A 57671-nucleotide genomic window follows, 5' to 3' on the forward strand; every position below is an offset into this window, starting at 1 on the left:
GTCTTGCCGTGGTCAACGTGGCCAATCGTGCCGATATTGACGTGCGGCTTATTACGCTCAAACTTTTCCTTTGCCATGATGGCCTCCTGTCATTGATTAGGGGAAGAGGCTGACCGCCCCTTCCCCGATTTCGCTTATGCGTATTTCGCCTGAATCTCGTCCGAGATGTTCTGCGGAACCGGATCGTAATGGTCGAACTGCATGGTAAACTGGGCACGGCCAGACGACATCGAACGCAGGGTATTGATGTAACCGAACATGTTCGCCAGCGGCACAAACGCATCGATCGCGATGGCGTTGCCGCGGTTTTCCTGACCGGAAACCTGTCCCCGACGTGATGTCAGGTCACCAATGATACCGCCGGTGTATTCTTCCGGTGTAATCACTTCGACCTTCATGATCGGCTCAAGCAGTTTCGCACCTGCTTTGCGCATGCCTTCACGCATACCCATACGCGCCGCGATCTCAAACGCCAGAACCGAGGAGTCCACGTCGTGGTACTTACCTTCGATCAGAGCGACCTTGAAGTCGATCACGGGGAAACCAGCCAGAGGGCCGCTATCCATGACGGAGTTGATGCCTTTTTCAACACCCGGAATGTATTCCTTGGGCACCGAACCACCAACAACGCGAGATTCGAACGAATAACCTTCGCCCGGCTCTGTCGGCGAGATGATCATCTTCACCTCGGCGAACTGACCCGAACCACCCGACTGTTTCTTGTGGGTGTAAACGATCTCGGCTTCGTGACCGATGGTTTCGCGATAGGCCACCTGCGGTGCACCAATATTCGCTTCAACCTTGAATTCACGCTTGAGACGGTCAATCAGGATGTCCAGGTGAAGTTCGCCCATGCCCTTCATGATGGTCTGACCGCTTTCGATGTCAGTTTCCACACGGAAGGAGGGGTCTTCGGCGGCCAAACGGCCCAGACCCTGGCTCATTTTTTCCTGGTCAGCCTTGGTTTTCGGCTCAACCGCGATCTCGATCACCGGATCAGGGAAGGTCATGGTTTCCAGAACCACCGGATCACCGGTCGAACACAGAGTGTCGCCTGTGGTGGTGTCTTTCAGACCTGCCAGCGCAATGATGTCACCCGCGAATGCTTCCGTGATTTCTTCACGGTCATTCGAGTGCATCATCATCATCCGGCCGATACGCTCTTTCTTACCCTTGGTCGAGTTCAGAAGCGTGTCGCCCTTGGACAATGTACCCGAATAGATGCGGGTAAATGTCAGCGAGCCAACAAAGGGGTCGTTCATGATTTTGAACGCCAGACCCGAGAACGCCATGTCATCATCCGCACGGCGGGCGATGTTACGGGTTTCTTCTTCGTCACCGGGTTTGAAGCCCATGTAATCAACAACGTCCAGCGGGCTGGGCAGATAGTCGATCACAGCGTTCAGCAGCGGCTGAACACCTTTGTTTTTGAACGCAGAACCACCCAGAACCGGAACAAACGCGATTTCCAGAGTACCTTTGCGCAGCAGGGCGCGCAGGGTTGGAACGTCGGGCTCGTTGCCTTCCAGGTATTCCATCATCGCGTCGTCGTCCATTTCGACGGCCGCTTCGATCATCTTACCGCGCCATTCGTCAGCCATATCTTTCAGGCTGTCGCGGATCGGCGCTTTGATCCAGGACGCACCCAGATCTTCGCCTTGCCACAGCCATTCTTCCATGGTGACGAGGTCAATCAGACCTTCCAGCTCGGTCTCTGCACCGATCGGAATACCAACCGGAACTGCGCGTGCACCGGTGCGATCTTCGATCATTGCAACGCAGTTGAAGAAGTCTGCGCCGATCTTGTCCATCTTGTTGACGAACACCATACGCGGAACCTTGTAGCGGTCAGCCTGACGCCACACGGTTTCGGTCTGGGGTTCAACACCGGCGTTTGCGTCCAGAACACAGACAGCACCGTCGAGAACCGCCAGCGAGCGTTCAACTTCAATGGTGAAGTCAACGTGGCCGGGGGTGTCGATGATGTTCAGGCGGTGCTTGGGCGAGTCCGGAGTTTCACCGTCTTCAGTGCGTTCCCAGAAAGTGGTGGTCGCAGCCGATGTGATGGTGATGCCGCGTTCCTGCTCCTGCTCCATCCAGTCCATGGTGGCTGCACCGTCGTGCACCTCACCGATGTTGTGGGATTTGCCGGTGTAATACAGGATCCGCTCGGAACAGGTGGTTTTACCTGCATCGATATGCGCCATGATACCGAAGTTACGGTAATGGTTGAGTGTATATTCGCGTGCCATTTTGATGAGCCTCTGGAATTACCAACGGTAGTGGCTGAAGGCTTTGTTTGCCTCGGCCATCTTGTGGGTGTCTTCACGCTTCTTCACGGCGGTACCGCGGGACTGTACAGCGTCCATCAGTTCACCGGCGAGGCGTTCTTCCATAGTGTTTTCGTTACGGCCACGCGCAGCAGTGATCAACCAACGGATGGCCAGGGCTTCGCGGCGCTCGGGGCGCACTTCGACCGGAACCTGATAGGTTGCACCACCAACCCGGCGCGAGCGAACCTCGACCGACGGTTTGATGTTGTCGAGCGCTTCGTGGAACACTTCGACAGGGGCGCGCTTGATCTTGACTTCAACGCGGTCAAAGGCGTTGTAGACGATGCGCTCTGCAACCGACTTTTTACCGTCGATCATCAGGTTGTTCATGAATTTAGTCAGAACCTTGTCGCCAAATTTGGCGTCAGGCAGGACTTCGCGTTTTTCGGCGGCGTGACGACGTGACATATCAGCCTCTCCTTCTTACTTGGGACGCTTCGCGCCGTACTTCGAACGACGTTGCTTACGGTCTTTGACGCCTTGGGTATCCAGAACACCGCGCAGGATGTGGTAACGGACACCGGGAAGGTCTTTTACACGACCGCCACGGATCAGAACAACCGAGTGTTCCTGCAGGTTGTGGCTTTCACCGGGGATGTACGAGATGACCTCGAATCCATTGGTCAGGCGCACTTTGGCAACCTTACGCATCGCCGAGTTCGGCTTTTTCGGTGTGGTTGTGTAGACGCGTGTGCAGACGCCGCGTTTCTGCGGGCACTGCTCCAGGTGCATCGACTTCGAGCGTTTTACTTTCGGCTGCCGCGGCTTGCGGATCAGCTGTTGGATCGTTGGCATTCCGGTTATATCCCCGTTTTGCAACACATGACATGCACGCGCGATGCGTGCGGTTAAATTCGCTGCGCTTATGCGTCCACAAGCGCAAAACCCGCGAACGTTCCCATTCCGAGGTGAACGTCGCGGTTTGTTATCAGAGGGCGCGAACGACAAAATTGTCCGGGCCTTGACCAGTTCATTACTGGAATCGGTTGTGGGGCGGCCCCCAGCACCGAGATGACGCGCGTATATGGGGAGTCGGCCCAAGTGTCAACAGCACCCCTGAACGGGTGACGAGCCAACCAGATCGCGCTGACTTATCAAGGGGTGCTTTCGGAATCCACTGCCTTCGCCAGTTGCACGCTTCCCACGGCATAGGCATAGTCATGTCAGAGTTTTTTTAATGGGCAAATCATGCAAGTCATCGGTCTGTGCCGCTTTTCCTACCCTGCTGTTGGTGGTTTTCAGATTACCCATGACACGATCGATGATCGTAGGCGCTATTTGTACAACCGCGAAAGGCTGGAAGAACGGTTTCGCCTGTTCGAATCCATCACTCTGCCCAGCTTCAGGGCGCAAACCGATGAGGATTTTCAGCTCTTGATCGTCATTGGGGATTGCCTGCCCAAACCGGCCTTTGATCGCCTGCACGATCTGACAAAGGGCGTAAAGCAGATTCAAATCATCCAAAGGTCGCCGGACCGGCACCGGAAAGTCATGCGAGAGGTCCTGAATTCAGCCCGCCTGAACCGGGATCACCCCTGCCTTCAGTTCCGCCACGATGACGATGACGCCGTGTCCATTGATTTCATCGAACGCCTACGAGACGTCACGGCAGACTGCAGAGGCCTGCTGGAAAGGAATACAACGGTCGGAATTGACTATAACTGCGGATACATGGCCAGAGTGAACGCGGACGGGATCCGCGCGTCAAAAGTGCATCGCCCGCTCGTTACCGCAGGGCTTGGAATGTATGTTCAGGGCAAAAGCGCGCTGACGATCATGAATTTCACCCACAACAAGATCAACAGAGCCATGCCTGTCATCACCTACCCCGATGCCCCGATGTGGATCCGCAGTCTGAATGGGTTCAACGATTCACCCCAAACCCGTAACAACAAGCTTGAGCTAACCGACCTCACTTCGAAAGACGAACGTGAGTTCATGGCGCGTTTTGCCATTGATCAGAATACCGTGCGTCAGGTTCACTCCGCCGTGTGACGAGACCGCTCACGGAATAGGGTGAACAAGCCTGCGGCCACGACGAGGCCCGCGCCCAGCATGGTCACCATGTCCGGCCAGTCGCCGAAAATTAGCCAACCCAACGCCAGAGCCCAGATCAAGCTGGAGTATCTGAACGGTGCGATGAAACCGACCTCGCCTTCGCGCATGACCTGAACACTGAACAGATACCCCATCAGGATGAATATTGCCGCCGACGCCACCAGCCCTCCGGATGCTACAGTAATTGGCACCCATCCCTGAAAAACAGACGCAACCAGAGCGACGACCGTAACCGACAGGGACGTTGCAAGTGTCACGACCATCGAAGGCACTTTGGACGACATGCGGCGCGTGATCAGATCTCGGGTTGTCACCAATAACATCGCGACAAGCGCGTAAATGGAAAAGATACTGAACCCGTCAGGCCCGGGCCGGACAATGAACAGCATACCGGCAAACCCTAGCGCTATCGCCACCATGCGACGCCACCCGATGTGCTCAGAAAAAAAGAGCGCCGCACCCAGCGTGATGGTCAATGGCAGCGCTTGCAAGACAGCCGTCACATTTGCCAACGGCATATGCATCAAGGCCGTAAGGAAAAAATAAGTCGCGGACAGTTCGCTCAGACAGCGCCAGACGATCAACCATTTGTCGTGGCGCGGAAAATTCAAATGCAAAGCCCCCAAATGGCGAGTCAGCAGATAAATGAGCACAGTGGCCAACGCGCCGCGCAGTGCGATCAACTGGAACAACGGCAGGTCCTGACCGGCCATCTTCACTAAGGCATCGTTTACGGTGTAAGCCGCCATCGAGCCCACCATCAGCAGGGCGCCTTTCACATTCGGTGTCATGCGGATTGGGTCCAGAGTGAAGTCATCCGTGCCATTGGCCTAATGGCGGCGCAGGTTGTCAATGTCGCCATGACAAATGACCGGAGTGAACTCGTAACCGCGAACGAAAAGGCCCCGCGAAAACGCGGGGCCTGATCAGAATTATGAAAGGTCGCTTACTCGCGGCTTTCCGGTGTGTCCACCAGAACATCCAACTCGTCTCCGACCATGTCGTCGTCCATCATCGGAGCAGCCAGAGCAGCGGCCGCTTCGGCCTCCTCCCGGCGGGCTTCGATCACCACATTGTCGCGGCCCTGCGCGATATGGCGGACGTTCTGTGTCGCGCCACCGGTACCGGCCGGGATCAAACGACCGACGATGACGTTCTCTTTCAGGCCAACCAGTTTGTCCTTCTTGCCCTGAACCGAAGCCTCGGTCAGCACGCGGGTGGTTTCCTGGAACGACGCCGCCGAGATGAACGAACGTGTCTGCAGCGAAGCTTTGGTGATCCCCAGCAGGATCGGTTCGCCCTGAGCCGGACGACCACCACGCGAGAGGGTCTTCTCGTTGGCTGCGTCAAACTCCTGCTTGTCGACATGCTCGCCTTTCAGCAGGGTGGTGTCGCCTGAATCCAGGATCTCCCACTTCTGCAGCATCTGGCGCACGATAACCTCGATGTGCTTGTCGTTGATCTTCACGCCCTGCAGACGATAAACATCCTGCACTTCGTCGATCATGTAATCCGCCAGCGCTTCGACACCCATAATAGACAGGATGTCATGCGGAGCCGGGTTACCATCCATCAGGTATTCACCCTTCTGGATGAAGTCGCCTTCCGCGACCGGGATATGTTTGCCCTTGGGCACCATATACTCGATCGTTTCCATCGACTCGTCCGCCGGTTCGATGCTGATGCGGCGCTTGTTCTTGTAGTCGCGGCCAAAGCGCACGTAACCATCGGCTTCTGCGATGATCGCGTGATCCTTGGGACGCCGGGCTTCGAACAATTCGGCCACACGCGGCAGACCACCGGTGATGTCCTTGGTCTTGGCGCCTTCGCGCGGGATACGCGCGACAACGTCACCAGCTTTGATCGGATCACCATCTTCGATCGACAGGATCGCATCCACCGACATCGGATAGTGAACCGGGTTGCCTGCATCGTTGCGAACCGGCTCGCCATCTTCACCAACCAGAATGATCTCGGGCTTCAGGTCGCTGCCTTTGGGGGCCGCGCGCCAGTCGATCACGATCTTCTGGGTCATGCCGGTTGCATCGTCGGTCTCGTCGCGGACAGCGATGCCCGAAACCAGGTCGACATATTTCGCAGTACCGGCTTTCTCGGCGATGATCGGCAGAGTGTAGGGATCCCATTCGTACAGCTTGTCGCCACGGGCCACCTTGGTGCCGTCCTTGACGAACAACTTGGAGCCGTAACCCAGCTTGTGGCTGGCACGCTCTTCACCATGTTCGTCGCTGATCACCAACTTCATGTTCCGGCCCATCACCAGGCTTTCGCCTGCTGCATTGACCAGAACCTGCGGGTTCTCAAACGTCACGACACCGTCTTGACTGGCTTCCTGGAAGGACTGCTGACCACCCTGCGCAACACCACCGATGTGGAACGTCCGCATCGTCAGCTGCGTTCCGGGTTCACCGATGGACTGCGCGGCGATGATGCCGACAGCTTCACCCGTGTTGACCCGAGTTCCGCGTGCAAGGTCACGACCATAGCAAGTGGCACAGACGCCCTCTTCGGACTCACAGGTCAGCGGCGAGCGGATGCGCATAGATGCAACACCAGCCTCGTCAATGATGTCAGCCATGCGTTCGTCGATCAACTGACCGGCAGCGACGAGAACCTCGTCCGTTCCCGGACGCAGAACATCATCGGCAGATACCCGGCCCAACACGCGTTCAGCCAGCGAAGAAACAACCTCACCATCGTTGACGGCTGCTTCGGCAGTGATCGCACGTTCGGTTCCGCAATCGATCTCGCGAACGATGCAGTCCTGTGCGACGTCCACCAGACGACGGGTCAGGTAGCCTGAGTTGGCCGTTTTCAGAGCGGTATCCGACAGGCCCTTACGGGCACCGTGTGTCGAGTTGAAGTACTCAAGAACGGTCAGACCTTCCTTAAAGTTCGAGATGATCGGTGTCTCGATGATGTCGCCATTCGGCTTCGCCATCAGGCCGCGCATCCCGCCCAGCTGCTTCATCTGCGTGACCGAGCCACGCGCACCCGAGTGCGCCATCATGTAGACCGAGTTCGGTTCCTGTTCAGACCCGTCCTGGGCCCGCTCGGACGACGAAATCGTGCTCATCATGGCATCGGTGACGCGGTCGTTACACTTCGACCAGGCATCGACAACTTTGTTGTACTTTTCGCCCTGAGTGATCAGGCCGTCCATGTACTGCTGTTCAAAGTCTTTCACCTGACTGCGGGTTTCGTCCACGATGCCCCATTTGTCATCCGGGATCACCATGTCGTCCTTACCGAACGAAATACCGGCGCGGAACGCTTCCTTGAAGCCCATCGACATGATCTGGTCACAGAAGATAACCGACTCTTTCTGACCGCAATAGCGGTAGACGGTGTCGATCACCTGCTGCACTTCTTTCTTGCGCAGCAGACGGTTGACCAGTTCAAACGGCGCCTTGTTGTTCACCGGCAGCAACGCACCCAAACGCACGCGGCCCGGAGTGGTTTCAAACCGCTGCAGAACCTCATTGCCTTCTTCGTCGATCTGCGTGATCCGGGCAGTGATCTTGGTGTGCAGGTGCACTTCGCCGGCATCCAGCGCATGCTGAACTTCGTCGATCGACCCGAACACTTTGCCTTCGCCAGGCATGCCTTCGCGTTCCAGAGAGACGTAGTAGAGACCCAGGATCATATCCTGCGATGGAACGATGATCGGCGCGCCGTTTGCAGGCGACAGAACGTTGTTCGTCGACATCATCAGAACACGTGCTTCCAACTGGGCCTCAAGGCTCAGAGGGACGTGAACGGCCATCTGGTCACCGTCAAAGTCGGCGTTAAAGGCCGAACAGACCAGCGGGTGCAGCTGGATGGCTTTGCCTTCGATCAGGACCGGCTCGAACGCCTGAATGCCAAGACGGTGCAGTGTAGGCGCACGGTTCAGCATGACAGGGTGTTCGCGGATCACCTCGTCGAGGATATCCCACACTTCGGGACGCTCTTTCTCGACCAGTTTCTTCGCCTGTTTCACGGTCGAAGACAGACCTTTGGCTTCAAGGCGCGAGTAGATGAACGGCTTGAACAGCTCCAGCGCCATCTTCTTGGGCAGACCACACTGGTGCAGCTTCAGTTCGGGGCCGGTCACAATGACCGAACGGCCCGAGAAGTCGACGCGTTTCCCCAGAAGGTTCTGACGGAAGCGACCCTGCTTACCCTTCAGCATGTCCGACAGAGATTTCAGCGGACGCTTGTTGGCGCCAGTGATCACACGGCCACGACGGCCGTTGTCGAACAAGGCGTCAACTGATTCCTGCAACATCCGCTTTTCGTTGCGGACGATGATGTCAGGCGCGCGCAGTTCGATCAGACGCTTCAGACGGTTGTTCCGGTTGATGACGCGGCGATACAGATCGTTCAGATCAGACGTCGCGAAACGGCCACCATCCAGCGGAACCAGCGGACGCAGTTCCGGTGGAATGACCGGGATCACGGTCATCACCATCCACTCAGGCCGGTTGCCCGACTCGAGGAAGGATTCGACAACCTTCAGACGCTTGATGATCTTCTTGGGCTTCAGTTCGCCGGTTGCTTCGGCCAAGTCAGCGCGCAGTTGCTCGGCTTCGGCTTCCAGATCGATCTGGGCCAGCATCTCACGAATGGCTTCGGCACCGATGTTCGCGGTGAACGCGTCCATGCCAAAGGCATCCTGTGCATCCATGTACTCTTCTTCGGTCAGCATCTGGCCGTAAGACAGGTCGGTCAGACCGGGCTCGATGACGACATAGTTCTCAAAGTACAGAACGCGTTCCAGATCGCGCAGCGTCATGTCCAGCATCAGGCCGATACGGGACGGCAGCGATTTCAGGAACCAGATATGCGCAACGGGCGCTGCCAGTTCGATGTGGCCCATACGCTCGCGGCGGACTTTCTGCAGGGTGACTTCCACGCCGCATTTCTCGCAGACAACGCCGCGATACTTCATCCGCTTATATTTTCCGCACAGACATTCGTAATCTTTGATCGGGCCAAAGATACGCGCGCAGAACAGACCGTCACGTTCAGGCTTGAACGTCCGGTAGTTGATGGTTTCAGGTTTCTTGATCTCGCCATAGGACCAAGACAGGATCCGCTCCGGGCTGGCCAGTGATACCTTGATCTCGTCAAAGACCTTCGGCGGCGTCAGCGGGTTGAACGGGTTATTGGTGATTTCCTGGTTCATTTTGCGTCCTTACAAATTGGGATGGGATGAGTGTGGGGCGTTGCGGCCCCTACTCTTCCTCCGCATCCAGGAGTTCCATATTCAGGCCGAGGCCGCGGACTTCTTTCACCAGAACGTTGAACGATTCCGGTACGCCCGCCTCAAAGTTATCCTCGCCCTTGACGATCGACTCATAGACCTTGGTCCGGCCGGCGACGTCATCCGATTTCACGGTAAGCATCTCCTGCAGGGTGTAGGCGGCGCCGTAAGCTTCCAGAGCCCAGACTTCCATCTCACCAAAGCGCTGACCACCGAACTGTGCCTTACCACCCAGCGGCTGCTGGGTAACCAGGCTGTAAGGCCCGGTCGAACGCGCGTGGATCTTGTCGTCCACCAGGTGATGCAGTTTCAGCAGGTACTTGATGCCCACAGTCACCGGACGTGCGAATTGCTCACCCGTGCGACCGTCGAACAGAACCGACTGACCGCTTTGCGAGAAACCTGCACGCACCAGCGCGTCGTTGACGTCAGCCTCTTTGGCACCGTCAAAGACCGGGGTCGCGATCGGAACACCACGGGTCACGTTGCCTGCGGCTTCGATCAGGTGACCCTCGTCCATGCCGACGATGCCTTCTTCGTAGACGTCCTCGCCATAGGCCAGTTTCATCGCTTCGCGAACCGGGGTCAGATCGCCGGAGCGGCGGTATTCACCCAGTGCGTCGTCGATGTTCAGACCCAGGCCGCGCGCGGCCCAACCCATGTGGGTTTCAAGGATCTGACCAACGTTCATACGCGAAGGCACACCCAGCGGGTTCAGACAGAAGTCAACCGGTGTACCATCGGCCAGGAACGGCATGTCTTCCATCGGAACAACCTTGGAAATCACACCTTTGTTCCCGTGACGGCCGGCCATCTTGTCGCCCGGCTGAAGCTTACGCTTCACGGCGATGAAGACTTTGACCATCTTCATCACACCCGGCGGCAGATCGTCGCCACGGCGGACTTTTTCGACCTTGTCTTCGAAACGAGCATCCAAAGCGCGCTTGAGCACTTCGTATTGCTCGTTCAGCGCTTCGACGATCTGGGCGTCCTTCTCGTCTTCCAGCGCCAGCTGCCACCACTGACCACGGGTCAGCATGTCCAGCAGCTCCTCGGTGATCACCGAGCTTGGCTTGACACCCTTGGGACCTTTGACAGCGGTTTTACCCAGGATCAGGCCCTGCAGACGCGCATAGATGTTGCGGTCAAGGATCGCCAGCTCGTCATCCCGGTCACGGGCCAGACGTTCGACTTCCTCACGTTCGATCTGCAGCGCACGCTCGTCTTTTTCCACACCGTGACGGTTGAAGACGCGGACTTCCACGACCGTACCGTAATCGCCCGGCTTCACGCGCAGCGAGGTGTCGCGCACGTCAGATGCTTTTTCACCAAAGATGGCGCGCAGCAGCTTTTCTTCCGGGGTCATCGGGCTTTCGCCCTTCGGAGTGATCTTGCCAACCAGAATATCGCCCGGCTCAACATCCGCACCGATGTAAACGATGCCAGCCTCGTCGAGGTTGCGCAGCGCTTCTTCACCGACGTTCGGGATGTCGCGGGTAATCTCTTCCGGGCCCAGCTTCGTGTCACGGGCGGCGACTTCGAATTCCTCGATATGGACCGAGGTAAAGACGTCATCACGCGCAATACGTTCCGAGATCAGGATCGAGTCTTCGTAGTTGTAGCCATTCCACGGCATGAACGCGACGACCACGTTCTTACCCAGTGCCAGTTCACCGATATCGGTGGACGGACCATCGGCGACAACCTCGCCTTTCGTGACAGTGTCACCCACTTTCACCAGCGGACGCTGGTTGATGCAGGTGTTCTGGTTCGAACGCTGGAATTTGCGCAGACGGTAAATGTCCACACCAGCATCGCCCAGTTCCAGATCTTCGGTGGCGCGAATAACGATACGCTGGGCATCGACCTGGTCGATAATACCGGCGCGTTTCGCCTGGATCGCAGCACCCGAGTCGATCGCTACCTTTTCCTCGATACCGGTACCAACCAGCGGCGCTTCGGCCCGCAGCAGCGGAACCGCCTGACGTTGCATGTTCGAGCCCATCAGGGCGCGGTTGGCGTCGTCATTTTCAAGGAACGGGATCAGCGATGCAGCGACCGAAACCAACTGTTTCGGGCTGACGTCGATCAGGTCCACATTCTCGCGCGGGGCGAGCGTGTAGTCGCCGGACTGACGGGTCGAGACCAGATCGTTGATGAACTTGCCATCCGCATCCAGCGTCGCGTTCGCCTGTGCCACGGTGTGACGCATTTCCTCGGTCGCGGACATGTAGTGAACCTCATCGGTCACCTCGGCGTCTTTGACAACGCGGTAAGGTGTTTCGATAAAGCCATACTTGTTCACGCGGGCAAAGGTGGCCAGCGAGTTGATCAGACCGATGTTCGGACCTTCCGGCGTTTCGATCGGACACATCCGACCATAGTGGGTCGGGTGCACGTCACGAACCTCAAAGCCCGCACGCTCACGTGTCAGACCACCGGGGCCAAGCGCCGAGAGGCGGCGTTTGTGGGTGACTTCCGACAGCGGGTTGGTTTGGTCCATGAACTGCGACAGCTGCGACGAGCCGAAGAATTCACGAACAGCAGCAGCAGCCGGTTTCGCGTTGATCAGGTCTTGCGGCATGACGGTGTCGATTTCAACCGACGACATACGCTCTTTGATCGCGCGCTCCATGCGCAGCAGGCCAACGCGGTACTGGTTTTCCATCAGTTCGCCAACCGAACGCACACGACGGTTGCCCAGGTGATCGATATCGTCGATGTCACCTTTGCCATCACGCAGTTCAACCAGCGCCTTGATGCAGGCCACGATGTCTTCGCGGCGCAGGGTGCGCAGTGTATCGGGCGCATCCAGAGCCAGACGCATGTTCATTTTTACGCGGCCAACAGCGGACAAGTCATAACGCTCACTGTCAAAGAACAGCGTTTCGAACAGCGCAGAGGCGGCCTCGACGGTGGGCGGCTCACCCGGGCGCATCACGCGGTAGATATCCATCAGCGCGGTGTCACGGCCCATGTTCTTGTCCATGGCCATGGTGTTGCGCATGTACGGACCGACATTGATGTTGTCGATGTCCAGAACCGGGATGTCAGTGATGCCCGCATCGATCAGTTCCTTCGCGGTACCGCCGATCAGATCGCCATCCTTGTCGTATTCCAGCGTCAGCTCGTCCCCGGCTTCGACATAGATCGCACCGGTTTCTTCGTTGATGATGTCTTTGGCGACAAACTTGCCAACGATGTGATCGAATGGAACCAGCAGGTCCGTGACCGCGCCTTCGTCGATCAGCTTTTTGACCGCGCGTGGGGTGACTTTCTTGCCAGCTTCAGCAATCACTTCACCGGATTTCGCGTCGATCAGATCATAGGTCGGGCGGGTGCCACGCGCACGCTGGGGGAAGAACGGCGTGACCCAACCCTTCTTCTTGTCCAGCTTGTAGGATACCGTGTTGTAATAGGCATCCATGATCGCTTCCTGATCCAGGCCCAGCGCATAGAGCAGGGTTGTCACAGGCAGTTTACGACGACGGTCGATACGGGCGAAAACGATATCCTTGGCGTCGAACTCAAAGTCCAACCAGCTGCCGCGATACGGGATGATTCGGCAGGCAAACAGCAGCTTGCCCGAGGAGTGGGTTTTGCCCTTGTCGTGGTCGAAGAACACGCCAGGCGACCGGTGCATCTGGCTAACGATCACACGCTCGGTGCCGTTGACGACAAAGGTACCATTGGGCGTCATCAGGGGCATATCGCCCATGAACACATCCTGTTCCTTGATGTCTTTGACCGACTTGGCGCCAGTGTCTTCATCGACATCAAACACGATCAAACGCAGAGTGACCTTCAGCGGCGCGCTGTAGGTCATGTCGCGCTGCATGCACTCTTCGACGTCGTATTTGGGTTTTTCCAGATCGTATTTCACGAACTCCAGAACGGAGGTTTCGTTGAAATCCTTGATCGGGAAAACCGACTGGAACACGCCCTTGATGCCTTCGCCGTCAGTGGGCACATCAGCATCGCCGGAGCGCAGGAATAGATCATAAGAGGATTTCTGGACCTCAATGAGGTTCGGCATCTCCAGCACTTCGCGGATTTTGCCGTAATATTTACGAAGACGTTTCTGGCCAAGGAACGATTGAGCCATGTCAGATGTCACCTTTCGATGTTCTCAGCGGACAAAGACACCGTCGGGCCCCGGCGCCTTGCACATTAGAGACGAAACGTCCGGATCAATTCGTGGCCACCGTCCCGAATGGCAGCCTCCCGATCCGCGAACCGCGTCTTAGAAAACGCCCCACTGTCGGAGGCTCTTTCTAAGACAGGTTCGGCTGGACCCGGATTTCTCCGGATCCAGCCAAATTTTTCGGCGCATCAACGATGCACCTGCCGAAGGGCTTAGGCCACTTCGACTTCGGCGCCAGCTGCTTCCAGCTTGCCTTTGACTTCTTCAGCTTCGTCTTTGGAAACTGCTTCTTTGATCTTGCCGCCAGCTTCAACCAGTTCCTTGGCTTCTTTCAGACCCAGACCGGTGATCGCGCGAACTTCTTTGATCACGTTGATTTTCGAAGCGCCGGCGTTCTTCAGAACGACGTCGAATTCGGTTTTTTCTTCCTCAGCTGCGCCACCGGCGTCGCCACCGGCTGCCATGACAACTGCGCCGCCTGCTGCGGGCTCGATGCCATATTCGTCTTTGAGGATGGTTTTCAGTTCTTGTGCTTCCAGCAGGGTCAGACCCACGATGCTTTCTGCGAGTGCTTTCAGATCAGCCATTGTATCAGCTCTTTCCGTTTACAGTGTGTGTTCCAACGTCAGGGTATTTACCCTACGCAGATCATTCAGTGCCAACCGCTTACGCAGCTTCCGCCTTCTCTTCGATGGTGGAAAGGATGCTTGCGATATTGCTTGCAGGTGCGCCAATCGCGCCGGCGATGCTCGAAGCAGGTGCGCCAATGCAGCCCACGATCGAAGCAATAAGCTCCTCGCGAGACGGCATTTTCGAAACTGTTTCGACGCCTTTGCGGTCCAGAGCATTCTCACCCATTGCACCGCCAAGGATTTCGAACTTTTTGTTCTCCTTGGCGAAGTCCTCGGCCACCTTGGCTGCTGCCACGGGGTCTTCGGAATAGGTCAGAACGGTCATACCCGTCAGCAGGTCAGCAATGCTCTCACATGGCTTTCCGTCGAGGGCGATTTTGGCGAGCCTGTTTTTGGCAACACGCACAGATCCACCGGCGTCACGAGCACGCGCGCGCAGATCCTGCATCTCGGCAACTGTCAGACCGGCGTAGTGCGAAACCACTACGACGCCAGAGCTTTCGAAGATTTGGCCGAGTTCCTCGACCACTTTCTCTTTCTGGGCTCTATCCACAGTTCTCTCCAAGTTTGGGATGATGGTTCATCCCGGCTCATATTTGCCGAGGGTGTTACCCCGGCGTTCAGGTCCGTTGTTACGGGATTGGCCAAAATTCGCCCGAGGATTGAGACCCTCGAAATCTTTGGTCTTACCCGTCTCAGGCAGGGAATTAAGGGGCCAAATGGACCCACCCACCGTCTTGGACGAAACGAAATAAAGCGCACGACGAATCGCACGCTTTACTCCGCAGCTCTCTTTAGGGCAGTCTCGCAGGGTTTCCAAGGGGTAAATCGCAGAGTTTCGCAATTTTGGCACGACGTGCAAGTCCCATCCGGACCATACCGAGCGATAGCAATTCCAGAACTACTTACACCATGTCTGACCCTGCAGCCACATTGCCGGGTTCAATTTCGTCACAGGCCGCAGAGACGCTTGCAATCTCGGATCCGATACGGCCACTTGAGGCGTGATATTTCGACATTCAAACAGGTTCAGGATGAAGTTCGATAGCGGCATCGACAACCGAATAAAGCGATTTGGCAGCATTTTTCTTGCGGTTTTTGTCATAGCGCTTTGCAACCGCTACCTATCGCTGACAGCATACGCCAGGTTCGCCTATGGCGAAACTTACAACGCCGCCGCAGGCTTTAATCCAATCGCAGCCTTTTTCAACACCAAAGCAGAGGTGCTATGGCTAGGCGTTGCCTTGGATGTCTTGTTTTGCGTCACATTTGCCCTGATCTTCACATTTATCCGGGGTCCGTTGCTGACACTGGCGATTGTCATTCTCAGCTTGTTCTACGCAGCCAATATCGAACACGTCAAAGCGAACCTGACAGCAATCGACCTCAACCTCATAGGCTTTGCAACTGACCCTACTTTTATCAAGGCGCAATTCACTTGGGACGTCGCTATCTATACCGTCCTGTTTTCGGCTTGGGCACTGGCCCTTCTGCGGATCGAGCGGATCGCCATCCTGGCGCGATCTTGCGCGTTTGCGGCATTGGCGTTGACCGCCGCAGCCGTTGCCTTTGCCCCAAACAATTTTCGGATAACGGAACCCGCCTGGCTACAATCGCATCCGCTGTTTCCGTCTCTTGGCCACAAATCCCTGACAGTCTCAAACCGAACATTTGAAGAAACCGCCTTTGCGCGTGCAGATCTGCCCGAACTTGGACCGGACAGGTTGAATGTCCTGCTGGTATATCTGGAAGGGCTATCGAATTTCAGCAGGACCAAGGCCGAGATGGACGTTCTCAACGATCTGGCCGACAGGAACATCATGTTCGAACGGTTCATCGGACATCAGCTTATTACCTCAAACGGACTGTACACATCCCTGACAGGAGACCTGCCGCGTTTCATCGGAAGTGAACGCAAGTGGAATGAGCTCTCGGAAGGGGACGGTGCGAAGATGGCCGCTCTTCCAGCGGTACTTTCAGAAGCCGGGTATCACACGGCGTTTCTGCAAAGCGCCAATCTGACCTTCATGTCGAAAGGCGAACACCTGAAAGATCTTGGGTTCGAAGAAGCGCGCGGAGATACCAGCTGGAGCGACGGCCCGGGCGTCCATAGAAACGGTTGGGGCATAGATGACCGCTCGCTTTTCAGAAACGTTGTCGACTACATTGACGACCTGGAGACTGCGCAACCCTGGTTCATCTCTGTTTTGACGACCGGAACGCACGCACCATACAACGTGCCCGAGGAATTTCTGGCCGAGGAAAGCTCGGCCCGGTTCCGATCACTGAAATATGTGGACGCGGCGATCGCTGAATTGATGCAAGAGCTGGAAAACAGGAATCTGCTGGAAAATACCGTGGTCATTTTCACGGCGGACGAGTCTCGGGAATCCTCGAATCTGGCGTCACTGAACAACGAAGTCCTTCTGAACTGGCTTCCCTTTGTGGCAATCCACCCTAGCCAAAAACAGTTATCCGTTTCTCAGGTTGTTACGGGCAAGAAAACTCGAAACCTGGTGCTGGAACTTTCGACAAACTCCGCCGACCCGGATCTGCAGCCGGTGATCGGTGACGTTGAACCCATCCTTTTCGGCAACGTCATCAGCGGGCGTATTTTTTGGTTCGACCCAAAAACACAGGATTTTTTCGCCTGTTTAAACGGACCTCAATTAGGCTGTGAACACTGGAGCGGCGTCGTCGATGTCACACGGCCAACCAAAGGGGCGAGGGTAGAACAAGCTTATTTCCCGGGCCTGCAGGACGTTATTCTGGAACATGAACAGTAGAGACCTTTATCATGACAACACCCAGAGCTCTTTCGGGCAAACTCAGGTGAAGACCTAGACGGATGAAATGCTGACCCTCTCGGAAAATGAACGCTGCCTTGCGTCCGAACTGGTGGACGAATTTTGCCGGCGCGGTGGCGTTGAAGAAATAAGGAACTTCACTTGCGTCTACCGATCCCACGACTTTCCGGACTCTCGACTGGTTCTCAGGGTTGAAACCGGGGCGCGGGACTACGCACTGAAGATCGACACAGAATCCCCTGAAACCGGAAGGTTGAGAAACGAATTCGAGTTGCTCGGCGAGCTCTCCAACTACTTTGAAGAAAACAAGTCGTCGCGCATCGTTCGCCCTATATATTTTTCACCCACCCAAACATTTCTGGTGACAGAATTCATCGATCGACCCACTGCGGTCGATCTGATCTACAACAGCAAAAACGACGATCAGGTTGCGCAGATATTTAGGCGGGCCGGGTCTTGGTTAAATGATCTTCACGGGTTTCGCGCGTCAGTGAATTATGCCTTTCGACCAAGATGGATGACGGAGAGCATTCGTGATTTGTCGAAATCAGTGCCGGAATCCATCGCCCAGGACAGTCAGATCATGGTCAATGCGATGAACGCCGAAGCCGCACGCCTCAGAGGCATTCCTGACATACGGGTGTTCTCGCATGGTGATTTTCACGGGCTCAACCTAATCGTCGGCCAAGGCAAGACAATCGGTCTGGATTTCACAGAAGCACGCAAGAAGCTGGCTGTTTATGATATAGTTGATTTTCTGAAGGCTGATATTTTTCGGGATGGTCCTGCATCCGGCGTGGATCGCAGTGGCATCCTCAGGCGAAACAAAGAGATGTTCCTGCGATTGTACCGTCATCCGATCAACATCGATATTCTGGATTTCTGCATTCGCGGGCGCCTGTTGAAAGATTGGCTGCGTCTCTGCCAACCCGATCACACATGCAGCGACTTCGAAAAGCACATGCGCGCACGGCTTGAGCTCCGGTTGAAACAAGCTTTCGGATAAGCGCGCTCCGGTTCTGAGCTTTAAAACTCACCCTCGAAGCCCGCCTGAAAGAAAAAGACCCAGGTGGTTCAAGCCACCCGGGTCCATTCACTTAATTTCGGTCGTTAAGACTTATTCGCTGGCTGCGGCAGCCACGTCCAAAGTCACACCAGGGCCCATGGTCGAGCTCAGCGCGATTTTCTTCATGTAGGTGCCTTTGGCGCCTGTCGGCTTGGCTTTGGCCACGGCCGAGATGAAAGCGCGGACGTTTTCGACCAGTTTGGCCTCATCAAACGACGCTTTGCCAACACCGGCGTGTACAACGCCGCCTTTTTCCGCCTTGAACTGAACTTCGCCACCTTTGGCTGCTTCCACGGCCGCTTTCACGTCCATGGTCACGGTGCCAACCTTGGGGTTCGGCATCAGGTTGCGGGGACCCAGAACTTTACCCAGACGACCGACGATCGGCATCATGTCCGGGGTCGCGATGCAGCGATCAAAATCAATGGTGCCACCCTGAATGGTTTCCATCAGGTCTTCTGCGCCGATGATATCCGCGCCTGCTTCTTTTGCTTCGTCCGCCTTGGGGCCGCGAGCGAAAACCGCAACACGCATCGCTTTACCGGTGCCGTTCGGCAGGCCGACGACGCCACGAACCATCTGGTCCGCGTGGCGCGTATCAACACCCAGGTTCAGAGCGATTTCGACGGTCTCGTCGAATTTCGAAGTTGCGTGGGCTTTGACCAGTGCAACGGCCTCTTCGACCGACAATTCTGTCTTGCCAGCGAAAGCTTCGCGCGCAGTGCGCGTACGTTTACCGAGTTTTGCCATCTTACTTCACCTCGATGCCCATAGAGCGGGCCGAGCCCAGGATGATCTGCATTGCGCCTTCGACGTCGTTGGCGTTGAGATCTTTCATTTTGGCTTCGGCGATTTCGCGAACCTGCTTCGAGGTCACGGATGCCACGGTCTCGCGACCTGGGTTTTCCGCGCCGCGGGGGCGGTTACGCTTGCCAACCGGCTTCAGACCAGCCGCTTTTTTCAGGTAGTAAGACGCGGGCGGCGTCTTGATGTCCATGGTGAAGGACTTGTCCTGATAATAGGTGATCACGGTCGGGCAAGGAGCGCCCTGCTCCATATCTGCGGTCTTGGCGTTGAACGCCTTGCAGAATTCCATGATGTTGATGCCGCGCTGACCCAGCGCCGGACCAACTGGCGGCGACGGGTTCGCCTGACCTGCAGGAACCTGCAGTTTCATTGTACCAGCAAGCTTCTTGGCCATTTGGTTTTCCTTTCAACTAAGGTGAAACGCGTCTCACCCAGATTATGTTGCGTGGTCCGACCCGGGATCGCGATCCCTGCAACCTCCCACGAGAGAATCTCGCCCGAAGACGATAGGGGCCACTACATAGAAATGGAGGGGTTGGCAAGTGGCTGACCCAAAAATCCGAAACGACCGCTTAGTGCCCAAAGTGCTTGTCCAAATCAAAATGCAAAGGCTAGGGTTGGTAAATGACAGCTTGATTTTGGGATTGTTGGTTTGGACAAGCGAAATGAATTTTGAGGGCAAGGTAGCCGTCATCACTGGTGCGGGAAGTGGCATTGGTAAAGGCATTGCTCGTGTGTGCTCAGAGGCGGGAATGAAACTGGTCTTAGCTGGCTACAATTCCGAACCGCTCCAAGCGTTGTCTGGGGAGTTGACCAACACCGAAACGCTGTGTGTGCCAACAGACGTTTCTCAATTGGACCAGGTTGAGGCTCTTGCGACATCCACGTCGGAAAGGTTCGGCCAGGTTGATTTCCTGTTCAACAACGCTGGCGTTGGCCCAACGGGTCGGACACAAGACACTTCGATGGAGGATTGGCGCTGGACGTTGTCGGTCAATCTCTGGGGGCCGATCAACGGCGTGCAGGTTTTCTTACCGCTCATGGAGCGGCAAGGGTTTGGCCACATAAATAGTACTGCATCCGAATCCGGGCTGTACGGGACCAGCCATCTTGCGGCCTATAATGTTTCAAAGTTTGGTGTTGTAGGGTTGATGCAAAGCCTCGAGCGGGATCTGCGGTCTGCAAACTCCCCGCTGTCAGCTTCGGTGTTTTGCCCAAGTGCCATAAAATCGAGAATACTGGATAGCATGCGTAACAGAACACCTGAATCTGTTGCGAAACATCAGGAGACAGAAGAGGCGCGCCAATTCACTGCAATGATCAAGCCAATCATCGAAAATGGAATGGACCCCAAAGAGGCTGGTCGTATCGTCCTAAAGTCAATTGCCGATGGCAAGTTCTGGATTTTTTCGCACCCTCATGTTCCTGATACAGCCATGGCACAAGCCGTCGCAATGGTAACAGACCAGACCCTGACGAACCTTTGATAGTTGTGCTAATTTCTTTGGATTGATCAATAGAATGGGAATGGCAAAAAAATCGGCTAAGCAGACATAAAAAAACGCTACGTTGCATGTAGCAACGCGGCGCTTCAAAATTCGCTAAAAGCCTTTTAGCTCTGCTTCGTGACCTGCATGAAGTCCAGTTCGACCGGGGTTTCCCGACCGAAGATCGAGACCGACACTTTCAGTTTCTGGTTGTCGTCATCGACACCCTCGACCATGCCATCGAAATCTTCGAACGGACCGTCGTTGACCTTGACCTTCTCGCCCACTTCGAAGGAAATCATCAGCTTGGGCGCGTCTTCGCCTTCCTGAACGCGGTTGAGGATCTGGTTGACCTCGGCATCGCGCATCGGCATCGGACGGCCCTGTGGGCCCAAAAATCCGGTGACCCGGTTGATCGAGTTGATCAGGTGGTAACCGTGATCCGACATTTCCATATGCACCAGTACGTAACCGGGCATAAAGCGGCGTTCGGTCGTGACTTTCTTGCCCCGGCGCACTTCGATCACCTCTTCGGTGGGCACCAGAACCTCGTCGATATCGTCTTCAAGGCTCTGTTCAGCCACCGACGTGCGGATCTGCTCTGCGATCTTCTTTTCGAAATTCGAAAGAACGCTGACCGAGTACCACCGTTTCGCCATGAACCTGTCGTCCTTGTTTGCCTTTGGCGCATCCCGATTTCCCGGGCGCATCCTGAATTAAAATCCTGTCGCGGCCCCGCCGCGGCGTCCGGAATAAAAAGCGGCGCACAGCCCGAATCGCCGCACGCCTATCCCGAAAGGTACCGTGTCACCTACTCTGACATTGCGCGCTGTGCAAGAGGCCAGTGGCAGTTTCAGCAGCGATTCCGCCCCGAATCTCAGCGTTAACCGAAGGAAGTCAGAATCATTTGCAGGCCGCTGCGAATGCCAAGATCAACCAGCGCAAAAAACACGGCGGTCAACGCAGCCATGATGAACACCATGACCGTGGTCAACAGCACCTCGCGCCGGGTCGGCCAGACGACCTTTGCAACTTCGGCACGGACTTGCTGAATGAACTGGATCGGGTTGGTCGTGGCCATTTGGCGTTATCTCTCTGCTAGCGGATGGGCCGGACATAGCCGGGCATTGCGGTAATTTCAAGGGCAGTTGGATCAACTCTGCTTTTCAGGTTTCGCGCCGATCACGGCTTCGGATGATCATCCCATTCATCGCTGAGGATGCGGCGCGCATCCCCCTCGGGGTCCTCATACTGGTTCGAGCGGACAGTGTAGATGAATGCGACCAGACCAACGCCGCCCAGAAACAGGGAAATCGGGATCAAATAGGCGAGTACTTCCATTCGAGTCACCTCAGCCGCAATGCGTTCAGGGATACGGTAATCGACGAGGTCGACATCGCCAAGGCCGCAATCAGCGGCGTCGCCAACCCTATCACTGCAAGCGGCACCGCGACGACATTGTAGATGGTCGCGATCCGGAAGTTCTCGCGAATCCGTTTGGTGGCTTTCACCGCTGTCTCGCATGCGTCCGCAATGGGTGACAGATCATTACCCAGCAGAACGATGTCCGATGCAACACGTGCTGCATCCAAAGCAGATGCCGGCGAGATCGATACATGCGCCGCTGCCAAGGCTGCGGTATCATTCAGACCGTCCCCCACCATCAAAACACGATGGCCCTGATCGCTCAGATCCTGAATTCGATGCGCCTTGTCTTGTGGCAATGCCTCGGCCACCCAGCTTTCGATCCCAAGCACATTGGCCAGCGCCCGGACAGCACCCGACGTATCCCCTGAGATGAGAATGACATCCTTACCAGACCTGCGAAGTGCACTCACTGCCTCAGTTGCGCCTGCCCGCAAAGCGTCCGTGAACTGAAAGACCACCGGCAAGCTGGCTCCGATTGCCAACCACGCAGCGGTCTCGACACCCTGCTCGGCCCCTACCCATGCCGCACGCCCCAAACGCACGCGCTGTCCTCGGAATTCTCCTTCGGTACCGTATCCGGGAACTTCAACAATACGCTGTACATTGGCCGGTTTGATTCCTGCGGCGCAGGCGGCCTTGACCAACGCCACTGAAAGCGGATGCGCCGATGCCTCGGCCAACGCCAGGGCGACCTCAAGATCCGTGCGGGTGTGGTCGCCCAGGTTGGTCAGTTCCGGTGTCCCCGAGGTGAGCGTGCCTGTCTTGTCAAACACAACCGTATCCACTTCGGCCAGGCGTTCGAGCGCTGTGGCGTGCTTGATCAGCATCCCTTTGCGGAACAACCGGCCCGACGCCGCCGTTGTAACGGCAGGCACAGCCAGCCCCAACGCGCAGGGGCACGTAATGATCAAAACCGCCGCCGCAATGTTCAGCGCAGTTCTCAGATCACCCGAATAGATGTACCACCCCAAGAAGCTGAGCGCCGACAGGATGTGAACTCCCGGTGCATAAAGCTTGGCTGCCTTGTCGGCCAGCGACGTATACCGGGACCGACCCGATTCAGCGATGGCCACCAAATCGGCCATGCGATGCAACGAGGTGTCCTCGCCCACGGCCGTCGCCTGAATGGTCAGGGGGCCGGTCAGATTGACCTCGCCGGCACTGACTGTTTGTCCGGGTTCGGCAAAGACAGGCAGTGTCTCACCGGTCAGCAACGAGCGGTCCAGCTCTGACTGCCCCGAGACGATTTGACCATCCACCGGCATGCGGCCTCCTGGCCGAACGAGGATCAGTTCCCCCACGTTCAGAGTGCTGACGGCAACCTCCTCCTCTGTGCCATCGATCAGCCGGATTGCGCGCGGGACTTCCAGTGCGGTCAATTCCTCGGCAGCTGACCGCGCCGCCGCACGGGTCCGGTAATCCAGATACCGCCCGGCGAGCAGGAAGAATGTCAGCGTCAGGGCTGCATCAAAATAAGCATGCTCACCACTCAGCGCTGTTTCCCACAGGGATGTCATCAGCGCCAGCAGGATCGCCAGCACAATCGGCACATCCATGTTCAACCGCCCCACCCGCAGCGCACTCCAGGCGTTGGCAAAGAAAGGCCGTCCGGAGAATGCGATTGCAGGCAGTGCGATCGCTGCGGAAATCCAGTGAAACATGTCCCGTGTCGCATCGGTCGCGCCGGACCAGACGGACACGGACAGTAGCATCACGTTCATCGACGCAAACCCGGCAACTGCCAGCCGCATCAGCAGATCACGCCCGGCTTTGTCGGTCTGAGTTGCGGATAGGGCGCCGGGGTCCAACTCGTGCGCTTCGAAACCCGCACGTTCCAGAACCGGTATTAGATCTGTTGCGCGCGTCTCGGGCGCGGCTTTGATCATGGCCCGTTTCAGGGTCAGGTTAACCCGGGCGTCTTCGACGCCGGGATGGGCGTTCAACTCACGCTCGACCGTTGCGATACAGGCCGAGCAATGGATGCCCGGCAAGGACAAGGCGATCTGCACGTCTTCCGGGATGGGCCGGGCGGGCTCTGACGGGGTCGCTATGCAACCCGGACAAGCCGCCGTGCCGGACGAGAGGTGCGCGGTCATCGCCCTACCCTTTCACATATAGCGGAACACGCTGCGAGAACTCGGCTCCCTCGCTGTCATGCGCCACCAATCGGATGTTCCAGTTTCCCTCGCCCAACGTCGCCGGGGTCGCATAGGCCGTACCATCAAACGTGAAATCCGGCGAGAAATCATCCCGCACGTGGGTCGCACGTCCAACAACGGCTTGCAATTCGGCCACCTGAACCGGAGACCCGTCTTCGTCGGTGATATAGAGAATCAAAAGCCCACCAGTAGTTTCGGCCCGAACCTCCCACCCCAGCGCCCGTTGTTCCTGCAGACGATCGTTGAATTCCTGACTAGCCACGTAGGAATTTTTAACCTCAAGCCCCGGAAAGGTTTTAACAGCGCTGTAGGCAAGCAGAAGGTTCACCGCGATAATCACGCTAAAGGCACCGACGAACACCGCCAAAGCATGCTTGCCTGTAAATTTACGTTCAGCCATGATCAGTTGTCTCGTCCATTAAACGTGGTGTCTTTGTGCGCGCGCTCACCGCTGCTCAGATCCTCGACCCAGATCCGGACAGGCGTCGTGTCAGCCCCGGCAGGTCCGGTGTTCTTTGACGCGATGATATACACGCGGGTCAATTGTGCCGTATCTGCGGTGACATTCACAGTATCGATGGACGTCCCCTCGATCTCCAGCTGCATGGAGGGATCGCCGGTCAGAGACAGCTTGTACAGCCGATCTTCACCGTTTTTGTTGCGGAGCCGCACGTCATAGGTGTTGCGGATCGTGCCATCGGACAGGGTCACATAAGTCGGGTTGCGCACCGGTGCGACAGTCAGGTCGATGTCAGAACGGATGAACAACGCAAACAGCAGCGCAAACCCAACCAGCGACCAAAGCGTCGTGTACATGATCGTACGTGGGCGCAGGATATGCTTCCACACATTTTTCGGCGGTTGACCGGCTCGTTCGTGCGTCTCATCACTTAGGGCCATATAGTCGATCAGGCCACGTGGCTTACCAATCTTGGCCATCATGTCATCGCAGGCATCGATACACAGGGCGCATGTGATACACTCGAGCTGCTGCCCGTCCCGAATGTCGATGCCGACCGGACAGACATTGACGCAGGCCATGCAGTCAATGCAATCGCCCAACTCGGAATCCGCAGTCCGCTTGCCTTTGCCACGCGGCTCGCCCCGCCATTCACGATAGCCGACGACCAGCGTATCCTCGTCCATCATCGCGGCCTGAATACGTGGCCAGGGGCAGGCGTAGATACAAATCTGTTCGCGGGCAAAACCGCCAAAGAAAAAAGTCGTACCTGTCAGAATCAACATGGTGGTGTACGCGGCCGGATGCGCGTTGCCCGTCACCAAATCGCGGACCAGTGTCGGCGCATCTGCGAAATAGAACACCCAGGCGCCACCGGTTGCCAAGCCAATCAGCAACCAAGTTACCCATTTCGTGACCCGAAGGCGGGCCTTGCGGAAATCCAACTTTTCTTGCCGGTGCAAACGCAGCCGGGCGTTCCTGTCACCTTCAATCCAACGTTCAACCAGAATGAAGAGGTCGGTCCAAACAGTTTGCGGGCAGGCATAGCCGCACCACACACGGCCCAGAGCTGAGGTGAACAGGAACAATCCCAGACCAGCCATAATCAGCAGACCAGCTACGAAATAGAATTCGTGCGGCCAGATCTCGATCCAGAAGAAATAGAAACGCCGGTTTGCCAGATCCAGCAAAACCGCCTGATCCGGCAGGCTGGGCCCTCGATCCCATCTGAACCATGGCGTCACGTAGTAGATCCCCAGTGTGACCACCAGAATGATCCATTTCAGATTACGAAACGGTCCGGACACGCGCCTTGGAAATATGGGCTCTCTCGGGGCGTATAGGCTGGGGGCGGGGTCGGAATCGCTCACTGGCTGGCTCCAAAAATGGGTCTTATGAAAGCGTGTTCTTCCAGATCACGTGCGGGCAAACTTTGACATGTGTCAAATGCGTATCGGGCAGACACCTTTTGTCACATCTAGCACATTTGCATCTTAAGCCACCGAACAAGCGTTTTTACCGCTGGTCGAAGCGGTGATTGGCTTGTCACAATGTGATATCCACCCGCACCGGGTTCAGTATAGAGCTCAACGACACGCCCTTCATGTATATCCTGTTCGACAAAATGCCGCACTGTCACAGTAACGCCCTGCCCCGCCCTCAGACCATCCAGTACGAGATTACCCGGTAAGGCGATCCGGCCAGCTTTGGGGTCAAGTTCTGCGCCTTGCCTGGTCAGCCACGTCGTGGCCTCGGTGGTGCCGATTTCCTCAAGCCAAGGGAGATGAGCCAGTTCGTCAGGAGACCAGTCGGTTTTTCCGCCTAACAGTTCCGGCGCGGCAACGATAACGATCGGAGAGCGCAACAGCATTTGCGCTTCGACACCGCGCCATCCGCCATTACCATAGCGAATGGCAATATCCACACCTCCGGGATGCAGGTCTACCACGTCAGGCGAGGGGTCAAGAATCAGGTTTATATCCGGATGTTCGGCACGAAAGGTCGGCAGCCGAGGCATCAGCCAGGACGCTGCAAAAGATGGCGTTAGCGAGATATGGACGGGGCGGTCCGTACCGGAACGCGCCAAATCCTCGACAGCAGCTCCAATTGCGCCGAACCCCAATTGCAGAGCCTGCCCAAGATGTTCGCCTTCCGCCGTCAGAGTCAGGGATTTGCCACTTCGATCCAACAGGGCAACGCCCAAATGTCCCTCAAGCGCCCGCAACTGCTGACTGATCGCGGCATGGCTAACATTCAATGCCTGCCCAGCCTGAACAACATTTTTCTTTTCCACAAAGGCGGCAAAAGCCCTCAGAGAGGCCAACGGGGGTAGCTTCATCCAATCCATATGTAATTCCGGGTTACATATTAGAAGGATAATAGAGTCGCATTTGGCCCGTCAACGATCAATCCTGAGTGCAGCCGACACATCAAGCAGGAGAAAGATCATGCTTACAATTCTTGCAAATTCGTTCATGACTGCCACCCGAATTGATGCGCTCCATACCCGTGACGCGTCCGAACCGGAGGACTCTCGGAAACGCTGGTTTCATTCGCGTCATTGGCGGATGCAAAGCAAGCGCAGGATGGATCAGCGTAACCGCTAAGATGTAGACGGTAGCAAGCTCTGGTTCTATTCTTGGAAAATAGACACCGGCTGTTCAGGAAACGCGCGAACAGATGGAACAGCCGGTGCCGCAACCTCTGGGCGGCAAGCCGCCCAGAGGTATTCTTCAAACCTTACTGACCGCCACCCAACTGGTGGACATAGGCAGATACAGCGCGGATTTGCGCCTCGGTCAGGCGGGTATCCCAGTTTGGCATGACGCCAAAGCGGCTGTTGGTCACCGTTTCGGTCAGAGCCTCTTCGCTACCGCCATACAGCCAGATCGCATCGGTCAGGTTCGGTGCGCCTTGAAAGATGTCACCTGTAGCGTCGTCGCCATGGCACGCCGCGCAGTTGTCTTCGAAAACAACCTTGCCAGCCTGCGCTGCCGCATCATCGGTCTGTGCATTGCTCAGCGACATGACATACTGAACCACCTGAGTGATCTCTTCGTGCTCCAGAATCTCACCAAAGGCAGGCATCTCGGAATAACGCGCGTCGTCGCTTTCCTCGTTGCGGATACCGTAGCTGACAGTGGTCACGATATCATCCAGCGTGCCGCCCCACAGCCATGCGTCGTCCAGCAGGTTCGGGAAGCCCGGCGCACCCTGCGCGCCCGAGCCGTGGCACTGCGCGCACCAGGTCCGGAACACGGCACCACCTGCATTCACCGCATACTGCTGCAGATCAGCCTCCTTGGCGATGTCGTCCAGCGGAGTTTCCACCAGCTTGGCGTTCCACGGGGCGTTCGCCTCTTCAAATGCAACCATTTCCTGCTGCACCAAAGCCCGTGAAGACCAGCCCTTCACACCAGCGGTCGCCGATTGAACCAAAGGCCACGCCGGATACAGAATCGTATAGATCACAGCCCAAATGATGGTGACGTATAAAGTCCACAACCACCAACGCGGCATTGGGTTGTCGAATTCTTCGATGCCGTCCCAGCTGTGGCCCGTTGTATTCGGATCGCCCGGCTGTTTTTCAGGTGTCTTGCTCATTTCCGCGCCTCCTTGACTGCGGCGGGTTTATCCGGGTGCCGGAACGGGATGTTGGCGGTGTCCTTGTATTCCTTGCTGGCACCGGGGCGGAAAACCCAGATGACGATGCCAACGAAGAAGCCAAACAACAGCAGCAGCATCCAACTGTCCGCGAACTGCCTGAGGATCGTGTAAAACTCCATCATATCCTCCTTTAGCGGCTTGCGTCTGGGGTGAAGGTCGAAAAGTCGACCAACGTGCCCAGCATCTGAAGGTACGCAACCAGCGCATCCATCTCGGTCAGTTCAGGCTGACCATCGAAGTTACGTACGTTGACCTTATCGCCATACCGTTCCAACAGGCCGTCATAGTCGCTGTCCGGATCTGCCTGCGCCCGGAAATCGGCCTGTGCCTGTTCGAGCATCTCGTCAGTATACGGGGTGCCAACCATAGCATTTGCGGCCATGACATCGCCGATATACTTACCGTCCAGCTTTCGGCGTTCGAGGAAGCCGTATTTAGGCATCACAGATTCAGGCACCACCGATTGCGGATTGCGCAGGTGATCCACCTGCCACTGGTCCGAGTACCGGCCACCAACGCGGGCGATATCCGGCCCGGTGCGTTTGGAACCCCACTGGAACGGGTGGTCATACATCGATTCAGCCGCCAGCGAATAGTGGCCATAGCGTTCGACCTCATCCCGCATTGGGCGGATCATCTGGCTGTGGCAGGTATAACAACCTTCGCGGATGTAGATGTCACGCCCCGCCATTTCGAGAGGGGTGTAAGGGCGCATGCCCTCCACCTTCTCGATTGTGTTCTCGAGGTAGAACAGCGGGGTGATCTGCACCAAACCACCGATGGTCACGACCAAAAAGCTGAACACCAGCAGGAGGGTCGCGTTGGTCTCGAGGATCTTATGTTTGTCGAGAATTGCCATTGCTCCGGCCCTCCTTATTCAGCCGGGACCGCGACGGTCAGGCTGGCCTCTTTGGCCGGCGCTTTCCGCACAGTCATCCACAGGTTGTAACACATGACCACTGCACCCGCGAGGAACATGACCCCGCCCAGAGCACGGACCACATACATCGGGAACTTGGCGGCCACGGTGTCGGCGAACGAGTTCACCAGGAAGCCGTTGGCATCCACTTCGCGCCACATCAGGCCTTCCATGATACCGGTGACCCACATCGACGCGGCGTAAAGCACAATGCCGATAGTGGCGAGCCAGAAGTGCCAGCTAACCATTTGCAGCGAGTACAGGCGGTCACGCTTCCACAAAACGGGAACCAGATAGTACAGCGCACCAAAGGTGATCATGCCGTTCCAGCCCAGCGCGCCCGAATGCACGTGGCCAATGGTCCAGTCGGTGTAGTGGCTCAGCGAGTTAACCGCACGGATCGACATCATCGGACCCTCAAAGGTGGACATGCCGTAGAAGCCGACCGAGATCACCATCATCCGGATCACGGGATCGGTGCGCAGCTTGTCCCATGCGCCTGACAGGGTCATCAGACCGTTGATCATACCACCCCACGACGGCATCCACAGCACGATCGAGAACACCATGCCCAGCGTCGAGGCCCAGTCAGGCAGCGCGGTATAATGCAGATGGTGCGGACCGGCCCAGATATACAGGAAGATCAGCGCCCAGAAGTGAATGATCGACAGCTTGTACGAGAACACAGGACGTTCGGCCTGTTTTGGGATGAAGTAGTACATCATGCCCAGGAAACCGGCGGTCAGGAAAAAGCCCACGGCGTTGTGACCGTACCACCACTGGATCATTGCGTCCTGCACGCCGGACCAGACGATGACCGATTTTGAACCCCAGATGCTGACCGGTATGGTCATGTTATTGATCAGGTGCAGCATCGCAACGGTGACGATGAACGCCAGATAGAACCAGTTGGCCACGTAGATGTGCGGCTCTTTCCGTTTGATGATCGTACCGAGATACACGGCCAGATAGGCCACCCAGACAACGGTCAACCACAAATCGACATACCATTCGGGCTCTGCATATTCCTTGGACTGGGTCCCCCCCAGCACATAACCGGTCGCAGCCAGAACGATGAACAGCTGATAGCCCCAGAACACGAACCACGCCAGATTGCCGCCCCAAAGACGTGCTGCGCTTGTACGCTGAACCACATAAAACGAGGTCGCGATCAGCGCGTTACCGCCAAAGGCAAAGATCACCGCCGAGGTGTGCAGCGGACGCAGACGGCCAAAGTTCAGATAACCTTGCGCCCATTCGAAATTCAGCTCCGGAAAGGCCAATTGGAACGCAATGAACGTCCCCGCCAGAAAACCGACGACGCCCCAGAAGGCGGTCGCGATCACACCATAGCGGATCACGTCATCCATGTACTCCGCCGAGCGATCTACAAGAATATCTGGTTCATCGGTATTTCGAAGCGTCCAGATGAACAAACCACCAGCGATTAACATCACCAGTATCGCATGCACCTGATACGCCAAATCCCGCGCATAATTGGTCCCGATCGCTGCGAACAGCGCCACAAGACCAAGCGCGATCAGCTTGATGTAATTCGACATATTGCGTCCCTTTGCCGTGCTCCGCGCGATTCCAATGCCGCGCAGAACCTATTTGACTGCCTGCTGTATTGTAGAAAGCCGGCGAGTACTGCTTTGATCTGAGTCAAGACAATAGCCGGTTTTCTGTGACACGCATAAGAGAATGGATGGGTAAACTGGTCACATGAGACCAAATGCCCGAAATATGAGGTCTAAATGGCGTACAAATCTCTTCTCACGGTCATGACCGAAACGAACGCGGCCAAAGCGGCGTTGGCACAGATGGCTGCTTTGGCTGAAGCACAAGATGCCCATGCCGAGGCGTTGTGTCTGGGTGTAGATCGCAGTCAGACAGGTTATTATTACGCTGGCGCGAATGCTCTGATCCTTCAGGAAACGCTAAGCCGGGCCAATGCCGAAGCCGACGAGGTTCTTACCTTTGCACAGGATTATCTGGGCAAGACTGGCATTCGCTGGTCCGCCGAAAACGGTGTCGCCCAAATTGCCGATATCGGTCGCCACGTGGCGCATCGAGCACGGTTTTCGGACCTTGTCGTGTTACCGCACCCCTATGGCGAAGACCGCGGCGCCGAGGCCGAACCCGTTATCGAAGCTGCCATGTTCGAAGGTCATGCGCCCGTTCTGGTCGTTCCTGACAATGCTGAACCGTTTTCGGTTCCGCGCAGTATCATGATTGCCTGGAACGAAAGCGTCGAGGCCATGCGCGCTGTACGCTGCGCCCTGCCTTTCCTCAAACAGGCCGAGTTGGCGCGTATCGTGGTGATCGATCCACCACGCCACGGACCGGACCGATCCGATCCCGGGGGCATGTTGTCCCAAATGCTGGCTCGACATGGTGTGAAATGCGAGATCGAAGTGCTGAGCAAGACCATGACCCGCGTCTCCGACATTCTGAACCGCCACGCGACAGATACGGAATCGGACATGATCGTCATGGGGGCTTACGGCCACTCCCGGTTCCGCGAAGCCATTCTGGGCGGCGCAACCCGGAACATGCTGGAACAGTCGGCCGTGCCGGTTTTCCTGACCCATTGATTTGAAACAAGGTTGATTTCAAAGCCGCCCATGGGGGCGGCTTTGTTCGTTTTAGCCGCGCCGGATCAAACCGATCAGAAACAGCAGGATCACTGCGCCAACAGTTGCAAAGAATATCGACGAGACCAGACCTCCGCCGACTGCGAACCCAAGCGCCGGGAAAATCAATCCGGCCAAAAATGCCCCGATGATGCCAACAATGATGTTGCCAATCAGGCCAAAGCCGCGGCCCTCCATGATCTTGCCCGACAGCCAGCCAGCGATCGCACCAATCAACAACATTGCCAAAAGACTACTGAATTCCATGCCCTGCTCCTGAATTCTGTTTCATCAGGTTCAGTAGATCACGGCTCCCGCGTCAGGTCACGCCGGAACGTGATCAGATCAGGAAACCACCATCCGAATCGTCGCCTGCCTCTTCCATCAGACGCCCCATATCCGGGATCGTGACATGCCGCTTGCCTTCCAGAACGATAACACCGTCCCTTTTCAGAGCAGAAATCTGACGACTGACCGTTTCCAGCGTCAGGCCAAGATAGTCCGCCATCGCCTCGCGCGTCAGAGGCAAGTCGAATACGATCTGACCAGACATACCCTTTTGGCCAACCGAAGCATCCCGGCGCGCGATGATCGACAGAAGGCTGGCGATCTTTTCCCGCGCGGTCTTGCGCCCAAGCACCAGCATCCATTCGCGGGCCGCATCCAGTTCGTCCAGTGTCATCTGTAACAGACGATGCGCGATATGAGGCGTAAGGGTCATCAGATCTTCGAACGGCTTTTTACGGAAACAGCACATGACTACATCCGTTGTCGCCTGCACATCATACGGCGCCGAATCGCGTCCCGGACGACCAACGAAATCGCTTGGCAGAAGCAGGCCGACCATCTGGGTTCGACCATCCTCCATCGTTTGTGTCAGCGAGGCGATCCCAGACACAACCGAGCCAACAAAATTCATCTGGTCGCCCGACCAAATGATCGTCTGACCCGCCTCGAAGCTACGGTAATACTTGATATCCTCAAGTTCTTCGAGCTCATCAACATCACAGTGAGCGCACACCGCCCGATGTCGAATCGGGCATTCGTCGCAATTGGTATGGTCAAACTGTGCTTTCATTTTCGCGTCCGTTTCCACTTGATCTCGGTCAAAGCAGCCAAGTCGTACGTCGCTTAAAGGTATCGCCATGATAGTGAAACCACAATTGGCAAAGCTTGGACTTTTTGACGCGAAAGTACCGCGCTATACAAGCTACCCGACCGCACCCCATTTCAGCAATGACGTGGGGGCCGATCTTTTTGGCGACTGGATCTCGGGAATCAAACCCGGCAGTGCGATATCGCTGTATATCCACGTTCCCTTCTGCCGCAGGCTTTGCTGGTTCTGCGCCTGCAGGACACAAGGAACCCAAACGGACAATCCAGTGATAGCCTATGTGGATGTCCTCAAGGCCGAATTGGATCTGCTGGCCGCACGCCTGCCCGAAGGTGTGGTCCTGTCACGCCTGCATTGGGGCGGCGGCACACCGACATTGCTGAACCCGGATCTGATGCGCGAGCTGGCACAGCACATCCTGGGTATCGTACCAATGGGCCCGGATGCGGAGTTCTCGGTCGAAATCGACCCGAACGAGGTGGACGAAGCACGGCTGGACGCACTGGCCGAGGCCGGAATGAACCGCGCCTCAATCGGGGTTCAGGATTTTGATGATGAGATCCAAAAGACTATCGGTCGCATCCAGAGTTATGACACCACGCGCAACGCAATCGATATGATCCGCGCACGTGGCATTAACAGCCTGAACGCTGACATTCTGTATGGCCTGCCTCATCAGACCAAGACGCGAATGACGGAAAGCGTGCAGAAGCTACTGTCGCTCAGCCCTGACCGCGTGGCACTTTATGGCTATGCCCATGTGCCGTGGATGGCCAAGCGGCAGCAGCTGATTCCGTCAGATGCGCTGCCGACGCCGGAACAGCGGCTGGACCTGTTCGACACGGCCCGGCGCCTGTTTATGTGGGATGACTATGCCGAGATCGGCATCGACCATTTCGCCACGCAGGATGACGGACTGACCCACGCTCTGCAGGCCGGTCGGTTGAAGCGGAATTTCCAAGGCTACACCGACGATCAGGCCGAAGTTCTGATCGGCGTCGGCGCCAGCTCGATCTCTCGCTTCCCGCAAGGATACGCTCAGAACGCGCCGGCCACTTCGACCCACAACAAGTCAATCCGCAACGGGCAGTTTTCAACCTCACGCGGTCATTTGTTCAAGGATCAGGACGTGCTGCGTGCCCGGCTGATCGAGGCCCTGATGTGCGATTTCCAAATCGACACCGCCGAAATCCTGCGCGACTACGACGTTTCAGCGGCTGAACTGGACGAGATGTACCGGGTCGCCAATGCCTCTTTCGGCGGGTTGTTGCACGTCACGGAAGACGGCCTGTTCATCCCACCCGAGGCGCGCGCGCTAACCCGGATGGTCGCCCGCAGCTTTGACGCATATGACCTGAGCAAGGCCGGGCACAGTTCGGCGATCTGATCCCATCGGGCTGGCCTGATTTTCAGCCAGTCACCAAACCAGCATGAGGGGCTTGACGCACGCCTTTGGTTTTTTCCACACTCAAGACGTGGAGAACCTGACCACTCCACAGCCTGAGGCAGGCGAATACGCAGACGGTTCTTGCCGACGCAATCGCGTTCGACAGCCCCTTTCGTGCAGGTACACTGCAACCTGAAAGAGGGACAGCACCTATGCGCGTTTTCACCGTCCTCGGCCCCAGCCAATCGGGCAAATCTACCTTAGTCGAGGCCATCAGCCGCCTCGACGGACGCCCCATCACATTCGATGTCTCCGGAACCGTGCAATTGCACGGTTTTTCTTATTTAGACGAACCTTGGTGCGCGATCGACGTGGATGGCGGCGGCGATGCGCTGGCCTATGTCGGACCCGCCATGGCGATCTCGGACGCTGCCGTGGTCGTGGTTCCGCCCGACCCGGACGCCGCCGTTTTGTGTGCACCGTATCTGCGGCTGGTCGAAGAAGCCGGTATTCCCTGTTTCCTGTTCATCAACCGGATGGACAATCCCAATGGCCGAATTCGCGACATCATCGCGGCGCTGCAAACTTATTGCACTCACCATATCGCACTGCGTCAGGTTCCAATCCGCGACGGTGATACAATCGTCGGCGCCGTCGATCTGATCTCAGAGCGAGCATGGAAGTATCAAGAAGGACAACCTTCGGCCCTGATCGAGTTGCCGCAATCCGTTGAAGACCGCGAACAGGAAGCGCGCACCGAGTTGCTGGAAACGCTGTCGGATTTCGACGACCACTTGCTGGAACAGCTGATTGAGGACAAGCAGCCTGCCAGCGGTGAAATCTATGATCTGGCTGCCCAGGTGTTGCAGCATCACCAACTGATTCCCGCCTGTCTGGGTGCGGCCAGTCATGGCAATGGCCTGACCCGTCTAATGAAGGCACTGCGGCATGAGGCACCAGAGTTCAACATCGCAGCCGGACGCGATGAGGCTGCAGAAAACGCCCGCGCCATTGCGGGTTTTGCTGATGTGAAAAAACACATTGGGAAGATCGTCGTGCTTCGAGGTCTGGGCGATGGCGTCAAAGCTCATGAACCTCTGGGCGGAGAGACTGTGGGCAATCTGACCACATTGGACGCCAAAACCCAGATCGGCGCTTTGGCGGCCGGGCAGATCGGTTTGGCCATAAAGTCCGACCACCTCAATTCCGGCTATCTGTATGACGGCACTTCGGCGACGCCACTGCCGGAATGGGCTGCATCACATCCAATTGCACATCGGCAGGTCGTATCACCCGCGCATGAACGCGACGACGTGCGCCTGTCCAATGCCCTGAGCCGTCTGGTCGAGATCGATCCGGGTCTGCATCTGGAACATGATGAGTTGAGCGGCCATGCGGTACTGTCCTCGCAAGGGCCACAGCACATGCGCCGGGTGACAGCAAAACTTGCCGAGGATTTCGGGATCGAAATTGAGACGGAGCAGGTTGAGACCGCCTATCGCGAGACCATTCGCTCGTCTTTTGAGTATCGATATCGGCATCGCAAACAGTCCGGCGGGGCGGGCCAATTTGCGGATGTTGTGATCTCGGTCGCACCCATGCCACGCGGGGCGGGCTTTCAGTTCGAGGAAAACGTCAAAGGAGGCGCGGTTCCAAGGAACTATATTCCTTCGGTCGAGCACGGCGCCAAAGATGCCCTTTTGCAAGGTCCAGAAGGTTTCCCGGTGGTGGATGTCAAAATCACGCTCAGCGACGGCAAGCACCACAATGTCGACAGCTCGGATTACGCCTTCCGCACGGCTGGCAAAAACGCAGTGCGCGATGCGCTTCCTCAAGCTAAACCGGTGGTCTTGCAACCGGTCCTGAACGCGGAGATCCATCTGCCGTCGGCATTTGTTGGTGACCTTGTTCCGGCAATCAGCTCCCTGCAAGGTCAGGTAATGGGGTTCGAAGGCAACCCCAATACCTCAGGATGGGAGATATTCAACGCCCAGCTGCCCGCCGTTGCCGAGGATGAGTTGCACCGGATTCTGGCAAGCTCCACGCGCGGAACGGGTTGGGTCAAATTGAGTTTCGATCACTACGAAGAACTGCGCGGTCCGATGCCCAAGGCCGCGACACGCGAAGAAGCGAGAGCCTGAAGAACGCAGAAAGGCGGGCTGTTTTCAGCCCGCCGCCGCGATTAATTCACGGGTGTATTCAGTCTGGGCATTCTCGAACAATTCCTCAGCGGTGCCCATTTCGATTACATCACCGTTTCGCATGACAATGACATTATGCGACATGGCGCGTACGACCTTGAGGTCATGGCTGATGAACAAATAGGCCAGCTTGTATTTTTGCTGCAGGTCCCGCAGCAGGTCTACGATCTGTACCTGCACCGTCATATCCAGCGCGCTGGTCGGTTCGTCCAAAACCAGCAGCTTTGGCCGCAACACCATCGCGCGGGCAATGGCAATACGCTGACGCTGGCCGCCCGAGAACTCGTGCGGGTAGCGGTCCATAGAGGTGGGGTCCAGACCGACTTCGGTCATCACTTCGGCAACCAGTTCGCGCGGGGCGCGGTGGGGATCGACCTTGTGGATTGCCAACCCCTCGGCGATGATCTGCTGGCAGGTCATGCGCGGACTGAGGCTGCCGAACGGGTCCTGAAACACGATCTGCATGTCCTTGCGCAATCGCCGTAACTCTCGCGTGGACCAGCGGCGCACATCCTGATTGCGGAAGGTTATCCCGCCTTCGGACGCAATCAGACGCATGATCGCCAGCGCCAGTGTGGTCTTGCCTGAGCCGCTTTCGCCGACGATGCCCAATGTCTCACCCGCGCGCACACTCAACGTCGCATCATTGACGGCTTTGACATGCCCTACGGTCCGTTTCAGGAATCCACGCTGGATCGGGAACCAGACTTTCAGATGATCGGTTCGTGCGACCTCTTCCGCATCCGGGGCAACCGGATCGGGTTGGCCAGAAGGTTCGGCGGCCAACAGTTTGCGTGTATAGGGGTGCTGCGGGTTGTCGAAAATATCTGCCGTCTCACCCGCTTCGACGATCTCGCCATCTTTCATGACATAGACCCGGTCGGCAATCCGCCGCACGATGCCCAGATCATGGGTGATGAACAACATCCCCATATTTTCCGATTTCTGAAGGTCGGCCAACAACTCAAGTATCTGCGCCTGAATGGTCACGTCCAGCGCCGTTGTAGGCTCATCGGCGATCAAAACATCCGGTTTATTGGCCAACGCCATGGCGATCATGACCCGTTGCCTCTGACCACCCGAGAGCTGGTGTGGATAACTGTCCAACCGATCCTGCGGATCGCGGATACCCACCTTGGTCAGCAATTCAACAATCCGGCCCCGTGCGGCATCACCCGTCAACCCTTGGTGCAGCGCCAGCGATTCCGTCATCTGTTTCTGAATCGTGTGCAGCGGGTTGAGCGAGGTCATCGGCTCCTGAAAGATAAAGCTGATATCGTTGCCGCGCACATCCATCAGATGCTGGTCAGAGGCTCCGATCATCTCTTGCCCGTCGTATTTGACGGAACCTTCAACAATTGCGCTGTCGCCCAGCAAGGACACTGTGGACAGGGCCGTGACAGATTTACCCGAGCCTGACTCGCCAACCAAAGCAACGGTTTCGCCGCGATCGACGGTGAAGGACACGCCGTTGACCGCGGCTGAGGCTCGCCCGTCTTGCTGAAACGAAACCTTCAGGTTGTTCACATCCAGCAAGCTCATGAAAAGGTCTTTCTCGGGTCAAACGCATCGCGGACGCCTTCGAAGATGAAGACCAGCAACGACAGCATGATGGCAAAGGTAAAGAACGCGGTGAAGGCCAGCCAGGGCGCCTGCAGGTTCTGTTTCGCTTGCAAGGTCAGCTCACCCAGCGACGGCGCCGATGATGGCAGACCAAAGCCCAAAAAGTCCAGCGAGGCCAAACCTCCAATGGTGCCTGTCACGATGAACGGCATGAAAGTCAGCGTCGCCACCATCGCGTTGGGCAGCATGTGGCGGAACATGATGGTCATGTTACCCACCCCCAACGCGCGCGCTGCCCGCACATATTCCAGGTTCCGCGCCCGCAGGAATTCGGCCCGTACAACCCCTACAAGACCAGTCCAACTGAACAGGATCATCAACACCACAAGCAGCCAGAAACTTCGCCCCAAAACGGCAAACATGATGATGATTACATAAAGCGACGGGGTGGACGACCAGATCTCGATGACCCGCTGGAAAATCAGATCCAGCCAGCCGCCAAAGAATCCCTGCAGGGCACCCGCAAAAATCCCGATCAGGCTGGCGGCCCCCGTGACAATCAGTGTGAACAGGATCGACAACCGGAAACCATAGATCACACGGGCCAGAACATCACGCTTGGTATCATCCGTTCCCAACAGGTTCTGACCGTTGGGCGGCAGGGGTGCCGCGCCGGGACGGTCGACGCTGGTGTTGAAGGAATAGGGGATCAACGGCCAGATGGCCCAACCCCGTTCAAACCCTTCCGACTGAAAGATTCCAGCGTCAATCTGCTCGATAATTCCGTCGGGGTCGTCAAAACAATCTTGCACGCCGCCGCTGTCGATCAGGCATTGCACTTCGGGGTCCCGGTAAATCGCTTCGGTCTGGAAATCGCCGCCAAACTCAGTTTCAGCGTAGAAATTGAAGACGGGCGCATAAAGCTCGCCACGGTATTTCACCAAGATCGGTTTATCGTTGGCGATAAACTCGGCAAATAGCGAAAGGCCGAACAGTACCGAAAAGACGACCAGCGACCAAAATGCCCGCCCATTGCGCCGGAAACTGCGCCAACGGCGCTGATTGAGAGGGGAAAGTGCCATCTACCCCTCCCGCTTTTCAAAGTCGATGCGCGGATCGACCAGCACATACATCAGATCACTGATGATGCCCACAACGAGGCCCATCAAGCCAAAGATGAAAAGCGTCCCGAAGATGACCGGATAGTCACGCGCCACAGCGGCCTCAAACCCGAGGCGGCCAAGACCATCAAGCGAGAAGATCGTTTCGATAATGATTGAGCCGCCAAAAAAGACGCCAATGAAGACGGCGGGAAAGCCCGCGATTACGATCAGCATGGCGTTGCGGAAGACGTGACCATACAAAACCTGACTTTCACTCAGCCCCTTGGCGCGGGCCGTCATGACATACTGCTTTTTGATTTCGTCCAGAAACGAATTCTTGGTCAGTAAAGTCAATGTCGCAAAGGCCGAAATCGTGAGCGCGATGATGGGCAACGCAATGTGCCAAAAATAATCGGCCATTTTACCGAACAGGCTAAGGCTGTCCCAATTGTCAGATGTCAGGCCCCGCAGTGGGAAAATCTGCCAATAGGACCCGCCAGCGAACAACACCAGCAGCAGGATCGCGAACAAAAATCCCGGGATGGCATAAGCCACGATGATGGCCCCGCTGGTCCAGGTATCAAATCTCGATCCGTCCTTGACCGCCTTGCGAATACCCAGCGGGATCGACACCAGATAGGCAATCAAAGTCGACCACAGCCCCAGCGAAATTGACACCGGCATCTTTTCGAGCACCAAATCAATCACATTTATGGACCGGAAATAGCTTTCGCCGAAATCCAGCGTCAGATAATTGCCCATCATGCCCAGGAATCGTTCGAGCGGCGGCTTGTCAAAGCCAAATTCCTTTTCCAAGTCTGCAATGAATTCGGGTGGCAAACCGCGCGCGCCGACATATTTGTCGTCAAACCCACCGCCTATCGGTTCCGCCCCAGCCCCGGTATCGCCGCCACCGGCGAACCCGGCAAAAACATCGCCCTGGCCTTCGATCTGCGCGATGATTTGTTCGACCGGCCCACCCGGCACAAATTGCACCAGTGTGAAGTTGACAATCATGATGCCCAGAAGCGTCGGAATAACCAGCAGCAGGCGTCTTAGGATATAGGCGCCCATGTTATCGCAGCGCACCCTTCGCTTTCAAACCAGCCTCTTTGTCCGGGTTCACCCACCACAGATCAAGATATCCCAGAGTAAACGGAGGCAGGTTTTCGGGGTATTCATACATGTCGTAGTAGGCCGTCCAGTAATCTGCCACATATCCGTCGGGGATGACGAAGAATTCATACCGCAGAACACGGTCCAGCGCCATCAGGGCGGCGTCCTGTTCTGCCTGATCCGTGGTATCGAATGAGGCTTCGATCACCGCATCCACCAACGGGCTGGCCAATCCTGCCGGATTAAACAAGCTGAACGCGGCTTCTTTTGACCCATACATCTGGCTCAGACCACCGCCCGTAGACAGAAAAGACCCGTATCTGTTCGAATGGACCATGTCGTAATCCCGCTCGCGACGGCGCAGGGTAAATTGCGACGGGTCCACTTTTTCGGCGCTCGCATCGACCCCGATGGATTGCAAGTTTTGCACATAGGTTTCGATCATTGTCGCGGTCGAGGTCGGAATGCTGGAGGCGTAGGGGATATTCACCTTCAACGTCTGTCCCTGTTCGTTTCGACGAATGTTGCCATGGCCAACCTGCCAACCGGCTTGATCAAGCAATTTTGACGCCGTGCGAAGGTTCCGCCGGTCGTTTAGACGCTCGGATTTGGATTCGTGCGTCACCAGCACAGGTTCATTCAGCACGTCGGCAGGAACCAGATCGCCCAACGTTTTCAAAAAGGCTAGTTCGGCCCCTTCCGGCACACCTTTCGCCTCAAGATGGGTACCTTGCACGAATGAGCTGCGGGGAGAATTCAAGCCGAACATCAGCGATTCATTCGCCCATTCAAAGTTGAACGCCAAGGCAAGCGCCTTGCGCACATTCTTGTCAGCAAATTGCGGCTTACCAAGATTGAACACAAACCCCGAAGGTGTAGGTGGGCTGCCATCGGCGATCTCATCCTGAACGACCGAGCCCTCGCTCAGTTTGGGAAAATCATAGCTTGAAGCCCAGAGCTTGGGGTCACTTTCGATCCGCATAGTGTATTCGCCAGCCTTGAACCCCTCGAATGCGGCAGTCTGATCTGCGAAATACTCAACGCGGATGGTATCGTAATTATGGCGCCCCCGGTTGATCGGCAGATCCTTGCCCCAATAATCGTCCCGCCGCTTATAGACGATACGGCGGTTGATGTCGTAGCTGTCCAGCTTGTAGGGCCCCGAACCGACAGCCACCTCCAGTCGGGGCTCATCCAGACGACGACTGTCATCCGCTTCGAACCAGACTTTGGAAAATACCGGCGTGGAGCCAACCGTTTCGATCAGTCCCCGACGCGTGACCTCTGGACTGAAGGTGAACTTGACCGTGTGATCATCCAGCGCATCAGCCCGTGTCACCATCCGGCCCACAGCCTGCGCGTAAGATGGCAGCCCTTGTTCAATGAACAGACGATGGCTGTAAATCACATCCTCGGCGGTGACCGGCGTGCCGTCCCAAAATGTCGCTTCGGGGCGCAAATGGAAGATCACGTAGTTGCGCCCTTCATCGTATTCCATGCTTTCGGCGAGAACCCCGTAATACTGCCCAACGCTGTCCGAGGCACTATCGATCAACGAGTCGTATTGGATGGTCGTCAGCGCCCCGGCCCGTCCTTTTCGTGAATACGGGTTCAGGGAATCAAATGTGCCTGATCCCGCCAACGACAATTCACCCCCCTTGGGCGCTTCCGGATTGACATAGTTCAAATGCGGATAGTCGGGCGGGTAATCCAGATTGCCAAAGTAGGAATAACCGTGGCTGCGCGTGACGTTATCCTCGGCGGCACTGGTCAGACCCGCAGTGCAAAGAACCATCGCGGCGGAAACCCCCGCAGCCGCCCACGACCGAAAGTGAAATATGCGCATGGTGGGCAGAAGGGGGGTCATGGGGCTCATCCTCTGGTCATTTCCGTCTTTTATCTTGTGCGCGCTAGCTAAAAGGCCAGCACTGGCGTTTGCAAGTTTAGAATGCGTGAACGCTTTGTGAAGTTTGTGAAAGACAAAAAAAGCCGCTGCATCGGGCAGCGGCTTTGAATTCTTTAGTGCTGACCGAGGGATCAGTTGCCAATGGTCTGCAGATAGGCAATCAGATCGGCGCGGTCCTGCGGCTTTTTCAAACCCGCGAAGCTCATTGATGTGCCTTGAATATAAGCACTGGGTCTGGTGATGAATGCATCGATAGCCTCAGGCGTCCAGTTGCCGCCATGCGCCTGCATCGAGGCCGAGTAACCCGTGAAGCCCGCGGCTGAGGCAACAGGGCGGTCCACGATGCCGTACAGATACGGGCCGGTGCCGTTGGCGCCATCTTCAAGTTTGTGACAGGCGGTGCACTTCCGGAACACCTTTGCACCCTTTTCGGGGTCGGCGGCGGCCAGCATGTCTTCGAACACGACCTCTTCACCGTCGGCGCTTTCGCCCGAGCTTTCGGTTTCGATGACATAGGCGGCTTCGGCACCATGCCCATCTACACTGTAGAGAACCATAGCCCCCCATTTGGCCAGAAGAAGCACCAGGAAGGTGCCAAACAGGCCTGCAGCGGCCTTCGTAACTGTCATCGTGTCGAACATTGATCGCGAGTCCATTTCAGCTGTCTGCGGGGTGTCTAAGGCTTCCCCTTGTAAGAGGCAAGGTATAGACACCGCGACTAAACGCCCAATTCACCAACTTGTTGCACGGAATCGACCATATGACCAATCGTATTGCATTTCAGGGGGAACCCGGCGCCTACAGTCACGAGGCCTGCCGTAAGGCACGCCCGGATATGGAGGCCCTGCCCTGCCGCACTTTTGAAGATGTGATCGAATCAGTCCGTGCGGGCGCCGCCGATCTGGCGATGTTGCCGGTCGAGAATACGACCTATGGCCGCGTCGCCGATATCCATCGCCTGTTACCACACAGTGGGCTACACATAATTGACGAAGCTTTCGTCAGGGTTCACATCAACCTGCTGGCTGTTCCCGGCGCAAGGCTGGAAGACATTACCGAAGCGCATTCTCATCTCGTGCTGCTACCGCAATGCGCGGGATTCCTGAAAGAACATGGCATCCGTGGTCGCGTCAGTCCCGACAACGCCCGGGCAGCTCGTGAAGTATCCGAAATTGGCGACATTCATTCCGCCGCTTTAGCCAGTGAACTGGCCGGAGAGATCTATGGCCTGAATGTTCTGGCGCGTCACATCGAGGATCACGGCGATAACACCACGCGTTTCCTTGTAATGTCACAGCAATCTGATTTGTCGCGCCGGGGTGACCACGGCATGATCACCAGTTTCGTATTTCAGGTCCGAAATATCCCGGCAGCGCTTTATAAGGCGATGGGCGGGTTTGCCACTAACGGAATCAATATGACCAAGCTGGAAAGCTACATGGTCGACGGGTCGTTCACCGCGACCCTGTTCTATGCCGATATTGTTGGCCACCCTGACGACCGGAATGTACAACTGGCGATGGACGAATTGGCGCATTTTACTACCAATGTGGAAATCTTGGGTGTTTATCCGGCGGCACAACCGCGCGGATAAGACCTGCGGGTTACGCTAGCGTTTGACTAAATTCGGATCGACGCAATCCGCTGTGCCATGCCTGCAATATCGCCCTCACGTTCGCGTCAACATCGTCAACCGAGTTGACCTCGAGATCATAGCGCCTGTCCAGATGGATCGTGGCCTGATCTCGTTCGGCACTTCCCTGTGGTCTATCCCCTCGGTCCCGTTCCCGTTCGACAAGCACCGCAACGGGGCACTGCACCGCCACGAACAATACGTCATGTGGTCGGAACAATACCTGCAGTTCCTCAGCCCAGCGCGGAGTGTCCAATATATGTTCGAGGATCAAATTGTTGCCCGCAGTGGCATAGGCCGCCAAAGACTTGTGAAACCCATCAAAAATCTTGGCTCTGTCCGACTGCCAGTCAAAGTCGCCGCGCCGATACCGGATCAGAGGCAGAACCCCCGCGTCCCTGAGATGATCGATTGAAACATGCCAGAACGGTTCGTCAATCCGGTGCTGCAGCGCGCGGGCGATCATGCTTTTACCGCTGCTGGACGCCCCGTGAAGAAAAATGATCTGGGACACTATCGAGCCCACCTCTGCCAATCTGCCCCATTTTTACAGTTTTACTACTGCAACTGATAAACCTTCGACACAGCGTCTTCCGGCTGCCGGTAAGCCCTGAAACCCATAGCTTCGTAATAAGCAAGACCTTCGGTGTTCTCTGCACCAATCGTGGCATCAATGAAGGACAAACCAAACGCACGCGCAGCATCACGTGTCTGAGCAAACAACCCTCGCCCAATACCGCGCCTGGCTGCTGCGGGGCGGATATGAGTGCCTATAATGCCCCAGCCCACAGTTACATCATAAGGGTTGTTCGCGACAGCATGTCTGAGCGATTGAAACCCAAGTATGCGCCCGTCCCGTTCAACCGCGACCGTGCATCTAATACTGTCAGGATGGCTGATGTAGTGCCCCAAGACAAATTCGGCAGTGCAGGATTTACTGCGTTTTCCGGCATCGAAAAGGTTCTGCAAGACGCTTGCGATACCATTGGCATCACCCTCTTGCGCACTTCTAAAACCTACAGCTTCCAAACAACCTGTCCTATGAGTTTGCCTAAAACGAGCGTCAAGATCCATGCAGATGGCGCTGCTCCAATTCGCGGGCGAACTCACTTAGACGCAGCTGAAACTGCCGGCGAAACCGCGACTGGCCCAGTTTCATCGATTGCAACAACAACCGCGCTGGCAGGGACTTGGCGGCAAGGGACATCTCGACGCTCAGGCGGGTTCTGCGTTGCGACAGCGCCAGGAAGTCAACGGTCGTAATACCCATCATGCCTTTGCTGCTGGCCTCAAATCGCATTTGGGCCGGACGCTCGCAATCTGTCATCAACACCGACATCTGACGGGGTTTACCGCGCATTTTAAACTCGGTTTCCCACGCGGTTCCCGTCGCAACCGGAAGGCCCCCGGGGGTGCGCCGTACGTCGATCCCGCGCCGCATCGCCATACGCTCGAAGCGTTCGAAATCTGAGACCATGTCGAACACAGAATTGATTGGAGCTTCAATATCTTCCCGCGCTGAAAACTGCATGTCGACCTTTGCTGCTCGTGGTTCGTGTTCAGTGTTTCTTTAGTCCAGCGTATCCGCAAGCCAGTTCTGCAACAGGAAATGCGCAATCGCCCCTTTGCGGGCAGGCAACAGACTTGGATGCTCTCCGGCAAAGGCCTGCATCATCTCGGTTTTACTGACCCACATCGCCTCTTCGATCTCGACCGGGTCGATAACGATGTCGCGCGACAGAGCTTCACCTGCGCAGCCAAACATCAACGATGCCGGGAATGGCCAGGGTTGGCTGGACAGATACGATACCGCACCAACGGGCACGCCCGCCTCCTCCATCACCTCGCGGCGCACGGCGGCCTCAAGGGTTTCGCCCGGCTCGACAAAACCTGCCAGCAGCGAAAACATCCCCTCGGGCCATCCGGGGGAGCGCCCCATCAACACCGACTCACCATGGGTAATCAACATGATGACAACCGGATCGGTTCGGGGGAAATGCTGCCCACCACAAGACGGGCAACTACGTTGCCACCCAGCCTGAGACAATTCGCTTGCCGCGCCGCATTTCGCGCAAAAGCGATGCGTCTCATGCCAGCCGACGACAGCCTTGGCGGTCGCTGCCAGTTCCGCATCCCGCGCAGACAGGCGGGCCATGATCCGACGCAATTCGACAAACACATATCCCTCCGGCAAATCGGGGTGTTGCTGTTCGGACCCGTCGACAAATTCTCCGAGGCTTGAGATATCCATTCCTTCAGCCGCCCAGTTCGAGATATCGGCGGCAAAAACAGGCGCGCCCTCATCAGCGCACCCAAGAAAGATCGGAGCTTCGACAACCCCACCTGGACCGTTGCTGATCAAAGTGTGCGTCATTGGTATTGAGCCCAGTTGATCCAGAGCCTCGCCCTGAACCAACACTTTCCCCCGCCAAAGCAACACGCAACGTGCCGCCGGATCACGTGTGGCCCCAGCAAGCTTGTCGGCATCGCCGCGAAGATGTGCCGCCCGATCAAAGCCCGAGCCACCAAAAGTCACCTGTTCCGCGTTTTTCATTGAATTTCCTTTGGGCCTTGCGCACAGGGCCTGCCACGACTTAACCCGCGTTGCAATGGCCATTCATAAGCATTGAGTTCGACGGATGCCGCCGAAAGGCCGCATGGTTGCCCCGGAAAAATCATCTATTGTACTTTTTAGTGAAATTGATCGAGCAACAGCATTCAAAAGTAGAAAATTGAAACTGAACAAGCGACCGTCGCGGCTGGGCCAGACGCAAAACTCCAGCGCGCAAATCCGCATACTTGCGACGACTGATCTGCATATGAACCTGAACAGTTTCGACTATCATGCAGATAAGCCGGACCCTACACTTGGCTTTACGCGCACGGCCAGCCTGATCAGGGCGGCCAGACAACAGGCTGGGGATGCCCTTGTATTGCTGTTCGATAATGGTGATTTCCTTCAGGGCACTCCGTTTGGTGAATGGGCAGCGCTGAGCGACGAACGCCACCCAATTCTGCAAGCCTTTGAAGAACTCAGCTATGATACAATCGGACTTGGGAACCATGATTTCGGGTTCGGATTGGCCATGATCGACCGCGCCGTGGTCCAGTCCCCTTGTCCAGTCGTAAGTAGCAATCTGCACCGTCTGGACGCAATGCAAGGGTGGCATGATTGCGCGATCCTCGATCGCACAGTGCCGGTGGAAGGCGCCGACGCGAAAATTCGCATCGGCGTGTTTTCTGTATTGCCCCCACAGATCATGCAGTGGGAAGCTCATTTGCTGCAGGACAAGGTGATCGCCACAGATATCCTGACCACGGCGCAAAAAATGACAGAACGCTTGCGTACTGAGGGCTGCGATCTGATCGTGGCGCTTGCGCATTCAGGCTTTGGGCAAATACAAGCGGCCCCCGATCTGGAGAACGCGATCATCCCGCTGGCCGCTATCGAAGGGATTGATGCGATCATTGCTGGCCATACCCATCTGACCTTTCCTGGTGTTGCACACGAAGGGTGGGCACCTGTCGATCACACGGCCGGGCTGATTCATGGCAAGCCGGTTGTCATGCCCGGTTCAGCCGGTTCTCATCTGGGTGTTATCGATCTGTTTGTGGACGGCAATCCGGAGAGTGGATGGAACGTCAGTGGTCATAATGTCGAATTGCGCCCAATATGCTCGGGGGTCGACGGAGTAACGACGGCAGAAGACCCGGATATGGTTCGCTTGTTTGCTTCGGGGCACATCCAGACCCGGTCCACGGTAGCCGAGCCTGTGGCCCATGTTCCAAAGGATTTGCACAGCTATTTCAGCTTTTGCGCCCCGGATCGGGGACTTGCTTTGGTCGCAGCGGCGCAGGCGGCAGCCTTGCGCCCTTTCCTGCACGGCACCGACCTGGCCAACCTGCCAATTCTGTCGGCGGTATCACCTTACAAATGCGGCGGGCGCGCCGGGCCGCGGTACTACACCAACGTTCCTGCCGGCGAAATCTGCCTGCGCCACATTGCAGACCTGCATGTCTTTCCCAACGAATTGCGCGCCATGTTGGTAACCGGCGCGCAACTGCAGGATTGGCTGGAGATGTCAGCGGGTATCTTCAACCAGCTTGCACCGCATGTAGAAACCGACCTGACAAATGCCGGTAGGGCCGGACATAATTTCGATGTGCTTTTTGGACTTTCGTACCGGATTGATCCATCACAACCTCCACGATTTGACAGCGACGGAAGGCTGATCAGCCCGAATCATAAAAGAGTCGAAAGCCTGATTTTCGAAGGGCACCCCGTCCAACCAGAGCAGACGTTTGTCGTTGCTCTCAACAACTATCGCGCCAACGGAGGCGGACACTTCCGTGTCGCGACGCAAGCCCGGCCCATCGACCTGCCATCGATGGATATCAAAGGAATACTGCGGGATTACCTGTCTGGTGAACTGCCGCAAGATCCATTGGAACAGGCGCCATATCCGTTTTCCCTGCGACCTCAGCCCGGGCTCCATTCGATCCTCAGGACAGGGCCGGGTGCCCTCAAGTATCTGTCGGAACTGGATATGTTTGCCCCTGAACCGTTGGGCCGGGACGCCGAAGGATTTGAACGAATCCGCCTTGCCCTCTGATGGGTTGTCTTTCTCCTGACCCTTCCCTATATCGACACCTGAGAGGTTGGCGCGGGCGAGCGCCTCGCCAACCTGGTCAGATCCGGAAGGAAGCAGCCACAACGAGCCCCGCTTGGGTCGATGTCCAGCCTCTCACCTGAACCGCTGTCGCGGCAAACACGGTCCGAAGGAGGGCGTTTATGATTGTAGCAGAAACCCTTCGGGCAGCGCGGTTCTGAACCCTAAACACCCCACTGCCTGAACACATTTCCGACAGATGCGCGCCTGCCATCTGTGCGGTTTGCTGTACCTGAACACAGGCAAAACAATGTCATTTACTCTTTCGGACCTCGGATGGTCCACACACTTTGCCGCGCAGCACGCGGCCAATCCTACCTGCGATCCTTTTCGCATCACAGCCGTTCATCGGGATCGCCTGATCGGGATAAACCCGGTCGGGGAATCACCCCTGCTGAGTCTTGACCGCCCAACTGGCGATTTTGCGGTCGGAGATTGGGTATTGGCCGACGAGCACAAACGCATTCAGCATCTGTTAGAGCGGCGCAGCCTTCTGAAACGGCGCGCTGCTGGCTCAGGTGTCGGAACACAATTGATTGCGGCAAATGTTGACGTTCTGTTCATCGTCAGCTCCTGCAATGCCGATTTCAGCCTGCCCCGGCTAGAGCGGTATCTGGCTCTGGCACATCAGGCTGGGTGCTACCCGGTTGTCGTCCTGACCAAAGCCGACATGTGTTCGGACCTCGATGACTATGCTTCGCGCGCGCAGTCTCTGGCGCCGTTTTTGACCGTCTTGACGATCAATGCGCTGGATCAAGCGGATTTGCAGCTGGTCCTGTCCTGGTGCCCCGCTGGTCAAACTGCGGCACTGGTCGGGTCTTCAGGTGTTGGAAAAACCACACTGGCAAACGGAATGACCGATCAGGAGGACGCAACCGCCGGTATCCGCGAGGATGACGCAAGGGGGCGACACACAACGACGGCCCGCGCGCTGTATCCGATGCGCAATGGTGGCTGGTTGATCGACACGCCCGGCATGCGGGCCCTCCGACTGCTGGACGCGCAGGACGGTGTCGACGAAGTGTTCTCGGATATCCTTGAGCTGTCTGATCTTTGTCGGTTTTCCGATTGCCAGCATATTGCCGAGCCGGGTTGCGCGGTTCAGACCGCAATTGACGATGGCGCTCTCGACGCCGCGCGACTGGAACGTTGGCGGAAGCTGAAGCGCGAGGATCAACGTAACTCGGAAACGGTGGCGCAGTCACGGGCCCGGGACAAAGCGTTTGGCAAAATGGTGCGATCCGTGATGCAGGACAAAAAGTCCCGCAAAAGACTGTAACCGAGGGGGCACCAAGTATCGGTGCCCTTTCCTTCAGGCGATCAGGTGGGGCCAGACAGCTGCGTTGCGGCGGGCAAAGGCTCCGATATGGCCGATCTCGGTCAACCCAAGTTCCTTTGGTGATAACTGGTGCCGTTTGGCAGCGGGGCCATAAAGGTCTGCCAATCGCCAAACGGCCTCGGGGGGCACCATCTGATCATCTTCGAATGTGAACAGGTCCACCGGAACATCCGATCCGGACCAGCTGGCAGCTGGCAGGTCAAGCCCGATGTCGGGAATGTAACTCTGCGATGCGGTGCACCATGTGCGCCACTGCCAATAGACCGAAGCAGGCAGATCCGAGCCGAAGCCGATCGCTTTTCCCGGCAGATACCCCAGCGCGCGGACAAACAAAGGGGCGTGGCCATACCAGAACAACCATGCCAGCGCACGATAGGGCCATGGATGGTCAGACAGCGTAACCAGCCCCGAACAGACACAGATCATCCGGTCGATTTGCGCGATATCCGGCTGTACCGGTCCCAGCATTGCACCGACCGAATGACCGATAGTCCACTGCTGTACGTTGGGAAACCGCCGCCGCATTTCGGCCCGTGCGGCGGGCATGTCGATCAAGGCCCAATCCGCCATGGTGACGTCCGAGTCCCTCAGATGCCCTGTTCTGGAATGGCCAAAGTCCCGGTAATCATACGTCAGGCATGCCATGCCATGCTCGGTCGCCAGCCAATGTGCGAAATGCCGGTAATAGTCCCGTGGCACACCGGTTGCGCTGTTCAACACAACTGCGGTCTGAGGTTCGAAAGCCGGCAGGTAAAGCCGGGCCGACAGCATCGCCGAACCGGACAGGAACTGAAAGTCTTCGATCAATGTCGACTGCTGTTTGTCCAACATAGCGTCCCCAAACATCATCTGAACCAATCGGTTCATTCCTTGTTATGACATCGAATACCCGGCGCAAGTCAACACTGACCCAACATGACCTGACGTCCACAAGACCGCTGTCCTATGCAATAAACCCGTGCCTTGAAGATCAGCTTGACTCTGATCCCGTACAGGCGCTAGCGATTGCGTAATGGTTCCCGCCCCCCAAGGGACGGGATGAAAAGGGAACACGGTGCGATTCTACCCGGCGATACCGGAATGAACCAATGCCGCGACTGCCCCCGCAACTGTAAGCGGTGAGCGATGCCGAGACACCACTGGCCGAAAGGCTGGGAAGGTCGGCAAAGCAATGACCCGCAAGTCAGGAGACCTGCCATTGGAACTGAAACCAAAACTCGGGCGGGGTGTCCGGGCAGGTCCTGACTGCGCAAAGCCGTCCCGCCTGTTCCATATCCCCCGTCCATCGCGCGGAGGGCGCAGGATGATCTGGAAGACAAAAACGCACGAATACGCCGCAACCGTATGCCAACGCACTGGCAAAACCTGTCCGGCGCTGGCACGAATGGCACGCACCATAGCGCAGGCGATGGCAGAAGCCGGGCCCGTCTCAGCAGCAAATTTCGAAATCGAAGGCAGTAGCGAGCTGACCCACTGCCCCAAGGGTTGCTCCGCCCGATTTCGGGCACACTGCGATCGGATCCGCGTGTTTTGTGGCACCGATCCTGACGACGCCATCAACAGTCTGGACGATTATGCGGACATGATTTTTGACAGTGACTTCAGCACATTGCCAGCGGGCGTCATCTCTAACCCACCATGTGCAATGCTTGAGGTATCCACTCTTACGCCGCGCAAGGTGACCCAGGAACCCTTACGGATTTCGGCTTGATCTAACGCCCCACCGGGACCCGGGCCGCATCGACGGCCCAGGCCATCTGATCGTCCGTCTCGACAGCACAGGGCCGCACAGCCCGCAAACGCTCCAGAGCTTTTTCAGGGCGTTCTCCGCATTCGATCATCTGCCGCAGGACAATCATCCCCGACCGGCCGCACCCGCCCCGGCAATGCACCAAAACACGTCCGCCGCCAGACAACGCGTGGCGGACGGTGGCACTCACCGAGGGCCAGGCCTCGACGACAGCAGGCGGCGGCGCGTTGAAATCCTCGGTCGGCAAATGCACCCAGCGGCTGGCACGGCCCTGAATATCGCTGCCAAAATCCTGCGCCCCGTCCTGAAGCATCTCAATCTCGGTTGTCATCGAAATCACAAGCCCGGGCTTCCACTCAGAAATCATGTCCAGATCAGCCGCATAGTCTCCACCGCGCCCCGGCATCGCGGTCAGGGCAAGCGTACCGCCCCCAACCTGCAGCGCGTAGATCACCAACTGCGACATGGAAAACCCTCCTTAACCATCACTTGAAAAAAATCGTCGTTGAAATGTACCCAACCAGTTTTACGCACATTCGGGTCCCTTTCCAAAACGAAAATCCTGAAACCCTGCTGTGGACGCGGACGGCGGCGGCCACTACGCTGCGTCGAAGTTCCGAATCCGTCAGAGAAAACATGACCGACACGCCCAGCCCCGCCTATCAGGTTCTCGCACGCAAATACCGCCCGGAAACCTTCGCCGATCTGGTTGGCCAGAACGCGATGGTGCGCACGCTGAAAAACGCGTTTGCAGCAGACCGGATCGCGCAGGCCTTTATCATGACAGGCATCCGAGGCACCGGTAAAACGACGACCGCCCGGATCATTGCCAAGGGCATGAACTGCATCGGTTCTGATGGCGAAGGCGGGCCGACAACCGAACCCTGCGGGCAGTGCGAACACTGCATGGCGATCATGGAAGGCCGCCATGTCGATGTGATGGAGATGGATGCCGCCAGCCGCACCGGTGTGAACGATATTCGCGAGATCATCGACAGCGTCCGTTATCGCGCCGCCAGCGCGCGCTACAAGATCTACATCATCGACGAAGTTCACATGCTGTCGACCAGTGCGTTCAACGCGCTTCTCAAGACGCTGGAAGAACCACCCGAACATGTGAAGTTCATTTTTGCCACGACCGAAATCCGCAAAGTGCCCGTCACCGTCCTGTCACGCTGTCAACGTTTTGACCTGCGCCGGATCGAGCCCGAGGACATGATTGGCCTGTTGCATAAGATCGCTGACGCTGAAGGTGCCCAGATCTCAGACGATGCGCTTGCGTTGATCACCCGAGCTGCCGAGGGGTCAGCACGGGATGCGACATCGCTTCTGGATCAGGCAATCTCGCATGGCGCCGGGGAAACCAGCGCGGATCAGGTGCGCGCCATGCTGGGTCTTGCTGATCGAGGCCGGGTGCTTGACCTGATGGACATGATCCTGCGAGGCGACGCCGCCGGGGCGCTGACAGAGCTGAGCGGGCAATATGCCGAAGGGGCGGACCCACTGGCCGTGCTGCGGGATCTGGCAGAAATCACCCACTGGGTTTCGGTCGTCAAAATCACGCCGGACGCAGCCGAAGACCCAACTGTTTCTCCGGACGAGCGGACCCGCGGTCAGCAGATGGCCGACGCCCTGCCGATGCGAGTCCTGACCCGGATGTGGCAGATGTTACTCAAGGCATTGGAAGAAGTCGCGGCTGCACCCAACGCCATGATGGCTGCGGAAATGGCTGTCATCCGCCTGACCCATGTCGCCGATCTGCCCAGCCCCGAGGACCTGATAAAGCGTTTGCAGGATACTCCGCCCCCACCGATGGGCGGACCCGGTGGCGGTGTTCCCGCGCCCAGCAATGGTGCCCAACCTGTTCAGACCGGCACCACTGCACCGCAGACTTATGCCTCGGCACCTCGCAGCCCGGGCGGAGCACCGGTGGCTGCGCTGGCACAGGACGTTGAGGCTGCTCTGACCCGGTATCCAACATTCGAGCATGTCGTTGAATTGATCCGGACGAACCGGGACGTGAAACTTCTGGTCGAAGTGGAGAACGGCGTGCGTTTGGTTTCGTACCAACCGGGCCGGATCGAGTTCACTCCGTCCACTCAGGCGCCGACGGATCTGGCGCCCAGGCTGGGGTCTGCGCTGCAACGGTGGACAGGCAATCGGTGGGCGGTGTCAATCGTGTCGGATGGTGATGTACCAACGATTGCTGAGCTGCGCGACGAAGCAGAACTTGCCCTGAAAACCGAAGCCGAGACACATCCGTTGGTCCAAGCCGTGCTGGCCCAATTCCCGAAAGCCAAGATCACACGGATTGAGACACCCGAACAAAGGGCCGCAAAGGTCGAAGCCGAAGCCTTGCCCGAAGTAGAGGATGAATGGGATCCGTTTGAAGAGGACTGACACATAGGCCCCGCGCCTGTGTCGCAAACGAAACAGATTGAACAATTGGATGACAGCACCCTACCATCACTTAGTTGATGGAGGAGCTTGATGCGCACAACGCCGCTGCACCCGCGTTTTGGGTTAACCGTTCACGACGTGGACCTGCGCACCGTAACCAAAGACCATCTTTATCCTGAGATACGACAAGCCTTTGAAACCCAATCGGCCTTGCTGTTTCCGGCCCAATCGATCTCGGACGAGGATCATATCCGACTGGGTGAACTCTTCGGTCCATTGGAAAACCGCGAGGCTATGGCTGCTGGACGCGATATGGAGTTCCAGGTCTCGGAATTGAGCAACCAGACCAAAGACGGCTTACGCGCTAAAGACGATCTGCGCCTGCTGGACTTGCAGGCCAACATGCTTTGGCATACCGACAGCACTTTTTTACCGGTCCCAGCATTGATAAACATTCTGACTGCGCATGTCGTACCGCCCGACGGGGGCGAAACGGAGCTCGCATCAACGCGGGCTGCATGGGCCGACATGCCGGATCATCTCAGAACGGCGTTGCAAGACGCGGTCATTTGGCACCGCCTTTCCCATTCCCGATCCAGGATATCGGCAGATCTGGCAACTTTGCCATTCATGACCCGCTGGCCTGATCGCCCCTGGCGCGCGCTCTGGCCCAATCCGGTCACTGGAAAAGAAGCCCTGTTTATCGCCTCACACGCCTTTGCGATTGAGGGGCTAGGTCATGAGGAAGGCCAGCAGATATTGGATGAAGCGACCGCGTTCTGCACCCGCCCCGAATTTGTATATTCCCATAAATGGTCCGTTGGTGATGTGCTGATTTGGGACGAACGTGCCACTTTACATCGGGGTCGTCCGTGGGATTACAATTATCCGCGCAAGTTGAAATCCATTTGCTGTTCGGTGACTGAGGCCGACGGGTTGAATGCCGTCCGAGTAATTTGAGACGTAGAAAGGCTGCCGGGCTCAAGGGGAGGAGAGGTCTTGCCAAAGACCTTAACGACGGGCGAGAGAGCGTCTGACCTCTTGTGCCGCGCGATGGCCCCTCGTATCTAGGCATCAAACCTACACACAGGAGATTACCGATGCTCAAAGGACTCGGCGGGCTGGGCGACATGGCCAAGATGATGAAATCCGCACAGGACCTGCAATCCAAAATGGCGGAAATGCAGGAAGAGTTGAACACCATCATGGTTGTCGGCGAATCCGGCGCTGGACTGGTTAAAGCAACCGCCACAGCGAAGGGCGAGTTGAAAGGTTTGGACATCGATCCGTCCATCTTCAACGGCGATGACAAGGAAGTGGTCGAAGACCTGATCCTCGCTGCAATCAAGGATGCGCAATCAAAAGCTGCAGAGCGGTCGCAGGAAGAGATGGGCAGACTGACCGAAAGCATGGGCTTGCCAAAAGACATCAAGCTGCCGTTCTGATACACCCTCCTGACGGATCATTGGCCGGGTTCCTCGCCCGGCCCAATTGCAGGAGCACGCAGTGAGTTCGAACAGTGACATCGACAACCTGATCGACCTGATGGCCAAGCTGCCGGGCCTCGGCCCCCGCTCGGCCCGCCGCGCGGTGCTACATCTGATCCGCAAACGCGCCCTGCTGCTGACGCCCCTATCGGACGTGATGCAGCAGGTCGCTGCCACAGCCCGTGAATGCCTGAACTGCGGCAACGTGGGCACCACCGATATCTGTGATATCTGCAACAGCGAGGCCCGCGCGACCGGAGAATTGTGCGTGGTCGAGGACGTCGCCGACCTCTGGGCGATGGAGCGGGCTGCAGTCTTCAAAGGCCGCTATCACGTTCTTGGGGGCACATTGTCGGCTCTGGACGGCGTTGGCCCGGATGAGCTACGCATTCCTCGTCTTAAGGACCGGGTTATGGCCGAGGGGATTTCCGAGGTCATTCTGGCGCTGAACGCCACAGTCGATGGCCAGACCACCGCCCATTACATCGCGGACCAGTTGGAGGGTCAGGTGCGCCTGACTTCACTGGCGCAGGGTGTGCCAATCGGAGGGGAACTGGATTATCTCGATGACGGGACGATTACGGCAGCCCTGAGGGCGCGGAGGGAAATTTAGTGCTGAATGATCTTTGCGTTTTCATGTGTCACGAGACCACTTAAACCGGCTGCATTTCAAACAAACCTAGGCAAATATTTTGAGCAATTATCCTGATCTGTTTGTATTGAGGCATGGTGAAACCGAGTGGAACACGCTGGGTAAATTCCAGGGTCGCAAGAATTCTCCACTAACCGAAACCGGCAAGTCCCAAGCACGAAAGCAAAACGAGATACTCAGCCGTATTCCGAACCAACCTTCACGTGTTTTCGTCAGCCCTCAGGAAAGGGCACAACACACAGCGAAGCTGGCAATTGCACCTCACATTGAAACAAAACCCGACGCTCGGCTTATGGAGATTGCATTCGGTCAATGGGAAGGAGTCACGCGAGACTACATAAGGACGCAAATCGACTATCCGTACGAAGGCCACCAGTGGTATTTTCGCAGCCCAAAGGGCGAAAGCTATGAAGAAATCTGCGAGAGGGTCCAATCGTTTCTAAGCGAACAGGACGAACCGGCGATTGTCGTAACCCATGGCGTTACTTCGTTGGTGTTGCGAGGCATTTGGTTAGGTCTTGAAATGGATCAACTCCTTCAGTTGCCGAGGACACAAGGGTGTGTCTTTCACCTGTCTCAAAATACCGAAACCATCCTGACCTAACTGGTTTTTTTTTGCGGCTTGAATTCGATTAGATCGCATCAGCTATTCCCAACCGGAATAGCTGCGAACAAGCGTCTTTGGTTGGCCATCGATCTGCGTTAATAAGAGATAAATTAGCGTATTTTTTTTGGAGCTTTTGCTATGACCCGCCTTCTTGCCCTCACGCTCGCCGCCTTCACCGCAACCGCCGCGTGGTCACAAGAACTGATCGACAAGGGCTTTGTCGAAGGCTGGAACATCATGATGGATCCCAACTTGGGCAACGGGTGCCTGATCCAGACGGTCTATCAGGACCTGTCGGTGGTTCGCTTGGGCTATGACGCTTTGGATAATCGCGGGTATTTTACCGTCTACAACAAGGCTTGGGGCGATATCGAACCCGGAAAAAACTACCCGATCCGCTTTGAACTGGATGGCAAGAGCTTTGACGCCACCGCCATCGGCTTCAAACAAGACCGTGTGCCAGGCGCGACGGTGTTTTTCACTGACCGGAACTTCATCAACGCGATTGCGCAGAACAAGACCATGACTGTCTACAACCCGGCAGGTGAGCCGGTGATGGCGATTGACCTCAAGGGCACCGCCAAAGCGCTCGATTACGCCCGCGATTGCCAGAACAAGACGCTCTAACGGATCGGATCGAACAGCGCGTCTTTGGCCGTGCAGTCTCGGATCACGTCCCGACCGCATGGTACGGGGTCAAGATCGCGGGACAGGCACAGGCGAACTTCTTCAATATAGCCTTGTTTGCACGTGATGGTGATCATGTCGCGCTTTAAACTTGGGTTGGCCTTCAAGAACGCATCTTCGACGACTGAGGCCGGCAGTTTCACCGTCGCGTCCAGCTTGCGAAACACTGGCGGACGCTCAACCCGTTC

Annotated in this window: 53 protein-coding genes, 1 other RNA gene and 1 riboswitch (1 of these 55 running past the window's edge); of the genes, 19 read left to right on the forward strand and 35 right to left on the reverse strand. The window is 56.8% G+C overall.

The annotated features are described in order from the left end of the window. Nucleotides 1-134: 134 nt before the first annotated feature. From fusA to rpsL, 3 genes are read right to left on the reverse strand one after another with little or no spacing between them, the layout of a single operon-like run. Entirely contained in the window at nt 135-2252 is a 2118-nt protein-coding gene (gene fusA / locus HW561_RS20290) for an elongation factor G (protein ID WP_176867184.1), read from the reverse strand. Nucleotides 2253-2270: 18 nt separating this feature from the next. Then, nucleotides 2271-2741: a 30S ribosomal protein S7 gene (gene rpsG / locus HW561_RS20295; RefSeq protein ID WP_074737774.1), complete on the reverse strand. Its 471-nt coding sequence runs from the start codon at nt 2739-2741 to the stop codon at nt 2271-2273. 15 nt (nt 2742-2756) lie between these two features. Then, nucleotides 2757-3128 carry a 30S ribosomal protein S12 gene (gene rpsL, locus HW561_RS20300; protein WP_005621086.1) on the reverse strand — a complete coding sequence of 124 codons (372 nt, stop codon included), beginning with the start codon at nt 3126-3128 and terminating at the stop codon, nt 2757-2759. Nucleotides 3129-3521: 393 nt separating this feature from the next. Between rpsL and HW561_RS20305 the strand changes: the two genes are divergently transcribed. Continuing rightward, a complete protein-coding gene (locus tag HW561_RS20305) occupies nt 3522-4328 on the forward strand; it encodes a putative rhamnosyl transferase (RefSeq protein WP_176867185.1) in 807 nt (268 codons plus the stop codon). On the opposite strand, the gene HW561_RS20310 is transcribed toward HW561_RS20305, so the two are convergent. From HW561_RS20310 to rplJ, 5 genes are all read right to left on the reverse strand, one after another. Then, the gene (locus tag HW561_RS20310; RefSeq protein WP_176867186.1) at nt 4313-5182 is read right to left on the reverse strand and encodes a DMT family transporter; all 870 of its coding nucleotides are present in this window, start codon (nt 5180-5182) and stop codon (nt 4313-4315) included. The two genes, HW561_RS20305 and HW561_RS20310, sit on opposite strands and share 16 nt — an antisense overlap. A gap of 155 nt (nt 5183-5337) precedes the next feature. After that, the gene (gene rpoC, locus HW561_RS20315) at nt 5338-9579 is read right to left on the reverse strand and encodes a DNA-directed RNA polymerase subunit beta' (protein ID WP_176867187.1); all 4242 of its coding nucleotides are present in this window, start codon (nt 9577-9579) and stop codon (nt 5338-5340) included. Nucleotides 9580-9628: 49 nt separating this feature from the next. Continuing rightward, nucleotides 9629-13762 carry a DNA-directed RNA polymerase subunit beta gene (rpoB, locus tag HW561_RS20320; RefSeq protein ID WP_176867188.1) on the reverse strand — a complete coding sequence of 1378 codons (4134 nt, stop codon included), beginning with the start codon at nt 13760-13762 and terminating at the stop codon, nt 9629-9631. Between the two features lie 251 nt (nt 13763-14013). After that, entirely contained in the window at nt 14014-14388 is a 375-nt protein-coding gene (gene rplL / locus HW561_RS20325) for a 50S ribosomal protein L7/L12 (protein ID WP_176867189.1), read from the reverse strand. Between the two features lie 79 nt (nt 14389-14467). Continuing rightward, nucleotides 14468-14986, reverse strand: coding sequence for a 50S ribosomal protein L10 (rplJ, locus tag HW561_RS20330; RefSeq protein ID WP_176867190.1), 519 nt, complete (start codon nt 14984-14986; stop codon nt 14468-14470). 481 nt (nt 14987-15467) lie between these two features. Here rplJ and HW561_RS20335 point away from each other — a divergent pair, with 481 nt between their 5' ends. Together HW561_RS20335 and HW561_RS20340 are read left to right on the forward strand one after the other, a co-directional pair. Then, on the forward strand, nt 15468-17219 hold the full coding sequence (locus tag HW561_RS20335; protein WP_176867191.1) for an LTA synthase family protein: 1752 nt from the start codon (nt 15468-15470) through the stop codon (nt 17217-17219). A 67-nt stretch (nt 17220-17286) separates the two neighbouring features. Continuing rightward, nucleotides 17287-18246 (forward strand): phosphotransferase family protein, encoded by a 960-nt coding sequence (locus HW561_RS20340; protein WP_176867192.1) that lies wholly within the window; start codon nt 17287-17289, stop codon nt 18244-18246. Between the two features lie 111 nt (nt 18247-18357). On the opposite strand, the gene rplA is transcribed toward HW561_RS20340, so the two are convergent. Both rplA and rplK read right to left on the reverse strand, forming a co-directional pair. Next, nucleotides 18358-19056 (reverse strand): 50S ribosomal protein L1, encoded by a 699-nt coding sequence (gene rplA / locus HW561_RS20345; protein WP_176867193.1) that lies wholly within the window; start codon nt 19054-19056, stop codon nt 18358-18360. A gap of 1 nt (nt 19057) precedes the next feature. Beyond that, nucleotides 19058-19507, reverse strand: coding sequence for a 50S ribosomal protein L11 (gene rplK / locus HW561_RS20350; protein ID WP_085823307.1), 450 nt, complete (start codon nt 19505-19507; stop codon nt 19058-19060). 271 nt (nt 19508-19778) lie between these two features. Between rplK and HW561_RS20355 the strand changes: the two genes are divergently transcribed. Then, nucleotides 19779-20600, forward strand: coding sequence for an SDR family NAD(P)-dependent oxidoreductase (locus HW561_RS20355; RefSeq protein WP_176867194.1), 822 nt, complete (start codon nt 19779-19781; stop codon nt 20598-20600). A gap of 125 nt (nt 20601-20725) precedes the next feature. Here the strand turns inward: HW561_RS20355 and nusG are convergent, their stop codons facing one another. From nusG to HW561_RS20390, 7 genes are all read right to left on the reverse strand, one after another. Next, nucleotides 20726-21259, reverse strand: a complete 534-nt coding sequence (gene nusG / locus HW561_RS20360) for a transcription termination/antitermination protein NusG (RefSeq protein WP_176867195.1) — start codon at nt 21257-21259, stop codon at nt 20726-20728. A 224-nt stretch (nt 21260-21483) separates the two neighbouring features. Continuing rightward, nucleotides 21484-21681: a preprotein translocase subunit SecE gene (secE, locus tag HW561_RS20365; protein WP_176867196.1), complete on the reverse strand. Its 198-nt coding sequence runs from the start codon at nt 21679-21681 to the stop codon at nt 21484-21486. 101 nt (nt 21682-21782) lie between these two features. Beyond that, the gene (gene ccoS / locus HW561_RS20370; RefSeq protein WP_176867197.1) at nt 21783-21941 is read right to left on the reverse strand and encodes a cbb3-type cytochrome oxidase assembly protein CcoS; all 159 of its coding nucleotides are present in this window, start codon (nt 21939-21941) and stop codon (nt 21783-21785) included. A 5-nt stretch (nt 21942-21946) separates the two neighbouring features. Beyond that, nucleotides 21947-24124, reverse strand: coding sequence for a heavy metal translocating P-type ATPase (locus HW561_RS20375; protein WP_176867198.1), 2178 nt, complete (start codon nt 24122-24124; stop codon nt 21947-21949). Nucleotides 24125-24128: 4 nt separating this feature from the next. Then, complete coding sequence (locus HW561_RS20380; RefSeq protein ID WP_176867199.1) at nt 24129-24587, reverse strand: FixH family protein; 459 nt, start codon at nt 24585-24587, stop codon at nt 24129-24131. 2 nt (nt 24588-24589) lie between these two features. After that, nucleotides 24590-26017: a cytochrome c oxidase accessory protein CcoG gene (gene ccoG / locus HW561_RS20385; protein ID WP_176867200.1), complete on the reverse strand. Its 1428-nt coding sequence runs from the start codon at nt 26015-26017 to the stop codon at nt 24590-24592. Nucleotides 26018-26124: 107 nt separating this feature from the next. After that, the gene (locus HW561_RS20390) at nt 26125-26994 is read right to left on the reverse strand and encodes a LysR family transcriptional regulator (RefSeq protein ID WP_176867201.1); all 870 of its coding nucleotides are present in this window, start codon (nt 26992-26994) and stop codon (nt 26125-26127) included. A gap of 100 nt (nt 26995-27094) precedes the next feature. Between HW561_RS20390 and HW561_RS20395 the strand changes: the two genes are divergently transcribed. After that, nucleotides 27095-27253, forward strand: a complete 159-nt coding sequence (locus HW561_RS20395; protein ID WP_176867202.1) for a hypothetical protein — start codon at nt 27095-27097, stop codon at nt 27251-27253. Nucleotides 27254-27386: 133 nt separating this feature from the next. On the opposite strand, the gene ccoP is transcribed toward HW561_RS20395, so the two are convergent. From ccoP to ccoN, 4 genes are read right to left on the reverse strand one after another with little or no spacing between them, the layout of a single operon-like run. Beyond that, nucleotides 27387-28250: a cytochrome-c oxidase, cbb3-type subunit III gene (gene ccoP / locus HW561_RS20400; protein ID WP_176867203.1), complete on the reverse strand. Its 864-nt coding sequence runs from the start codon at nt 28248-28250 to the stop codon at nt 27387-27389. Continuing rightward, complete coding sequence (locus HW561_RS20405) at nt 28247-28432, reverse strand: cbb3-type cytochrome c oxidase subunit 3 (protein ID WP_176867204.1); 186 nt, start codon at nt 28430-28432, stop codon at nt 28247-28249. Before HW561_RS20405 ends, ccoP begins: the two co-directional genes overlap by 4 nt. Nucleotides 28433-28443: 11 nt before the next feature. Further along, on the reverse strand, nt 28444-29172 hold the full coding sequence (gene ccoO / locus HW561_RS20410; RefSeq protein ID WP_176867205.1) for a cytochrome-c oxidase, cbb3-type subunit II: 729 nt from the start codon (nt 29170-29172) through the stop codon (nt 28444-28446). 14 nt (nt 29173-29186) lie between these two features. After that, nucleotides 29187-30794, reverse strand: a complete 1608-nt coding sequence (gene ccoN / locus HW561_RS20415; protein WP_176867206.1) for a cytochrome-c oxidase, cbb3-type subunit I — start codon at nt 30792-30794, stop codon at nt 29187-29189. Between the two features lie 195 nt (nt 30795-30989). Between ccoN and HW561_RS20420 the strand changes: the two genes are divergently transcribed. Continuing rightward, nucleotides 30990-31829 carry a universal stress protein gene (locus HW561_RS20420; RefSeq protein ID WP_176867207.1) on the forward strand — a complete coding sequence of 280 codons (840 nt, stop codon included), beginning with the start codon at nt 30990-30992 and terminating at the stop codon, nt 31827-31829. A 51-nt stretch (nt 31830-31880) separates the two neighbouring features. Here HW561_RS20420 and HW561_RS20425 read toward each other — a convergent pair whose 3' ends face one another. Together HW561_RS20425 and fnrL are read right to left on the reverse strand one after the other, a co-directional pair. Then, complete coding sequence (locus HW561_RS20425) at nt 31881-32135, reverse strand: GlsB/YeaQ/YmgE family stress response membrane protein (RefSeq protein WP_176867208.1); 255 nt, start codon at nt 32133-32135, stop codon at nt 31881-31883. Between the two features lie 73 nt (nt 32136-32208). After that, complete coding sequence (fnrL, locus tag HW561_RS20430) at nt 32209-32946, reverse strand: transcriptional regulator FnrL (RefSeq protein WP_176867209.1); 738 nt, start codon at nt 32944-32946, stop codon at nt 32209-32211. Between the two features lie 67 nt (nt 32947-33013). On the opposite strand from fnrL, the gene hemN reads away from it, so the two are divergent. Both hemN and HW561_RS20440 read left to right on the forward strand, forming a co-directional pair. Further along, nucleotides 33014-34369 (forward strand): oxygen-independent coproporphyrinogen III oxidase, encoded by a 1356-nt coding sequence (gene hemN, locus HW561_RS20435; protein WP_176867210.1) that lies wholly within the window; start codon nt 33014-33016, stop codon nt 34367-34369. Between the two features lie 212 nt (nt 34370-34581). Beyond that, on the forward strand, nt 34582-36510 hold the full coding sequence (locus tag HW561_RS20440; RefSeq protein WP_176867211.1) for an elongation factor G: 1929 nt from the start codon (nt 34582-34584) through the stop codon (nt 36508-36510). Between the two features lie 24 nt (nt 36511-36534). Here HW561_RS20440 and HW561_RS20445 read toward each other — a convergent pair whose 3' ends face one another. The 5 genes from HW561_RS20445 to HW561_RS20465 form a co-directional block, all read right to left on the reverse strand. After that, the gene (locus tag HW561_RS20445; protein WP_176867212.1) at nt 36535-38112 is read right to left on the reverse strand and encodes an ABC transporter ATP-binding protein; all 1578 of its coding nucleotides are present in this window, start codon (nt 38110-38112) and stop codon (nt 36535-36537) included. Further along, a complete protein-coding gene (locus HW561_RS20450) occupies nt 38109-39215 on the reverse strand; it encodes an ABC transporter permease (protein ID WP_176867213.1) in 1107 nt (368 codons plus the stop codon). Before HW561_RS20450 ends, HW561_RS20445 begins: the two co-directional genes overlap by 4 nt. Beyond that, a complete protein-coding gene (locus tag HW561_RS20455; RefSeq protein ID WP_176867214.1) occupies nt 39216-40310 on the reverse strand; it encodes a microcin C ABC transporter permease YejB in 1095 nt (364 codons plus the stop codon). It abuts the gene before it with no gap. 1 nt (nt 40311) lies between these two features. Beyond that, nucleotides 40312-42219 carry an extracellular solute-binding protein gene (locus tag HW561_RS20460; protein WP_176867215.1) on the reverse strand — a complete coding sequence of 636 codons (1908 nt, stop codon included), beginning with the start codon at nt 42217-42219 and terminating at the stop codon, nt 40312-40314. Nucleotides 42220-42389: 170 nt separating this feature from the next. Then, nucleotides 42390-42899, reverse strand: coding sequence for a c-type cytochrome (locus HW561_RS20465; protein ID WP_176867238.1), 510 nt, complete (start codon nt 42897-42899; stop codon nt 42390-42392). Between the two features lie 119 nt (nt 42900-43018). Between HW561_RS20465 and HW561_RS20470 the strand changes: the two genes are divergently transcribed. Continuing rightward, nucleotides 43019-43852, forward strand: a complete 834-nt coding sequence (locus tag HW561_RS20470; protein WP_176867216.1) for a prephenate dehydratase — start codon at nt 43019-43021, stop codon at nt 43850-43852. 10 nt (nt 43853-43862) lie between these two features. Here HW561_RS20470 and HW561_RS20475 read toward each other — a convergent pair whose 3' ends face one another. The 4 genes from HW561_RS20475 to nudC are packed head-to-tail and all read right to left on the reverse strand — an operon-like array spanning nt 43863 to nt 46445. Continuing rightward, nucleotides 43863-44405, reverse strand: a complete 543-nt coding sequence (locus HW561_RS20475; RefSeq protein ID WP_176867217.1) for a chloramphenicol phosphotransferase CPT family protein — start codon at nt 44403-44405, stop codon at nt 43863-43865. A gap of 44 nt (nt 44406-44449) precedes the next feature. Beyond that, complete coding sequence (locus tag HW561_RS20480; protein ID WP_176867218.1) at nt 44450-44965, reverse strand: GNAT family N-acetyltransferase; 516 nt, start codon at nt 44963-44965, stop codon at nt 44450-44452. Further along, nucleotides 44955-45422 carry an SRPBCC family protein gene (locus HW561_RS20485; protein ID WP_176867219.1) on the reverse strand — a complete coding sequence of 156 codons (468 nt, stop codon included), beginning with the start codon at nt 45420-45422 and terminating at the stop codon, nt 44955-44957. Before HW561_RS20485 ends, HW561_RS20480 begins: the two co-directional genes overlap by 11 nt. 39 nt (nt 45423-45461) lie before the next feature. After that, nucleotides 45462-46445: an NAD(+) diphosphatase gene (gene nudC, locus HW561_RS20490; RefSeq protein ID WP_176867220.1), complete on the reverse strand. Its 984-nt coding sequence runs from the start codon at nt 46443-46445 to the stop codon at nt 45462-45464. A gap of 178 nt (nt 46446-46623) precedes the next feature. Between nudC and HW561_RS20495 the strand changes: the two genes are divergently transcribed. The 3 genes from HW561_RS20495 (at nt 46624) to rsgA (ending at nt 49840) form a co-directional block, all read left to right on the forward strand. Next, nucleotides 46624-48504: a bifunctional 2',3'-cyclic-nucleotide 2'-phosphodiesterase/3'-nucleotidase gene (locus HW561_RS20495; protein ID WP_235963013.1), complete on the forward strand. Its 1881-nt coding sequence runs from the start codon at nt 46624-46626 to the stop codon at nt 48502-48504. A 39-nt stretch (nt 48505-48543) separates the two neighbouring features. Beyond that, nucleotides 48544-48642, forward strand: an RNA gene (ffs, locus tag HW561_RS20500) — signal recognition particle sRNA small type. Between the two features lie 169 nt (nt 48643-48811). Next, complete coding sequence (rsgA, locus tag HW561_RS20505) at nt 48812-49840, forward strand: ribosome small subunit-dependent GTPase A (RefSeq protein ID WP_176867222.1); 1029 nt, start codon at nt 48812-48814, stop codon at nt 49838-49840. A gap of 33 nt (nt 49841-49873) precedes the next feature. Here rsgA and HW561_RS20510 read toward each other — a convergent pair whose 3' ends face one another. Further along, the gene (locus tag HW561_RS20510; protein ID WP_176867223.1) at nt 49874-50731 is read right to left on the reverse strand and encodes an alpha/beta hydrolase family protein; all 858 of its coding nucleotides are present in this window, start codon (nt 50729-50731) and stop codon (nt 49874-49876) included. A 165-nt stretch (nt 50732-50896) separates the two neighbouring features. Then, a riboswitch (cobalamin riboswitch) is annotated at nt 50897-51114 on the forward strand. An 89-nt stretch (nt 51115-51203) separates the two neighbouring features. Here HW561_RS20510 and HW561_RS20515 point away from each other — a divergent pair. Then, nucleotides 51204-51611: a hypothetical protein gene (locus HW561_RS20515; protein ID WP_176867224.1), complete on the forward strand. Its 408-nt coding sequence runs from the start codon at nt 51204-51206 to the stop codon at nt 51609-51611. Nucleotide 51612: 1 nt separating this feature from the next. On the opposite strand, the gene HW561_RS20520 is transcribed toward HW561_RS20515, so the two are convergent. Further along, entirely contained in the window at nt 51613-52116 is a 504-nt protein-coding gene (locus HW561_RS20520; RefSeq protein ID WP_176867225.1) for a protein-tyrosine phosphatase family protein, read from the reverse strand. A 137-nt stretch (nt 52117-52253) separates the two neighbouring features. Here HW561_RS20520 and HW561_RS20525 point away from each other — a divergent pair, with 137 nt between their 5' ends. From HW561_RS20525 to HW561_RS20550, 6 genes are all read left to right on the forward strand, one after another. Further along, entirely contained in the window at nt 52254-54050 is a 1797-nt protein-coding gene (locus tag HW561_RS20525; protein WP_268952776.1) for a DNA polymerase III subunit gamma/tau, read from the forward strand. Nucleotides 54051-54140: 90 nt separating this feature from the next. Beyond that, on the forward strand, nt 54141-55010 hold the full coding sequence (locus HW561_RS20530; protein WP_176867226.1) for a TauD/TfdA dioxygenase family protein: 870 nt from the start codon (nt 54141-54143) through the stop codon (nt 55008-55010). 140 nt (nt 55011-55150) lie between these two features. Beyond that, nucleotides 55151-55495, forward strand: a complete 345-nt coding sequence (locus tag HW561_RS20535; protein ID WP_176867227.1) for a YbaB/EbfC family nucleoid-associated protein — start codon at nt 55151-55153, stop codon at nt 55493-55495. Between the two features lie 61 nt (nt 55496-55556). Beyond that, the gene (gene recR / locus HW561_RS20540; protein WP_176867228.1) at nt 55557-56150 is read left to right on the forward strand and encodes a recombination mediator RecR; all 594 of its coding nucleotides are present in this window, start codon (nt 55557-55559) and stop codon (nt 56148-56150) included. Nucleotides 56151-56229: 79 nt separating this feature from the next. Continuing rightward, the gene (locus HW561_RS20545; protein WP_176867229.1) at nt 56230-56793 is read left to right on the forward strand and encodes a histidine phosphatase family protein; all 564 of its coding nucleotides are present in this window, start codon (nt 56230-56232) and stop codon (nt 56791-56793) included. Nucleotides 56794-56934: 141 nt separating this feature from the next. Continuing rightward, nucleotides 56935-57423: a hypothetical protein gene (locus tag HW561_RS20550; RefSeq protein ID WP_176867230.1), complete on the forward strand. Its 489-nt coding sequence runs from the start codon at nt 56935-56937 to the stop codon at nt 57421-57423. On the opposite strand, the gene HW561_RS20555 is transcribed toward HW561_RS20550, so the two are convergent. Further along, nucleotides 57420-57671 carry the 3' portion of a ribonuclease T2 family protein gene (locus HW561_RS20555; protein ID WP_176867231.1) on the reverse strand. It continues 393 nt past the right edge of the window, so 252 of the gene's 645 nt are visible here — the last part of the coding sequence; the start codon falls outside the window, past its right edge — the gene reads right to left on this strand; the stop codon is at nt 57420-57422. The two genes, HW561_RS20550 and HW561_RS20555, sit on opposite strands and share 4 nt — an antisense overlap.

Source organism: Ruegeria haliotis (genome assembly GCF_013377785.1).
GTDB classification, from domain to species: domain Bacteria; phylum Pseudomonadota; class Alphaproteobacteria; order Rhodobacterales; family Rhodobacteraceae; genus Ruegeria; species Ruegeria haliotis.

Coding starts and splice junctions, on each gene's coding strand:
- fusA (WP_176867184.1), bottom strand. CDS start 2,252: ATGGCACGCGAATATACACTCAACCATTACCGTAACTTCGGTATCATG.
- rpsG (WP_074737774.1), bottom strand. CDS start 2,741: ATGTCACGTCGTCACGCCGCCGAAAAACGCGAAGTCCTGCCTGACGCC.
- rpsL (WP_005621086.1), bottom strand. CDS start 3,128: ATGCCAACGATCCAACAGCTGATCCGCAAGCCGCGGCAGCCGAAAGTA.
- HW561_RS20305 (WP_176867185.1), top strand. CDS start 3,522: ATGCAAGTCATCGGTCTGTGCCGCTTTTCCTACCCTGCTGTTGGTGGT.
- HW561_RS20310 (WP_176867186.1), bottom strand. CDS start 5,182: ATGACACCGAATGTGAAAGGCGCCCTGCTGATGGTGGGCTCGATGGCG.
- rpoC (WP_176867187.1), bottom strand. CDS start 9,579: ATGAACCAGGAAATCACCAATAACCCGTTCAACCCGCTGACGCCGCCG.
- rpoB (WP_176867188.1), bottom strand. CDS start 13,762: ATGGCTCAATCGTTCCTTGGCCAGAAACGTCTTCGTAAATATTACGGC.
- rplL (WP_176867189.1), bottom strand. CDS start 14,388: ATGGCTGATCTGAAAGCACTCGCAGAAAGCATCGTGGGTCTGACCCTG.
- HW561_RS20335 (WP_176867191.1), top strand. CDS start 15,468: ATGAAGTTCGATAGCGGCATCGACAACCGAATAAAGCGATTTGGCAGC.
- HW561_RS20340 (WP_176867192.1), top strand. CDS start 17,287: ATGCTGACCCTCTCGGAAAATGAACGCTGCCTTGCGTCCGAACTGGTG.
- rplA (WP_176867193.1), bottom strand. CDS start 19,056: ATGGCAAAACTCGGTAAACGTACGCGCACTGCGCGCGAAGCTTTCGCT.
- rplK (WP_085823307.1), bottom strand. CDS start 19,507: ATGGCCAAGAAGCTTGCTGGTACAATGAAACTGCAGGTTCCTGCAGGT.
- HW561_RS20355 (WP_176867194.1), top strand. CDS start 19,779: ATGAATTTTGAGGGCAAGGTAGCCGTCATCACTGGTGCGGGAAGTGGC.
- nusG (WP_176867195.1), bottom strand. CDS start 21,259: ATGGCGAAACGGTGGTACTCGGTCAGCGTTCTTTCGAATTTCGAAAAG.
- secE (WP_176867196.1), bottom strand. CDS start 21,681: ATGGCCACGACCAACCCGATCCAGTTCATTCAGCAAGTCCGTGCCGAA.
- ccoS (WP_176867197.1), bottom strand. CDS start 21,941: ATGGAAGTACTCGCCTATTTGATCCCGATTTCCCTGTTTCTGGGCGGC.
- HW561_RS20375 (WP_176867198.1), bottom strand. CDS start 24,124: ATGACCGCGCACCTCTCGTCCGGCACGGCGGCTTGTCCGGGTTGCATA.
- HW561_RS20380 (WP_176867199.1), bottom strand. CDS start 24,587: ATGGCTGAACGTAAATTTACAGGCAAGCATGCTTTGGCGGTGTTCGTC.
- HW561_RS20390 (WP_176867201.1), bottom strand. CDS start 26,994: ATGGATTGGATGAAGCTACCCCCGTTGGCCTCTCTGAGGGCTTTTGCC.
- HW561_RS20395 (WP_176867202.1), top strand. CDS start 27,095: ATGCTTACAATTCTTGCAAATTCGTTCATGACTGCCACCCGAATTGAT.
- ccoP (WP_176867203.1), bottom strand. CDS start 28,250: ATGAGCAAGACACCTGAAAAACAGCCGGGCGATCCGAATACAACGGGC.
- HW561_RS20405 (WP_176867204.1), bottom strand. CDS start 28,432: ATGGAGTTTTACACGATCCTCAGGCAGTTCGCGGACAGTTGGATGCTG.
- ccoO (WP_176867205.1), bottom strand. CDS start 29,172: ATGGCAATTCTCGACAAACATAAGATCCTCGAGACCAACGCGACCCTC.
- ccoN (WP_176867206.1), bottom strand. CDS start 30,794: ATGTCGAATTACATCAAGCTGATCGCGCTTGGTCTTGTGGCGCTGTTC.
- HW561_RS20420 (WP_176867207.1), top strand. CDS start 30,990: ATGGCGTACAAATCTCTTCTCACGGTCATGACCGAAACGAACGCGGCC.
- HW561_RS20425 (WP_176867208.1), bottom strand. CDS start 32,135: ATGGAATTCAGTAGTCTTTTGGCAATGTTGTTGATTGGTGCGATCGCT.
- fnrL (WP_176867209.1), bottom strand. CDS start 32,946: ATGAAAGCACAGTTTGACCATACCAATTGCGACGAATGCCCGATTCGA.
- hemN (WP_176867210.1), top strand. CDS start 33,014: ATGATAGTGAAACCACAATTGGCAAAGCTTGGACTTTTTGACGCGAAA.
- HW561_RS20440 (WP_176867211.1), top strand. CDS start 34,582: ATGCGCGTTTTCACCGTCCTCGGCCCCAGCCAATCGGGCAAATCTACC.
- HW561_RS20445 (WP_176867212.1), bottom strand. CDS start 38,112: ATGAGCTTGCTGGATGTGAACAACCTGAAGGTTTCGTTTCAGCAAGAC.
- HW561_RS20450 (WP_176867213.1), bottom strand. CDS start 39,215: ATGGCACTTTCCCCTCTCAATCAGCGCCGTTGGCGCAGTTTCCGGCGC.
- HW561_RS20455 (WP_176867214.1), bottom strand. CDS start 40,310: ATGGGCGCCTATATCCTAAGACGCCTGCTGCTGGTTATTCCGACGCTT.
- HW561_RS20460 (WP_176867215.1), bottom strand. CDS start 42,219: ATGACCCCCCTTCTGCCCACCATGCGCATATTTCACTTTCGGTCGTGG.
- HW561_RS20465 (WP_176867238.1), bottom strand. CDS start 42,899: ATGTTCGACACGATGACAGTTACGAAGGCCGCTGCAGGCCTGTTTGGC.
- HW561_RS20470 (WP_176867216.1), top strand. CDS start 43,019: ATGACCAATCGTATTGCATTTCAGGGGGAACCCGGCGCCTACAGTCAC.
- HW561_RS20480 (WP_176867218.1), bottom strand. CDS start 44,965: ATGGATCTTGACGCTCGTTTTAGGCAAACTCATAGGACAGGTTGTTTG.
- HW561_RS20485 (WP_176867219.1), bottom strand. CDS start 45,422: ATGCAGTTTTCAGCGCGGGAAGATATTGAAGCTCCAATCAATTCTGTG.
- nudC (WP_176867220.1), bottom strand. CDS start 46,445: ATGAAAAACGCGGAACAGGTGACTTTTGGTGGCTCGGGCTTTGATCGG.
- rsgA (WP_176867222.1), top strand. CDS start 48,812: ATGTCATTTACTCTTTCGGACCTCGGATGGTCCACACACTTTGCCGCG.
- HW561_RS20510 (WP_176867223.1), bottom strand. CDS start 50,731: ATGTTGGACAAACAGCAGTCGACATTGATCGAAGACTTTCAGTTCCTG.
- HW561_RS20515 (WP_176867224.1), top strand. CDS start 51,204: ATGATCTGGAAGACAAAAACGCACGAATACGCCGCAACCGTATGCCAA.
- HW561_RS20520 (WP_176867225.1), bottom strand. CDS start 52,116: ATGTCGCAGTTGGTGATCTACGCGCTGCAGGTTGGGGGCGGTACGCTT.
- HW561_RS20530 (WP_176867226.1), top strand. CDS start 54,141: ATGCGCACAACGCCGCTGCACCCGCGTTTTGGGTTAACCGTTCACGAC.
- HW561_RS20535 (WP_176867227.1), top strand. CDS start 55,151: ATGCTCAAAGGACTCGGCGGGCTGGGCGACATGGCCAAGATGATGAAA.
- HW561_RS20550 (WP_176867230.1), top strand. CDS start 56,935: ATGACCCGCCTTCTTGCCCTCACGCTCGCCGCCTTCACCGCAACCGCC.